Source organism: Ruegeria sp. A3M17 (assembly GCF_003318255.1).
Lineage (GTDB): Bacteria > Pseudomonadota > Alphaproteobacteria > Rhodobacterales > Rhodobacteraceae > Ruegeria.
The window spans coordinates 1-55,425 of record NZ_QOCF01000040.1 but is presented as its reverse complement, the minus strand read 5'-3'; the positions used below and the strand labels follow the sequence as shown (position 1 = coordinate 55,425).

General features: G+C 58.9%; 64 protein-coding genes (1 of these 64 only partly in view). 30 read left to right on the top strand and 34 right to left on the bottom strand.

Translation table 11 applies throughout. The features are described from left to right. From DS906_RS21280 to argH, 5 genes are all read right to left on the bottom strand, one after another. Positions 1–1,551, bottom strand: partial view of a TIGR02302 family protein gene (locus DS906_RS21280; protein ID WP_369935572.1) — the 5' portion only. The gene continues 993 nt to the left of window position 1, outside the view; 1,551 of the gene's 2,544 nt are visible here — the first part of the coding sequence; it begins with the start codon at positions 1,549–1,551; its stop codon lies off the left edge, out of view. Positions 1,552–1,587: 36 nt separating this feature from the next. Next, on the bottom strand, positions 1,588–2,853 hold the full coding sequence (gene lysA, locus DS906_RS21275) for a diaminopimelate decarboxylase (RefSeq protein ID WP_113792049.1): 1,266 nt from the start codon (positions 2,851–2,853) through the stop codon (positions 1,588–1,590). Positions 2,854–2,906: 53 nt separating this feature from the next. Beyond that, the gene (locus tag DS906_RS22340) at positions 2,907–3,056 is read right to left on the bottom strand and encodes a hypothetical protein (protein WP_186437433.1); all 150 of its coding nucleotides are present in this window, start codon (positions 3,054–3,056) and stop codon (positions 2,907–2,909) included. 82 nt (positions 3,057–3,138) lie between these two features. Beyond that, positions 3,139–3,321, bottom strand: a complete 183-nt coding sequence (locus DS906_RS21270) for an argininosuccinate lyase (RefSeq protein ID WP_113792048.1) — start codon at positions 3,319–3,321, stop codon at positions 3,139–3,141. Further along, positions 3,321–4,709 (bottom strand): argininosuccinate lyase, encoded by a 1,389-nt coding sequence (argH, locus tag DS906_RS21265; protein ID WP_113792047.1) that lies wholly within the window; start codon positions 4,707–4,709, stop codon positions 3,321–3,323. The genes DS906_RS21270 and argH overlap by 1 nt, the downstream gene beginning before the upstream one ends. A gap of 21 nt (positions 4,710–4,730) precedes the next feature. Here argH and DS906_RS21260 point away from each other — a divergent pair, with 21 nt between their 5' ends. The 10 genes from DS906_RS21260 (at position 4,731) to DS906_RS21205 (ending at position 13,155) form a co-directional block, all read left to right on the top strand. Continuing rightward, positions 4,731–5,297 carry a TlpA disulfide reductase family protein gene (locus DS906_RS21260; RefSeq protein ID WP_113792046.1) on the top strand — a complete coding sequence of 189 codons (567 nt, stop codon included), beginning with the start codon at positions 4,731–4,733 and terminating at the stop codon, positions 5,295–5,297. A 514-nt stretch (positions 5,298–5,811) separates the two neighbouring features. Beyond that, positions 5,812–6,141, top strand: a complete 330-nt coding sequence (locus DS906_RS21250) for a hypothetical protein (protein WP_113792169.1) — start codon at positions 5,812–5,814, stop codon at positions 6,139–6,141. A gap of 60 nt (positions 6,142–6,201) precedes the next feature. Continuing rightward, positions 6,202–6,588, top strand: coding sequence for a hypothetical protein (locus DS906_RS21240; RefSeq protein ID WP_113792043.1), 387 nt, complete (start codon positions 6,202–6,204; stop codon positions 6,586–6,588). Next, a complete protein-coding gene (locus tag DS906_RS21235; protein WP_113792042.1) occupies positions 6,585–7,556 on the top strand; it encodes a sterol desaturase family protein in 972 nt (323 codons plus the stop codon). The genes DS906_RS21240 and DS906_RS21235 overlap by 4 nt, the downstream gene beginning before the upstream one ends. Before the next feature lie 90 nt (positions 7,557–7,646). After that, entirely contained in the window at positions 7,647–7,835 is a 189-nt protein-coding gene (locus tag DS906_RS21230; RefSeq protein WP_113792041.1) for a hypothetical protein, read from the top strand. A 103-nt stretch (positions 7,836–7,938) separates the two neighbouring features. Continuing rightward, positions 7,939–8,772, top strand: a complete 834-nt coding sequence (locus DS906_RS21225; RefSeq protein ID WP_113792040.1) for an EAL domain-containing protein — start codon at positions 7,939–7,941, stop codon at positions 8,770–8,772. Positions 8,773–8,955: 183 nt separating this feature from the next. Then, on the top strand, positions 8,956–10,131 hold the full coding sequence (locus tag DS906_RS21220; protein WP_113792039.1) for an acetyl-CoA C-acetyltransferase: 1,176 nt from the start codon (positions 8,956–8,958) through the stop codon (positions 10,129–10,131). Positions 10,132–10,318: 187 nt separating this feature from the next. Next, positions 10,319–11,041, top strand: coding sequence for an acetoacetyl-CoA reductase (gene phbB / locus DS906_RS21215; RefSeq protein ID WP_058278814.1), 723 nt, complete (start codon positions 10,319–10,321; stop codon positions 11,039–11,041). 303 nt (positions 11,042–11,344) lie between these two features. Further along, positions 11,345–12,292, top strand: a complete 948-nt coding sequence (locus tag DS906_RS21210; protein WP_113792168.1) for a transcriptional regulator GcvA — start codon at positions 11,345–11,347, stop codon at positions 12,290–12,292. Then, positions 12,289–13,155, top strand: a complete 867-nt coding sequence (locus DS906_RS21205; RefSeq protein ID WP_113792038.1) for a DMT family transporter — start codon at positions 12,289–12,291, stop codon at positions 13,153–13,155. The genes DS906_RS21210 and DS906_RS21205 overlap by 4 nt, the downstream gene beginning before the upstream one ends. Here the strand turns inward: DS906_RS21205 and DS906_RS21200 are convergent. The 3 genes from DS906_RS21200 to DS906_RS21190 form a co-directional block, all read right to left on the bottom strand. Further along, positions 13,152–13,316 (bottom strand): YdcH family protein, encoded by a 165-nt coding sequence (locus DS906_RS21200; RefSeq protein WP_082649277.1) that lies wholly within the window; start codon positions 13,314–13,316, stop codon positions 13,152–13,154. The genes DS906_RS21205 and DS906_RS21200 overlap by 4 nt on opposite strands. Positions 13,317–13,437: 121 nt before the next feature. Next, a complete protein-coding gene (locus DS906_RS21195) occupies positions 13,438–14,211 on the bottom strand; it encodes a tRNA1(Val) (adenine(37)-N6)-methyltransferase (RefSeq protein WP_113792037.1) in 774 nt (257 codons plus the stop codon). Further along, entirely contained in the window at positions 14,208–14,423 is a 216-nt protein-coding gene (locus DS906_RS21190) for a DUF2007 domain-containing protein (RefSeq protein ID WP_037316655.1), read from the bottom strand. The genes DS906_RS21195 and DS906_RS21190 overlap by 4 nt, the downstream gene beginning before the upstream one ends. Positions 14,424–14,479: 56 nt before the next feature. On the opposite strand from DS906_RS21190, the gene DS906_RS21185 reads away from it, so the two are divergent. Then, positions 14,480–15,478: a polyprenyl synthetase family protein gene (locus DS906_RS21185; protein WP_113792036.1), complete on the top strand. Its 999-nt coding sequence runs from the start codon at positions 14,480–14,482 to the stop codon at positions 15,476–15,478. Here DS906_RS21185 and DS906_RS21180 read toward each other — a convergent pair. The 4 genes from DS906_RS21180 to soxR all read right to left on the bottom strand — a co-directional run bounded on the left by DS906_RS21180 (position 15,471) and on the right by soxR (position 20,336). Further along, positions 15,471–16,292, bottom strand: a complete 822-nt coding sequence (locus DS906_RS21180) for a 4-(cytidine 5'-diphospho)-2-C-methyl-D-erythritol kinase (RefSeq protein ID WP_113792035.1) — start codon at positions 16,290–16,292, stop codon at positions 15,471–15,473. The two genes, DS906_RS21185 and DS906_RS21180, sit on opposite strands and share 8 nt — an antisense overlap. Then, positions 16,282–17,958, bottom strand: coding sequence for a tetratricopeptide repeat protein (locus DS906_RS21175; RefSeq protein WP_113792167.1), 1,677 nt, complete (start codon positions 17,956–17,958; stop codon positions 16,282–16,284). Before DS906_RS21175 ends, DS906_RS21180 begins: the two co-directional genes overlap by 11 nt. A gap of 140 nt (positions 17,959–18,098) precedes the next feature. Continuing rightward, positions 18,099–19,745, bottom strand: coding sequence for an electron transfer flavoprotein-ubiquinone oxidoreductase (locus DS906_RS21170; RefSeq protein ID WP_113792034.1), 1,647 nt, complete (start codon positions 19,743–19,745; stop codon positions 18,099–18,101). Between the two features lie 135 nt (positions 19,746–19,880). Beyond that, positions 19,881–20,336 (bottom strand): redox-sensitive transcriptional activator SoxR, encoded by a 456-nt coding sequence (gene soxR / locus DS906_RS21165; RefSeq protein WP_108860727.1) that lies wholly within the window; start codon positions 20,334–20,336, stop codon positions 19,881–19,883. A gap of 88 nt (positions 20,337–20,424) precedes the next feature. Between soxR and DS906_RS21160 the strand changes: the two genes are divergently transcribed. The 3 genes from DS906_RS21160 to DS906_RS21150 all read left to right on the top strand — a co-directional run bounded on the left by DS906_RS21160 (position 20,425) and on the right by DS906_RS21150 (position 22,525). Next, entirely contained in the window at positions 20,425–20,826 is a 402-nt protein-coding gene (locus tag DS906_RS21160) for a VOC family protein (RefSeq protein ID WP_113792033.1), read from the top strand. 220 nt (positions 20,827–21,046) lie between these two features. Further along, complete coding sequence (gene greA / locus DS906_RS21155; RefSeq protein WP_113792166.1) at positions 21,047–21,517, top strand: transcription elongation factor GreA; 471 nt, start codon at positions 21,047–21,049, stop codon at positions 21,515–21,517. Positions 21,518–21,532: 15 nt separating this feature from the next. After that, positions 21,533–22,525: a hypothetical protein gene (locus DS906_RS21150; RefSeq protein WP_113792032.1), complete on the top strand. Its 993-nt coding sequence runs from the start codon at positions 21,533–21,535 to the stop codon at positions 22,523–22,525. Here the strand turns inward: DS906_RS21150 and glp are convergent, their stop codons facing one another. From glp to DS906_RS21125, 5 genes are all read right to left on the bottom strand, one after another. Further along, positions 22,526–23,791 (bottom strand): gephyrin-like molybdotransferase Glp, encoded by a 1,266-nt coding sequence (glp, locus tag DS906_RS21145; protein WP_113792031.1) that lies wholly within the window; start codon positions 23,789–23,791, stop codon positions 22,526–22,528. After that, positions 23,788–24,279 carry a molybdopterin-guanine dinucleotide biosynthesis protein B gene (gene mobB / locus DS906_RS21140; RefSeq protein WP_113792030.1) on the bottom strand — a complete coding sequence of 164 codons (492 nt, stop codon included), beginning with the start codon at positions 24,277–24,279 and terminating at the stop codon, positions 23,788–23,790. Before mobB ends, glp begins: the two co-directional genes overlap by 4 nt. Further along, positions 24,276–24,920, bottom strand: coding sequence for a molybdenum cofactor guanylyltransferase MobA (gene mobA / locus DS906_RS21135; RefSeq protein WP_113792029.1), 645 nt, complete (start codon positions 24,918–24,920; stop codon positions 24,276–24,278). The genes mobB and mobA overlap by 4 nt, the downstream gene beginning before the upstream one ends. Before the next feature lie 59 nt (positions 24,921–24,979). Then, a complete protein-coding gene (locus DS906_RS21130) occupies positions 24,980–25,834 on the bottom strand; it encodes an AEC family transporter (protein ID WP_113792028.1) in 855 nt (284 codons plus the stop codon). 111 nt (positions 25,835–25,945) lie between these two features. Beyond that, on the bottom strand, positions 25,946–26,887 hold the full coding sequence (locus tag DS906_RS21125; RefSeq protein WP_369935552.1) for a formate dehydrogenase accessory sulfurtransferase FdhD: 942 nt from the start codon (positions 26,885–26,887) through the stop codon (positions 25,946–25,948). Here DS906_RS21125 and DS906_RS21120 point away from each other — a divergent pair. Together DS906_RS21120 and DS906_RS21115 are read left to right on the top strand one after the other, a co-directional pair. Then, positions 26,886–27,602 (top strand): AzlC family ABC transporter permease, encoded by a 717-nt coding sequence (locus tag DS906_RS21120; RefSeq protein ID WP_113792027.1) that lies wholly within the window; start codon positions 26,886–26,888, stop codon positions 27,600–27,602. The two genes, DS906_RS21125 and DS906_RS21120, sit on opposite strands and share 2 nt — an antisense overlap. Next, positions 27,599–27,931: an AzlD domain-containing protein gene (locus DS906_RS21115; protein WP_113792026.1), complete on the top strand. Its 333-nt coding sequence runs from the start codon at positions 27,599–27,601 to the stop codon at positions 27,929–27,931. Before DS906_RS21120 ends, DS906_RS21115 begins: the two co-directional genes overlap by 4 nt. Here the strand turns inward: DS906_RS21115 and DS906_RS21110 are convergent. From DS906_RS21110 to DS906_RS21080, 7 genes are all read right to left on the bottom strand, one after another. After that, entirely contained in the window at positions 27,920–28,552 is a 633-nt protein-coding gene (locus DS906_RS21110; RefSeq protein ID WP_108860860.1) for a hypothetical protein, read from the bottom strand. The genes DS906_RS21115 and DS906_RS21110 overlap by 12 nt on opposite strands. Positions 28,553–28,570: 18 nt before the next feature. Then, entirely contained in the window at positions 28,571–28,705 is a 135-nt protein-coding gene (locus DS906_RS21105; RefSeq protein WP_058273578.1) for an aa3-type cytochrome c oxidase subunit IV, read from the bottom strand. Between the two features lie 68 nt (positions 28,706–28,773). Further along, entirely contained in the window at positions 28,774–29,334 is a 561-nt protein-coding gene (locus DS906_RS21100) for a hypothetical protein (RefSeq protein WP_113792025.1), read from the bottom strand. Continuing rightward, the gene (locus DS906_RS21095; protein ID WP_113792024.1) at positions 29,321–31,159 is read right to left on the bottom strand and encodes a glycerophosphodiester phosphodiesterase; all 1,839 of its coding nucleotides are present in this window, start codon (positions 31,157–31,159) and stop codon (positions 29,321–29,323) included. The genes DS906_RS21100 and DS906_RS21095 overlap by 14 nt, the downstream gene beginning before the upstream one ends. Before the next feature lie 64 nt (positions 31,160–31,223). Further along, the gene (locus DS906_RS21090; protein WP_058273581.1) at positions 31,224–31,676 is read right to left on the bottom strand and encodes a DUF6173 family protein; all 453 of its coding nucleotides are present in this window, start codon (positions 31,674–31,676) and stop codon (positions 31,224–31,226) included. A gap of 4 nt (positions 31,677–31,680) precedes the next feature. Further along, positions 31,681–32,727, bottom strand: coding sequence for an MBL fold metallo-hydrolase (locus tag DS906_RS21085; protein ID WP_113792023.1), 1,047 nt, complete (start codon positions 32,725–32,727; stop codon positions 31,681–31,683). After that, complete coding sequence (locus DS906_RS21080) at positions 32,727–34,430, bottom strand: acyl-CoA dehydrogenase (RefSeq protein WP_113792022.1); 1,704 nt, start codon at positions 34,428–34,430, stop codon at positions 32,727–32,729. The genes DS906_RS21085 and DS906_RS21080 overlap by 1 nt, the downstream gene beginning before the upstream one ends. A 137-nt stretch (positions 34,431–34,567) precedes the next feature. On the opposite strand from DS906_RS21080, the gene DS906_RS21075 reads away from it, so the two are divergent. Then, a complete protein-coding gene (locus tag DS906_RS21075; RefSeq protein ID WP_113792021.1) occupies positions 34,568–35,518 on the top strand; it encodes an L-threonylcarbamoyladenylate synthase in 951 nt (316 codons plus the stop codon). On the opposite strand, the gene DS906_RS21070 is transcribed toward DS906_RS21075, so the two are convergent. Then, positions 35,519–36,073, bottom strand: a complete 555-nt coding sequence (locus DS906_RS21070) for a YqgE/AlgH family protein (protein ID WP_113792020.1) — start codon at positions 36,071–36,073, stop codon at positions 35,519–35,521. 145 nt (positions 36,074–36,218) lie between these two features. On the opposite strand from DS906_RS21070, the gene DS906_RS21065 reads away from it, so the two are divergent. Both DS906_RS21065 and DS906_RS21060 read left to right on the top strand, forming a co-directional pair. Then, positions 36,219–37,025: a protein-disulfide reductase DsbD domain-containing protein gene (locus DS906_RS21065; RefSeq protein ID WP_113792019.1), complete on the top strand. Its 807-nt coding sequence runs from the start codon at positions 36,219–36,221 to the stop codon at positions 37,023–37,025. Between the two features lie 13 nt (positions 37,026–37,038). Beyond that, positions 37,039–37,458, top strand: coding sequence for an NUDIX hydrolase (locus DS906_RS21060; RefSeq protein WP_113792018.1), 420 nt, complete (start codon positions 37,039–37,041; stop codon positions 37,456–37,458). Here DS906_RS21060 and DS906_RS21055 read toward each other — a convergent pair. The 6 genes from DS906_RS21055 to DS906_RS21030 all read right to left on the bottom strand — a co-directional run bounded on the left by DS906_RS21055 (position 37,455) and on the right by DS906_RS21030 (position 44,949). Then, positions 37,455–40,853 carry an efflux RND transporter permease subunit gene (locus DS906_RS21055; protein ID WP_113792017.1) on the bottom strand — a complete coding sequence of 1,133 codons (3,399 nt, stop codon included), beginning with the start codon at positions 40,851–40,853 and terminating at the stop codon, positions 37,455–37,457. The genes DS906_RS21060 and DS906_RS21055 overlap by 4 nt on opposite strands. Positions 40,854–40,858: 5 nt before the next feature. Beyond that, positions 40,859–42,313, bottom strand: coding sequence for an efflux RND transporter periplasmic adaptor subunit (locus DS906_RS21050; protein WP_113792016.1), 1,455 nt, complete (start codon positions 42,311–42,313; stop codon positions 40,859–40,861). 106 nt (positions 42,314–42,419) lie between these two features. After that, positions 42,420–42,962, bottom strand: coding sequence for a molybdenum cofactor biosynthesis protein B (gene moaB / locus DS906_RS21045; protein ID WP_113792015.1), 543 nt, complete (start codon positions 42,960–42,962; stop codon positions 42,420–42,422). 6 nt (positions 42,963–42,968) lie between these two features. Beyond that, positions 42,969–43,589: a LysE family translocator gene (locus DS906_RS21040; RefSeq protein WP_113792014.1), complete on the bottom strand. Its 621-nt coding sequence runs from the start codon at positions 43,587–43,589 to the stop codon at positions 42,969–42,971. Beyond that, positions 43,586–44,185: a metallophosphoesterase gene (locus DS906_RS21035; protein WP_113792013.1), complete on the bottom strand. Its 600-nt coding sequence runs from the start codon at positions 44,183–44,185 to the stop codon at positions 43,586–43,588. Before DS906_RS21035 ends, DS906_RS21040 begins: the two co-directional genes overlap by 4 nt. Next, positions 44,182–44,949: a uracil-DNA glycosylase family protein gene (locus DS906_RS21030; protein WP_113792012.1), complete on the bottom strand. Its 768-nt coding sequence runs from the start codon at positions 44,947–44,949 to the stop codon at positions 44,182–44,184. Before DS906_RS21030 ends, DS906_RS21035 begins: the two co-directional genes overlap by 4 nt. Positions 44,950–45,046: 97 nt before the next feature. Between DS906_RS21030 and DS906_RS21025 the strand changes: the two genes are divergently transcribed. The 8 genes from DS906_RS21025 (at position 45,047) to DS906_RS20990 (ending at position 50,343) form a co-directional block, all read left to right on the top strand. Then, entirely contained in the window at positions 45,047–45,649 is a 603-nt protein-coding gene (locus tag DS906_RS21025; RefSeq protein WP_233494878.1) for a scavenger receptor class F, member 2, read from the top strand. 59 nt (positions 45,650–45,708) lie between these two features. Continuing rightward, positions 45,709–46,644, top strand: a complete 936-nt coding sequence (locus tag DS906_RS21020; RefSeq protein WP_113792011.1) for an aspartate carbamoyltransferase catalytic subunit — start codon at positions 45,709–45,711, stop codon at positions 46,642–46,644. Next, positions 46,641–47,159 (top strand): hypothetical protein, encoded by a 519-nt coding sequence (locus tag DS906_RS21015; RefSeq protein ID WP_113792010.1) that lies wholly within the window; start codon positions 46,641–46,643, stop codon positions 47,157–47,159. Before DS906_RS21020 ends, DS906_RS21015 begins: the two co-directional genes overlap by 4 nt. Then, positions 47,144–47,530: a hypothetical protein gene (locus DS906_RS21010; protein WP_058278845.1), complete on the top strand. Its 387-nt coding sequence runs from the start codon at positions 47,144–47,146 to the stop codon at positions 47,528–47,530. Before DS906_RS21015 ends, DS906_RS21010 begins: the two co-directional genes overlap by 16 nt. Then, the gene (gene pyrC, locus DS906_RS21005) at positions 47,527–48,807 is read left to right on the top strand and encodes a dihydroorotase (protein WP_113792009.1); all 1,281 of its coding nucleotides are present in this window, start codon (positions 47,527–47,529) and stop codon (positions 48,805–48,807) included. The genes DS906_RS21010 and pyrC overlap by 4 nt, the downstream gene beginning before the upstream one ends. Next, positions 48,807–49,412, top strand: coding sequence for a glycerol-3-phosphate 1-O-acyltransferase PlsY (plsY, locus tag DS906_RS21000; protein ID WP_113792008.1), 606 nt, complete (start codon positions 48,807–48,809; stop codon positions 49,410–49,412). The genes pyrC and plsY overlap by 1 nt, the downstream gene beginning before the upstream one ends. Next, positions 49,409–49,675 (top strand): hypothetical protein, encoded by a 267-nt coding sequence (locus tag DS906_RS20995; RefSeq protein ID WP_113792007.1) that lies wholly within the window; start codon positions 49,409–49,411, stop codon positions 49,673–49,675. The genes plsY and DS906_RS20995 overlap by 4 nt, the downstream gene beginning before the upstream one ends. 194 nt (positions 49,676–49,869) lie before the next feature. Then, a complete protein-coding gene (locus DS906_RS20990) occupies positions 49,870–50,343 on the top strand; it encodes a YHS domain-containing (seleno)protein (protein ID WP_113792006.1) in 474 nt (157 codons plus the stop codon). A gap of 94 nt (positions 50,344–50,437) precedes the next feature. On the opposite strand, the gene DS906_RS20985 is transcribed toward DS906_RS20990, so the two are convergent. Continuing rightward, complete coding sequence (locus DS906_RS20985; RefSeq protein WP_113792005.1) at positions 50,438–51,421, bottom strand: quinone oxidoreductase; 984 nt, start codon at positions 51,419–51,421, stop codon at positions 50,438–50,440. A 191-nt stretch (positions 51,422–51,612) separates the two neighbouring features. Here DS906_RS20985 and DS906_RS20980 point away from each other — a divergent pair, with 191 nt between their 5' ends. Beyond that, positions 51,613–52,470 carry a DUF2189 domain-containing protein gene (locus DS906_RS20980; protein WP_113792162.1) on the top strand — a complete coding sequence of 286 codons (858 nt, stop codon included), beginning with the start codon at positions 51,613–51,615 and terminating at the stop codon, positions 52,468–52,470. A 35-nt stretch (positions 52,471–52,505) separates the two neighbouring features. Here the strand turns inward: DS906_RS20980 and DS906_RS20975 are convergent, their stop codons facing one another. Together DS906_RS20975 and DS906_RS20970 are read right to left on the bottom strand one after the other, a co-directional pair. Further along, positions 52,506–53,492 (bottom strand): NAD(P)H-quinone oxidoreductase, encoded by a 987-nt coding sequence (locus DS906_RS20975; RefSeq protein WP_113792004.1) that lies wholly within the window; start codon positions 53,490–53,492, stop codon positions 52,506–52,508. Between the two features lie 55 nt (positions 53,493–53,547). Continuing rightward, complete coding sequence (locus DS906_RS20970) at positions 53,548–54,240, bottom strand: COQ9 family protein (protein WP_113792003.1); 693 nt, start codon at positions 54,238–54,240, stop codon at positions 53,548–53,550. 111 nt (positions 54,241–54,351) lie between these two features. Between DS906_RS20970 and rpsU the strand changes: the two genes are divergently transcribed. Both rpsU and DS906_RS20960 read left to right on the top strand, forming a co-directional pair. Continuing rightward, positions 54,352–54,558: a 30S ribosomal protein S21 gene (gene rpsU, locus DS906_RS20965; protein WP_005614280.1), complete on the top strand. Its 207-nt coding sequence runs from the start codon at positions 54,352–54,354 to the stop codon at positions 54,556–54,558. A gap of 293 nt (positions 54,559–54,851) precedes the next feature. After that, positions 54,852–55,425, top strand: a 574-nt coding sequence (locus DS906_RS20960; RefSeq protein WP_147235337.1) for a CAP domain-containing protein, incomplete at its 3' end; no start/stop codon positions are given.

Genomic DNA, 55,425 nt, shown 5'->3' with positions numbered 1-55,425 from the left:
GATCTCTTCATCGGTGGCACCGTTTTTCATCGCCTCGGTCAGACGTTCCTGCGCCCGGCGCATGCGTTCCAGCGCGTCGGCAAGAGTGCCGTCTTCGATCAGAACGCCTAGCTCCCAAAGCGCCTCGGCGATTTCTGCCTGCTGTTCCGGTTTCAGGCCGTACTCGTTGAACATCTCCAACCGGCGCAGGATCACGCGCAGACGCAGATAGGCGGTGTCTGACCGGAAAAGTTCTTCGGGCAGGTGCGATACCGCCCGCAGCATCTGCGAAACCCGGGTCGCGTTTTCGCGCGTCCACAGTAGATCGCGGCGCTGTTCGATCACGGCAGCCGCCAGCGGATCAAAGAACCGGCGTGCGGGCAACGCAGTCGCATAAGGCTCGGATTGCCCCTCTTGATCCGCCGCGTCTCGGGCCATCAAAGTGATATTTACCGGCAAATGCGCCCAAGGGTGTTGCGAGAAATCCTCGATAAGGTCTTCGGTGAAATCCGCCCGGTCGCCGGTGATCGGCATGGGCAGTTCAACCGTTATAATCTCGCGCGGCTCAGGCGCAGCTGTCAGACCATACCGGCGGTCGACCGAGGCCAGATCCAATTCGATCACAGCCGAGCCGGATACCACGCCATAATCATCGCTGGCAGCAAATGGCAGTTTCATCTGACCGCCAGCCTCCGACTCGGCGGAACCGGCCACGGCCACCTGTGGGCGGGTATCCGCAATGACGTTCAGCGCCCAGTCGCGGCCCGATGGGCCGTCGATTTTAAAATGGCCCGAGCGTTCGACGACAAAATCCTGCTCCGGCTCGGTGGCTGCCTCAGTGCCCAAAGGCGTAGTGGTTTCCGTCAAACTGTGTGCGCCGATTTCCCCGTAGAAGCGCAGAGTAATACGGCTGCCCTGCGGGACAGACAGTGTTGGATCGGATTGATCAGCCAGATACAGCGTCGGTAGCCCGGTGTAACGCGGCGGCTCAACCCAGCCTTCCCAGCTGGGCCCTTGCCCTGCCACGGCAGCACCCGGCGCCATCTCGGCCACCGAGCCGATGCGCCAGAACGACCCGAACATCGCTGCGATCACCAACGCAAGCAGTGCCGAATAACGCAGCGCATAGGGGTCGCGATCCGCCAGCGTCAAATCGGGTTTGACAGGTTCCGCCTGCGCAACACGTCGCGCCATCCTATTCTGGTGTGCGTGCCACAGTGCAACGGAATCCGCGTCCTTCGCGCCGATGGCTTGATCGTCTATCAAGGCTTGAATCGGCCGACCGGGCAGTGCGGCATCCAGCCGCATCAGCGCCTCGGCCCGTGTGGGGAAATGGAATCGCCTTGCGCCAACAAACAGCGTCGCGGCCAATCCCAGCAGTGCTACCGCGCCCACGCCCCAGACGATTTCAACGCGGACCTCGTCCTGCAAGCCCAGCATCAAAGCCGCCAAAATCGCCATTAAAACCGAGAAAAACGGCCAAAACGCGCGCAAAAACTGCTCGGCCAGCATCCCTGCGTGCGTCAGCCACAGGGACAGTCTTGGGATCGGCAGGTTGTGTTTTGCGCGCAAGGCGGGCCTCCTGGTCGGGCCTGCGCGCCTATCGCGTCAAAGCCACTCAGGTATGGTATCGCGGTTTATGATTTCGTCAAAGCTTGGCCGTTCACGAATAACTGCAAATTGATCCCCGTGCACCAGAACCTCGGGGATCAGGGGGCGGGTATTATATTCGCTGGACATCACCGCGCCATAGGCCCCGGCGCTGCGGAATGCGACCAGATCGCCCGGTGCCAGCGGCGGCATATTGCGTTCCTTGGCAAAGGTATCGCCGCTTTCGCAAACCGGGCCGACAATGTCATAGGGTTGCTGTTCGACGCCCGGAGCGGGTTCCTGCACGGCCACAATATCGTGATGCGCCTCGTACATCGCTGGGCGGATCAGGTCGTTCATCGCCCCGTCGAGGATCAGAAAATCACGGCCCTCGCCAGATTTCACGTAGATCACTTTGCTGACCATCAGTCCGGCATTTCCAGCAATCAGGCGGCCGGGCTCAATCTCGATCTCGCAGCCCAGATGGCCCAGCGTTTTCTTGATCAACGCGCCATACTCCACCGGCAACGGTGGTGCGTCATTGGCGCGGGTGTATGGAATGCCCAATCCCCCGCCCAGGTCAAGGCGGCGGATATTGTGGCCCTCGGACCGCAGCTTTTCGGTAAGTTCGGCGACCTTGGTGTAGGCCAGCTCGAACGGCTCCAACTCGGTGAGTTGCGAGCCGATGTGGACGTCGATACCGATCACCTCCAGCCCCGGAAGGCTGGCTGCGTGGGCATAAACCTCGGATGCGCGGGCGATCGGGATGCCAAACTTGTTCTCGGACTTGCCAGTCGCGATCTTGGCGTGGGTTTTTGCGTCAACATCCGGGTTCACCCGAACGGTGATCGGTGCGACCACCCCGAGTTCCAACGCGATGGCGTTGATCACTTCCATCTCGGGTTCGGATTCAACGTTGAACTGGCGGATACCGCCGGTCAGCGCAGCCCGGATCTCATCCGCGGTCTTGCCAACGCCTGAGAACACGATCTTGTCGCCCGGCACGCCTGCCGCCTTGGCACGCAGGTATTCCCCGCCCGATACCACGTCCATCCCTGCGCCCGCCTGTGCCAGCGTCTTCAGGATCGCCTGATTGCTGGCCGCCTTCATCGCATAGCAGACCAAATGATCCATGCCGTCCAGCGCATCGTCAAACAGCTGGAAATGCCGCAATAGCGTCGCAGTGGAATAAACATAGAACGGTGTTCCGACCGCAGCTGCGATTTCGGAAATCGGGACATCCTCGGCGTATAGCGCGCCGTCGCGGTAGAGAAAGTGATCCATGACTGCGCGCTTAGACCAAAATGGCCACGCGGATCAATGGATTCCGCGCAAGATCAGTTCGATGTGGAAACACCGACCCGACCATAGCCCGAGATTTTGATGCCGTTCCCGGTTGATGTCTCTGCTGGCTCGGGGCGGGGTTTATACGTAGGGTCGCAGGCTGCCAGTACGACAAGCGAGAGGATCAGGCCGATGATTTTCATTGTCTTGACTTCTTTTTTGAATTTGGCGCTCGGCCACTATGCCGTTCAAATAGGCATGGTAATGCGAGATTGCTATCGACGACTACAGCCCCAGGAAAACGCCGACCCCGCCGCGTCGCAGGCCGACCCCGACACCGCCATAGGTGCCGCTGCTGCCGACACCGATATTTGCGCTCATCGTGGGTTGGATGGGTTCGCCGTCCGCTCCGCAACCGGCCAGGACAACCCCGGCCGCGATTAGTAGGACCACACGTAGTATCTGCATCACACCAGCGCCTTCCACCGTTTGACCTGGGCACGCACCTGATCCGGCGCAGTGCCACCATAAGACTGGCGTGAGTTTACCGAATTTTCGACGGTAAGGACAGAATAGACATTGTCGGTGATGTCCGAATGGACCGAATGCATGTCTTCCAGTGTCAGATCGGGCAGGTCACAGTCCTTGCTTTCGGCCATGGCGACCAGCGAGCCGGTGACATGGTGCGCGTCGCGGAACGGCAGGCCCAGCACACGGACCAGCCAATCGGCCAGATCGGTCGCGGTCGAGAATCCAGACCCAGCGGCGGCAGCAAGGCTTTCACGGTTGGCGGTCATGTCCTTGACCATGCCTTCCATCGCAGCCAGAGCCAGCATCCAATTGTCGGCGGCGTCAAAGACCTGTTCCTTGTCTTCCTGCATGTCCTTTGAATACGCCAGCGGCAGGCCCTTCATCACCATCATCAGCGCAGTATTCGCACCGTAAATCCGGCCCACTTTGGCACGGATCAGTTCCGCGGCATCAGGGTTCTTTTTCTGCGGCATGATTGACGAACCGGTCGAGAACCGGTCGGACAGCGTAACAAAGCGGAACTGGGCTGAAGACCAGATCACCAGCTCTTCGGCAAAACGCGACAGGTGTACAGCGCAAATTGAGGCGGTCGACAAGAATTCCAGCGCGAAATCACGGTCGCTGACGGCGTCCAGCGAGTTGGCGGCGGGGCGGTCAAAGCCCAGCGCCTCTGCCGTCATCTGACGATCGATGGGGAAGGACGTTCCAGCCAGCGCGGCAGCACCCAAGGGGGATTCGTTCATCCGGGCGCGTGCATCGCGGACACGGGACAGATCGCGGCCAAACATCTCAACATAGGCCATCATGTGATGGCCCCATGTGACGGGCTGCGCAACCTGCAGATGGGTAAAGCCGGGCATGACCCAATCAGCGCCAGCCTCAGCCTGCGCCAAAAGCGCGCGGATCAGGGCCAGCAGGCCGGATTCAGCCGCATCAAACTGATCGCGGACCCAAAGTTTGAAATCGGTCGCCACCTGATCATTGCGCGACCGGCCTGTGTGCAAACGGCCTGCGGGTTCGCCAATCACCTCTTTCAGGCGCGCCTCAACATTCATGTGGATGTCTTCCAACGCGGTCGAGAACTGAAATTCTCCGTTCTGGATTTCTGACAAAACGGTGAGCAGCCCTTCCCGAATAGCCTGCGCGTCACTATCAGTTATAACACCTGTGGCAGCCAGCATGGCGGCATGGGCACGCGAGCCTGCAATGTCCTGGGCTGCCATCCGCTGATCGAACCCGATCGAGGCGTTGATCGCCTCCATGATCGCGTCTGGACCGGCGGCAAAGCGGCCGCCCCACATCTGGTTCGAAGATTGATCGGTCATGTAAGAAAACCCGGAGTTGATATGCGCCTATTTCGTCTGATCCCCCTTTATATGGCCCTTGCGTTGGGTGCAAACGCGGCTTTGGCCACGGATGCCGAAACTCTGGCACCGCTCCGGGAGGACTCCCTGAAACGGCTGATCCTGCACAAAGAGCCAAAACCAGTCGAAGCAGTTGAATTTCAGCTTGAGGATGACGGCGGCACCGCGACGCTTGCGGATTACAAGGGTAAGTATGTTCTACTGAACTTCTGGGCCACCTGGTGTGCACCCTGCCGCAAGGAAATGCCCCAGATCGCCGAGCTGCAAGAAGAGTTCGGCGGCGAAAAGTTCGAGGTCGTGACACTGGCCACCGGGCGCAACTCGCCAGCCGGGATCAAGAAGTTTTTCGAGGAAAACGGCATCGACAACCTGCCACGTCATCAGGACCCCCAATCGGCAGTTGCACGCAAAATGGGCGTGATCGCCCTGCCAATCACCGTTATTCTGGATCCCGACGGCAACGAGATTGCTCGATTGATTGGCGATGCCGAGTGGAATTCGGATAGTGCCAAGGCCATCGTGTCTACTCTGGTCGGGGCCGAAGGCTAGTCGAACAAGAATAATACCGAATCGAGATAGTCTCTCTGGTGTTTAGCCAGGGAGACTAGTTATGAATCGTCTAATTTTGATTCCTACCATTGCTGTTTCTATTGGCGCCGCAGGGGCCGCTCAGGCAGATTACAAGCGCATCAAAATGCGGATCAATTCAACGCTCAGCTGGTCGGCAAAAAACTGACGGATGAGCAAGGGAATGTGTTCGTTGCCAACGCTGATGGCACCGTTTCAGCCAAATTAACAAGCGGCAAAAAATTCCGCGGCAGCTGGGTGTGGGACAAGAAATTCCGGTGCCGCAACGGCGTACTGGACGGCAGGGCACTTGGGACCGATTGCCAGGTTTGGGAAATCGACGGAAGCTCGGCGCGTATGACCCGGAAAAAAGGCAAAGGTAAACCAACCGTTTACGCGGTTTCGAACTAGCCCCCCTCCGCACTCAATCTCGTGATACACTGTTCCTGCCCTTCTTTTGGGCAGGACAATCTGTACGCTTGGAATGGAGGCGACGATGAGACCTGTGGTATTACTGATTGGGCGCTTACCCAATGTGATCGGAGACGTTGCCCGGCAACTTGATCACCTTCCGATCCAGTGGCTTGGCGCGCATGATCAGGAAGAAGTCAAACGGCAGCTGGACGAAGAGCCGCGCATCGCCTGCGCGATCATGGGTGCCGGTCTTGATGACAGGATACGCGGCGAGATGGTGGGCATCATCGCAGCGCGCAGGCCCGATATCTGTATCCACCTAAAGGATCGCGCCTCGGGGCCGGACGGGTTGGTGCCGTTTGTCCAGCGAGTTGTCCAGTATGAGGTTTTGGACACTCTGGAACATAGCTGACGCGACGCCACCTTTGACAGCCTGCCTGCCGCTTTGCACTCTGCCGCGCAGGAGGACGGAATGCCGCTTGAAATTCTATTGGCTCTGGTGGTCGGAGGAATCGCCGGAATAACCCTGTTGCTGCACCTGACAGGTAGATCCCGATTGCGCGTGCTATCACCCGAATTGGCGTGGTCAGAATGGCTGCGCCATGCGCCGGATGATGCGATCATCGATGTCACCGTTGCACATGACGGGCACGCGGCCCTGATCCGAACCGAAACAGGACATGGTCTGCTGTGGTCTTTCGGTGCAGACACCGTGGCCCGGCATCTGCTGGATTTTGATCTGCTGGATCACCCGCAAGGGTTCGAGGTTCAATTCCACGACTTCGGAACGCCCAAAGCCATAATCCACCTTGACGAACGCGAACGCCGCCACTGGCAGCACCTGATGGAGCCCGCATGACTGACCACGTGACTTTCCCGGACGCCGTGCAGTGGGCTGTCCCCTTTTTCATAGCAGCCATTCTGGCCGAGTTTCTGTGGATCGCCGTCAAAGGACGCGGTGGCCGCTATGAGACGCGGGACGCTGTCACATCGCTGATCATGGGGGCTGGCAACATCGCATCCGGCTTTCTGTTGGGGTTCATCGCCTATGCGTTCTTCATGTGGCTGTGGCAGATCACGCCGCTGAACCTGGGCACTTCTATCCCCGTTATCCTTTTGTGTTTTGTGCTGGATGATTTCCGCTATTACTGGGTGCACCGCTTTGGTCACCGCATTCGCTGGGTCTGGGCCAGCCACGTGAACCACCACAGCTCGCAGCACTACAACCTGACCACCGCCCTGCGTCAGACATGGACCTATACGTTTACCTTCATGATGGTGGTTCGCGCGCCTCTGATCCTACTGGGTTTCCATCCGGCGATGGTGCTGTTCGTCGGTGGTCTGAACCTGGTCTACCAGTTCTGGATTCATACCGAAGCCATCGGCAAGATGCCTCGCTGGTTCGAGGCGGTGATGAATACGCCCAGCCACCACCGCGCCCATCACGGTCGCAACGCGCGTTATCTGGATTGCAACTATGCTGGTGTTTTCATCATCTGGGACAAGATGTTCGGAACATTTGTCCCCGAACAGGAAGATGACCGCGTCGACTATGGGCTGGTGCACAATATCGGCACCTTCAACCCGCTGCGCGTGGCTTTTCATGAGTGGGTTGGAATCTGGCGCGACGCGACACAACCGGGCCTGACATTACGTCAGCGGCTGGCTTATTGCTTTGCACCCCCCGGCTACAGCCATGATGGCAGCCGGGACAATTCCGAACAGATCAAAGCCAAGCATCTGGACCGCCACCCCGAGGATCGTGGAACGCCCGGATTCGAACAATTCGACACCAAACAGCCCAATGCGCAGGCAAAACAGGCCTGATCCCGCCGACCCATCCGACCTGATTCTTGAAATCCGGCCCTCGCGTCCCATATCCAATCGATGTGTGCAGTGCGAGTAACCGGAGGCAACATGACCAGACTGACAACCCTTTCCACCGTTATGGGTCTTACCGGAGTGGTGCTCGCTATGTTGACGGCGCTGGCTGGAGGTGCGACCGGGATTGTCGCGTTGGGCTTTGGCATGATGCTTTTGGGTTTCATGGGTGCGCTGGTCGGTGGCTTTGCAGCGCTGGGACGTATCTGGGAAACGACACGCTGACCCAAGCCTGACCTCCATCAATTGCGTTTGTCTTAACCGCAGATTCATACCTTTCCTCTGAAATCGTCACCAGACTGGCGGCGCTAAAGGAAACGGGTTGCACATGCGGAAGAAGGTACTGGCAGATTTGCCCGAAGGTGGGGACAGCCCCTTGAACGCGGCTGTCAAATCCCGCGATGCCTCGACGATTGAAATGGCAACCGAGGCGGTGAAGCACAAACAGTGCAAACTGGCCTTTCAACCGGTGATGCAGGCGAACAGGCCGCATGACGTCGCCTTCTACGAAGGCTTCATCCGGGTGCTGGACGAAACCGGTCGGGTCATCCCCGCGCGCGAGTTCATGCCACAACTGGAAAACACTCCAATCGGGCGCGAACTGGACTGTGTTGCGCTTGAAATGGGATTGCGGACGCTGACCAAAAACCCCGACATTCGCCTGTCCATCAACATGTCTGCCCGTTCGATCGGTTATGCGCGGTGGTCGCGTGTGCTGGAGCGGTTTTTGAAGAAAGATGCCAATATCGGCGAAAGGCTGATTTTGGAAATCTCGGAAAGCTCGGCCATGACGGTGCCTGAACTGGTGATCGATTTCATGGATCGGCTGCAGCCACGCGGCATCGCCTTTGCGCTTGATGATTTTGGGGCAAGCAATTTCAGCTTTCGCAATTTTCGCGAGTTTTTCTTTGATGCCGCCAAGATCGACGGCCAGTTCATCCACGGAATCGGCGAAAATACGGACAATCAGGCGCTGGTGCGGGCCTTGATCGCCGTTGCGCGAGAATTCGAGATTCTGGTGACCGCCGAATCAGTCGAAACACAGAAGGATGCCGAATTCCTTATCGCAAACGGCGTCGACTGCCTGCAGGGTTTCCTGTTTGGCGCCCCAACCGTTTCCGCCCCGTGGAAGGCGGAAAAGCGCAAACATACAGCCAGTTAGAGTGATTTATCCGGTCCACGCCCAACCTGAGGCAAGCTGACCGTTGCTGCAACTGCAGCGTTGCGCTATGCCATGTGGAGTTGGAGCGGGGAACATGAGGCGCTCTCACTGCCACAGAGTTATCTCTGTGCGATCCGCGCCGTCGAATATCCCGCAGGACCTTGACGGTAAAGGATTGTCTAAATGACCAACGTAGTAATCGCATCCGCCGCGCGCACCGGAGTGGGCAGCTTTGGCGGCTCGTTTGCAAACACACCCGCGCATGATCTTGGGGCCGCCGTACTGGAGGCCGTAGTCGAACGCGCAGGCGTGGAAAAGGGCGAAGTCAGCGAAACCATTCTGGGACAGGTTCTGACGGCAGCTCAGGGTCAGAACCCCGCCCGTCAGGCACATATCAATGCGGGTCTGCCGCAGGAAAGCGCAGCCTGGGGTATCAATCAGGTTTGCGGCTCGGGCCTGCGGGCCGTTGCTTTGGGCGCACAGCACATCCAACTGGGCGACGCCGATATCGTTGCTGCCGGTGGACAAGAGAACATGACTCTTTCGCCCCACGCCGCCGCTCTGCGTGCCGGTCAAAAGATGGGCGACATGAAATACATCGACACGATGATCCGCGATGGTCTGTGGGATGCGTTCAATGGCTATCACATGGGCCAGACCGCTGAAAACGTCGCCGAGAAATGGCAGATCAGCCGTGACATGCAGGACGAATTCGCCGTCGCCTCGCAGAATAAGGCTGAAGCCGCGCAAAAGGCTGGCAAGTTCGCCGACGAAATCACGCCCTTCACCATCAAGACCCGCAAGGGCGACATCGTGATGGATGCTGACGAATACATCCGTCATGGCGCCACCATGGAAGCGATGGCAAAGCTGCGTCCGGCCTTCGCAAAGGACGGTTCGGTCACGGCCGCAAACGCATCCGGCTTGAATGACGGCGCGGCGGCGACCCTGCTGATGTCCGCCGAGAATGCTGAAAAGCGCGGGATCGAGCCACTGGGCCGTATCGCATCCTATGCAACCGCCGGTCTGGACCCGTCGATCATGGGCGTAGGCCCGATCTACGCCTCGCGCAAAGCGCTGGAGAAAGCGGGCTGGTCCGTTGACGATCTGGATCTGGTCGAGGCGAACGAAGCGTTTGCCGCACAGGCCTGCGCCGTGAACAAGGACATGGGCTGGGATCCGTCGATCGTGAACGTGAACGGCGGCGCAATTGCCATCGGTCACCCGATTGGCGCGTCGGGCTGCCGCGTTCTGAACACGCTGCTCTTCGAAATGAAACGCCGCGACGCGAAAAAAGGTCTGGCGACCCTTTGCATCGGTGGCGGCATGGGCGTCGCCCTGTGCGTGGAGCGCGACTAAGTGCTTTAACAAGCGAATAGAAAAGGGCGTCCCTTGGGCGCCCTTTTTTGTTACATTGGGGCCTTAACCCAAAGATGCGACGATATTGCCACGCGGAATTTAGAGAATCATGACGAAACAATATTGCGCACGATCACCTCTCAAAGTAACAGCATTACCAAGACGACTTTAATTGGAGGATTCCTAAATGGCACGTACAGCACTCGTTACCGGCGGCTCCCGCGGCATCGGCGCAGCAATTTCCAAGGCGCTCAAGGCCGAAGGGTACAATGTTGCAGCCACCTATGCGGGGAACGACGAAGCCGCCGCGAAGTTCACCGAAGAGACCGGCATCGCCACCTACAAGTGGAACGTCGCTGATTACGACGAATCCAAAGCCGGAATTGAAAAAGTCGAAGCCGAGGTTGGCGCGATCGACATCGTGGTTGCAAACGCGGGCATCACTCGCGACGCGCCGTTCCACAAGATGACCCCCGAACAGTGGCACCAGGTCATCGACACCAACCTGACCGGCGTGTTCAACACCGTGCACCCTGTCTGGAACGGCATGCGCGAGCGTAAGTTCGGCCGCGTCATCGTCATCAGCTCGATCAATGGTCAGAAGGGCCAGTTCGCTCAGGTGAACTATGCCGCGACCAAAGCGGGCGATCTAGGCATCGTGAAGTCGCTGGCGCAAGAAGGCGCACGCGCAGGCATCACCGCCAACGCGATCTGCCCGGGCTATATCGGCACCGACATGGTTATGGCGGTTCCTGAGAAAGTGCGCGAATCGATCATCGCGCAAATTCCGGCTGGTCGTCTGGGCGAGCCCGAGGAAATCGCGCGCTGCGTGGCGTTCCTGGCATCCGACGATTCTCAGTTCATCAATGGCTCGACCATTTCGGCCAACGGTGCGCAATTCTTCGTCTGATCTGAGGCGCAGAAAAGACAACGGGCCGGTCCATTGCGGACCGGCCCTTTTTTATCCCGTAAGAACGCGCGCGCAGCGCTCAGCGGGAACCGAATAGCCACATAAGGGCGTGTTTGATCATCTTGCCACGTTCAGCATGGGCCCGCTGAAAGGCGCGGGCAGCTGCGGGGTTGGTCGTCATTTCGATCATGGCAGTCTTCCTTTCAGTTCAGCTGTGTTTGACTTGAACCTAATATGCGCCTTATCAAGAAAGGCGACAAACGAGCTTTCTTTGAGTTTCACTTAAGATATTCTTGTGTATTGATGAGCGACTATCTTCCCCCGCTAACTGCCCTGCGTGCCTTCGACGCAGCAGCACGCCACATGTCCTTTTCCAAAGCCGCAGAGGAGTTGCGCGTGACCCCGGCAGCCCTGTCTTTCCAGATCAAATCACTGGAGGAACATCTGGGCCGACCGTTGTTTCACCGCTTGAACCGCGCGGTTGAGCTGACCGAGGCCGGACGCGCCCTTGCCCCCGGCGCGGCTGAAGGATTCGCCGCACTGCAGACGGCGTGGCAAGCTGCGCGACGACAGGGCAACGATACCTCGCTGACCGTGACAGCAGGCCCGGCGCTGACAGCCAAGTGGCTGGCACCGCGCCTGTATGATTTTGCACGGGCGCATCCCGAGATTGACCTGAAATTCTCGGCAACGTTGCGGATCATGGATCTTGAACGTGATGACGTGGATGTCGCCATTCGATTTGGCTACGGTGAGGATGAAGGATTGTATTCCCTGCCGGTTCGCAAGGAATGGCTGACCCCGGTGATGACACCAGATCTGGCCGAGCAATTCCCCACCCCCGACCGCCTGCGGGACGCACCATTGATCTTTGACGATTCGATTGCGTTCCTACAACCGCCCAGCGATTGGCCGACCTGGTTCCGCGCGGTCGGAGTGGATTATGCCCCAACGCATGGGGCGCATTTTTCGAACGCAGACCACGCAATTGATGCTGCGGTTGCGGGCGTTGGCGTGGTACTGGGTCGCCGGGCGATGATCTTAAAGGACCTGACCGAGGGGCGTCTTGTTGCTCCGTTCAAAACGGCTATCGAAACACAAGGCCGGTTTCGGTTTCTGTGCTTGCCAGGTGCAGAAAACAGGCCTCAGATCGCCGCTTTCCGCGACTGGTTCATGGCCGAGATTGAAAAGACCGCGCATATCTCGGACGAATTCAACATCATTCCGGTCGAAGAGGTTCAAAGCCCTTGACCAAATCGCGCGCTACAGCCATCGGGTTTGCCGCCGTCTTGCTGTGGTCGCTGCTGGCCTTGTTCACCGTCGGGTCATCCCCCACGCCGCCACTGTTGCTGAATGCAATCTGCTTTTCGATTGGTGGAACACTTGGCCTGATCTGGACCTGGCGCAGCGGTGGGTTGCGGCAATTGCGTGACGTGCCGTGGACTACCTATCTGTTCGGCACAGTCGGGTTGTTCGGCTATCACGCGCTATATTTCTCGGCCCTGCGCATGGCCCCGGCGGCCGAGGCTGGTCTGATCGCATACCTCTGGCCATTGCTCATCGTGTTGTTTTCTGGACTTTTGCCGGGCGAACACCTGCGCATCGGACATTTGTTCGGCGCATGTCTGGGGTTTGCAGGTGCCGCCGTGATCATCGCCGGAGGTGGCAGCACTGGGTTTCAGACCGACCACCTGCCCGGCTACGCCTTGGCCTTGTTATGCGCGCTGACATGGTCCGGATACTCGGTCCTGTCACGTCGGCTAGGCGATACACCAACCAGCTCTGTCGCCGTTTTCTGCATTGCGACCGCCATAGCATCCGGAGTGCTGCACCTTGCTGTCGAAGATACAGTCTGGCCTGACAGTGCCTTTAGCTGGGCGTCAGTGATCGCACTGGGCCTGGGGCCGGTGGGGCTGGCGTTCTATGTCTGGGATATCGGGGTTAAACAGGGCGACATACAGCTTTTGGGGACGGCGTCATACGCGGCACCCTTGTTGTCTACGCTGGCGTTGGTTGTGGCCGCGATCGCCGCCCCGTCCTGGGGTCTGGCGATCGCGGCGCTTTTGATTACTGGCGGCGCGGCCATAGCCGCGCGGGCAAGTATGAAGTCCTAGGCTGAAAGGCGTTCGATCTCTTCTTTTAGCCTTAGTTTTTGTTTTTTGAGTTGAGCGATATGGAGATCATCGATGCCTGGCGCGCGTTGGGCTTGTTCAACTTCAAGACCGAGAGTTTCGTGCTTTTTCTTCAGTTCGGTCAGATGTGCGCTCACGCTCATGGCGATACTCCTTCGTTGGTGTCTCAGGTTCACGTAAGAAGTTGACCACATCGTTTCCAGCCTGTCACGCCGCAGACGCACAGAATCTGTAATAAATCCGACAAATTCGGCTGGTTAATGCCTATTGATCAGAAAACCCCGGCAGCGAGGCCCCTTTGCGCAAGACGTCTGAGACCTGTGGCGTATAGCTTTCCCCATCACGTTCGTGCCGATCCCCGTCGTGTAAAACGACTGGCGCACGCAGCTGAAAATCGGCGCGGCCACCCTTTCTGGCCCGTAAAATTACCAATTCTGCCTTGCGACCTGCTCTGGCGGCCAGTGGCAGGATTTCAACCGATCCCAACCGCCCTTCGCATGCCATCAATATGTCGGGAAGACGGTTGGCTTTCTGGATCATATGCAAGTACCCGCGAGGCGCGAGGCGCTTGGCCGCGCAGTCAATCCATGCCTCCAAAGGCGTTTGCTCGCCCAACGCGATACTTCGCCCAGGGTCATCGGCCGGGCTATGCGCGCCAAAACGATAGTAAGGCGGGTTGGCGATCACATGATCGAATTGCCGCTGTTTGAGCGCGGCTGGCAATTCGCTAAGATCCGCCTCGACAATTTCCAGCGGCGCGTCATTTTCCGCGGCGTTTCGGCGTGCCAATTCTGCATAGCTTGCCTGTAACTCGACCCCAACGGCCTGCAGACCCGGCACGCGGGCCAGCAAGCACAGGATCGCGGCACCCGCGCCACAGCCCAGTTCCAACACGGTGTGACCACGTGTCGCCGGGACCGCCGCTGCCAGCAGAACCGGGTCAACCCCCGCGCGATATCCTGCGCGCGGCTGCAACAATCGCACGCGCCCGCCCAGAAAATCATTTTGGGTCAATTCACTATCGGAAAACAGGCTCATCTGCCCAGCGGGATTTCGTTGTCACGCATTACCCGTTCTGCGCGGGTCAGGTCATCGGCTCGCACCATCAGGCGGCGCGGAAAGATTCCTATGCCTCCTTCGAGGATGCTCATATTTACGTCCATCTGAAAGCAGTCTATATCCTCGCCCTCAAGAAGGGCGGAAGCAAAGGCCAGAATCGTCGGATCGGTGCTGCGCAAAAGTTCTTTCATGGGGATGGATGTAAGGGCAAGGCAAGGCGGAAGTCGAGCCTTGTATCAGGAGAGTGATGAACATCGACACGATCTCGAAACCGCATGAGCGACTGGCCGAGATTCTGGACGGCGAAATGGATGCCGTAAACCAGTTGATCCGCACGCGTATGGCCTCGGAACACGCACCGCGCATCCCGGAAGTGACTGCGCATCTGGTTGAAGCAGGCGGCAAGCGTCTGCGCCCAATGCTGACGCTGGCGGCGGCCCGGATGTTTGACTATCCGGGTGATCATCACGTGCGTCTGGCTGCGACAGTCGAATTTATTCATACCGCGACCCTGTTGCACGACGATGTCGTTGATGAAAGCGCCCAGCGGCGTGGCCGCCCCACGGCGAACTTGTTGTGGGACAATAAATCCAGCGTTCTTGTCGGCGACTACCTGTTTTCCCGCAGTTTCCAACTGATGGTTGAGACCGGGTCGCTGCGTGTGCTCGACATTCTGGCCAATGCCTCTGCCACCATCGCCGAGGGCGAAGTGTTGCAGATGACCGCAGCCACCGATCTGGGCACTACCGAGGCCATTTACCTGCAGGTCGTGCGCGGCAAGACCGCCGCACTGTTTTCCGCCGCAACCGAGGTGGGCGGCGTGATTGCTGGCGCGGCTGAGGATCAGGTTAAGGCGCTATACGAATACGGCGATGCGCTGGGAATTGCGTTTCAAATTGCCGATGACCTGCTGGATTATCAGGGGGACAGCAAGGCGACCGGAAAGAATATCGGCGACGACTTCCGCGAGCGCAAATTGACCTTGCCTGTCATCAAGGCCATCGCACAGGCCACCCCGGAAGAGCACGCCTTTTGGGAGCGTACAATTGGTCGAGGCCGTCAGGAAGACGGCGATCTGGACCATGCGCTGAGCCTGATGAACAAATATGGCACTCTGGACGCCACACGGTCGGATGCGTTTGGGTGGGCCACCAAAGCCAAGACCGCGCTGGATGCGCTGCCGGATCACGAGATCCGGTCGTTGCTGCGCGATCTGGCCGCCTACGTGGTTTCGCGCCTCAATTGAGCTGCGTTGCGCGGCACCACCAATCGGGGTGCGCTGCGCCAATCTCGTAAGCCGCGAAATGGGCGGCTTTCATCGTCGGGTAGAGCGCAAAACACGTCGAACCCGAACCTGACATCCGAGCCAGCAGAACATCTTTCGTATCCGACAGATCATCCAGCACCCGGGCAACCTCGGGTGCGATACTCTTTGTCGGTGGCTCCAAGTCATTGCGTTGTTCCCGCAGCCAATCCGCGCATGCCTCAGGCGTTTCAAAGACCGGAATATCATCAGGCATTGGCGGGTTGTCACGGCTCTGCAGGGCAGAGAATACAGCTCCCGTTGGAACTTCAACACCGGGATTGACCAAAAGCGCTGGCAATTGCGGCAATGACACCGGTTGCAACCGTTCGCCGATGCCCCGCATCCGGGTGGCCTTGGCCACCATGCAAACCGGCACATCCGCACCAAGGGTCAGGGCGGTTTCGCTGGGGATCTCCATACCCTGATCTGCAATCATACGCAGCGTCGCCGCGGCGTCGGACGATCCGCCGCCAATGCCGCCACCGTGGGGCAACGCTTTGTTCAGGTTGATATGCCCGGTCCATCCAGCGGCGACAGCAGCTTTCCAGACCAGATTTCTGTCGTCCGCCGGAACGCCCTTGGCGTGTTCACCGGCGATTGACAGCGAAAGCTCTGGCCCTGGCGTGAATTCCAGCGTGTCACCGACATCCGCAAACACCACAAGAGAGTCCAGCAGATGATACCCATCATCGCGTCGGCAGGTCACATGCAGGGTCAGGTTGATCTTGGCGGGCGCGAAACCCTCAATTGCCATTGGCGACTTTCAATGGATCGGCACCTTCTTCGGCCAAGACTGCGTCCAGACCCACCTCAATCTTGCGACGAATGCGCTCGGGGTCGGCCTCGCCATCCGTGTCGTCGGGGTCAACAAAGGACAAAGCACGCTTCCACTGGAATTCAGCTTCGCGCGCGCGGCCCACGGCCCAATAGACATCGCCAAGGTGGTCATTTACTACTGGATCAACCGGCATCAACTCCACCGCGTGCTCCATATGCGCCACAGCTTCGTCATAGCGGCCCAGTCGGAACAGAACCCAGCCAAGACTGTCGACAATATAGCCGCTGTCAGGGCGCGCCGCGACAGCGCGTTCGATCATGTTCAGAGCTTCGTCCAGCTTTTCCTGCCGTTCGACCAGCGAGTAGCCCAAATAGTTCAGAACCTGTGGCTGATCGGGGTTCAGTTCCAGCGCACGACGGAAATCGGACTCAGCCGCTTCCCAGTGCTTGAGACGCTCATGCGAGATACCGCGGGCGTAATATAGAAACCAGTTGCCGCTGACACCCTGCTCGGTCAGTTCGATAGCAGTGTCATAGGTCCCAACCGCATCGACATAGTTTTCTTGCCGCCTTTGCAGATCAGCCAGGGCCACATGCACACTGGGCAGGCTGGGGCTTTGCGCCGCGAGGTTCTGCAGAACTTCGGCCGCTGCGTCCGTTTTTCCCGAACGGCTCAGCACCTCGGCCCGGCCCAACTCGGCCGCATGGTAATCGCTGCTGGTGGACGGGACCATGCGATAGGCTTCGACGGCCAGGTCATATTGTTCCAGCGCATCCAGCAATTCGGCACTGAGAAGGATTGCGTCCACGTGGTCGGAACGCAGGAACGCGGCAATCCGGGCATAGAGAAGCACATAGTCTTGTGACGCCTCACTGCTGAGCGCGGCACCGACAGAAAAGAACACTTCAGCCATACCGTCCTGCGCCGACTGTATGTGTGTAAATGGCAACGTTTCACCCGCCTTCAAACGCGCCACGTAACCTTCGATGGATGGGTCGCTGCCCGCCGCAAAAACGTCTTCCAGATATTGCAGGGCGTCTGCGTTGCGGTCCAGCTGCGACAATACTTCGGTCCGGGCCAAGGCTGCACGGCGCGAGAACCGCGACACCGCTCCGTTGTTTGCCGCAAAAATCTCTTCGGCCCCTTCGAAGTCACCAATCGACGCCAGCGCCAACGCCTTGTGGTAAAGCGCGAATTCCAGAAGCCCCTCCTGGGTGCCGACTTCGTCGAACTTTTCCATCGCTTTGGTCATGGCACCTTGCGCCACATAGACCCAACCCAGAACCAAACCATCCACTAATGGGCCAACGCCTTGGGTTTCAGGATCACGTGCGAGCAGCTCATCCAGCTTTCCGTCGTCGATCAGGTTGGCCATGATGACCATCTTTGCCGCCTGACTTGGCAGTTCGAGCGCCTCAATTGACTGCGCAATCGGCAGCGCGCGCTCAATCTCACCCAATGCAAGACGCGCTACGACGACGTTTTCCAGAAGTTTGCCATTTTCGGGGTCGGCGCGCAGAGCCTGCGCATAATATTTCTCGGCAGAAATATAGTCGCTTTGATAAATCGCCTGACGTCCGGCCAGATACGACCCAGAGCCAGAATCCGACAGCGCCGGGAATGCAAATGACGAGGTTAACATCGCGGCAAGTGCCGCGCGACGAACGAGGGAAGCCACCAAAATCCTGCCTTGCTATCGTTGACTGGACAACAAGCTAGGGCTTTGACCGGAAAGAGGCAATGGCAGAGCCTTCACGACACCGCCATTGCCCATGTTTTCGCTTACATGTTGGGATAGTTCGGTCCATCCCCGCCCTGCGGCGTGGTCCAGGTGATGTTCTGGCTGGGGTCCTTGATGTCGCAGGTTTTGCAATGGACGCAGTTTTGGAAGTTGATGACGAATCGCGCACCATCTTCATCCTCGACCATCTCGTACACACCTGCCGGGCAATAGCGCTGCGCCGGTTCATCGTACTTGGGCATGTTTACTTTGACCGGGATTTCCGGATCGGCCAGCTTCAGGTGGCAAGGCTGGCTTTCCTCATGGTTGGACATCGCAAAGGACACGTTGGTCAGACGATCAAAGGACAGCTTGCCATCAGGCTTTGGATAATCAATGGGCTTGTGCTTGCTGGCCTCTTCGGTCGATTCAGCATCGTTCTTGCCGTGACCCAGCGTGCCCAGCAGCGAAAAGCCCAGCGTGTTGGTCCACATGTCCATACCGCCCAGCATCAGGCTGGCGGTCAGGCCGTATTTCGACCACAGCGGTTTGACGTTGCGCACTTTCTTCAGGTCTGCGCCGATTGGACCGTCGCGCACGTCGGCTTCATAGGCGGTCAGCTCATCACCCGAACGCTCGGCCTTGATGGCGTCAAACGCCGCTTCAGCCGCCGCTTTGCCCGACAACATCGCGTTGTGGTTGCCCTTGATGCGCGGCACGTTGACCATGCCCGCGGAACAACCCAGCAGCGCCACGCCGGGCGCGACCAGCTTGGGCATCGACTGATAGCCGCCCTCGGTAATCGCACGGGCACCATAAGCCACGCGCTTGCCGCCTTTCAGCAGCTCAGCGACCACCGGGTGATGCTTAAAGCGCTGGAACTCCATATACGGGTACAGATGCGGGTTTTTGTAGTTCAAGTGCACCACGAACCCGACATAGACTTGGTTGTTTTCCAGGTGATAGATGAACGACCCGCCGCCCGCGTTGCTGCCCAGCGGCCAACCCATGGTGTGGGTGACGGTGCCTTCTTTGTGCTTGGCGGGGTCGACCTCCCAGATCTCTTTCATGCCGACGCCGTATTTCTGCACCTCTTTGCCGGCCTGCAGGTCGTATTTGGCGATCACTTCCTTGGACAGCGATCCGCGGACACCTTCGGACAGGAAGACATATTTGCCGTGCAGCTCCATGCCCGGCTCGGTGTTGGGTCCGTATGAGCCGTCAGCCTCAAGACCAAAGACACCGGCCACGACGCCTTTGACTTCGCCATTATCGCCATAAACCAGTTCTGAACAGGCCATGCCGGGGAAGATTTCCACGCCCAGCTCTTCGGCCTGTTCCGCCATCCAGCGGCAGACATTGCCCATCGAGACGATGTAGTTGCCGTGGTTGTGCATTAGCGGCGGCATCGGGAAGTTCGGGATGCGGATTTTTCCCGCCTCACCCAGCATATAGAAATTATCTTCGATCACCGGCGTATTCAGCGGCGCGCCTTTTTCCTTCCAGTCAGGGATCAGCGCGTCCAGCCCGCACGGGTCCAGCACCGCGCCCGACAGGATATGCGCGCCCACTTCCGAGCCCTTTTCCAGAACAACAACGTTCAGATCGGCATCCAGCTGTTTCAGACGGATGGCCGCCGACAGGCCCGCGGGGCCTGCACCCACGATCACCACATCGTATTCCATCGCTTCGCGTTCAATCTCGGCCATCGCGGGCTCCCTAGCTAACTTTCCGAATTGGCGCTTTCACTGCATGCTCTGCGCAATTTTGTTTCACGGCTGATTACATGGTCGCAAACACCTTGGTCAATCAAAACACGGCGTAACTTTGCTGCAATGCGGCAGTTATGCCTCGGGTGAGTCCCCCATCAGGTACCTGGGACCGCTACCATTGGATTTTGCGCGGTCATCCGGATTGTAGAGGGCACATTTCGGCAGGCTTAGACATCCGCAGCCGATGCAGCCATCCAAATTGTCGCGCAAACGCGTCAGGGTATCGATTCGCTGGTCCAGATGGGCCTTCAGCCCCTTGCTGATGTCCTGCCAATCCTGCGGTGTTGGCGTGCGGTTTCCGGGCAAGCCAGACAGGACCTCGCGGATCTCGGGCAATGTCAGGCCGAACTGCTGTGCGATCATCACAAAACTCAGGCGTCTGATATCTGCGCGCTGATATCGCCGCTGCCCGCCCGCATTGCGCCAGGGCGATATCAGACCTTGCGCCTCATAATACCGGATCGCCGAAACGGCCAAGCCTGTGCGCCGGGCCAATGCGCCAATTGCCAACCCTTCCGAAGCCGCCATCACATCCTCCTGAAAAATACCTTGATCTAAAGTTAGGTTTAGGAATTATAGTGAGTCGGGACAAGCCTCAAAACACGAAGGAGATCCCATGATGGCGACACTTGAACACACCAATTTCACCGTTCGCGACCCGCAAGCCTCGGCTGCGTGGATGCACAAGGTATTTGGTTGGAAAACACGCTGGGAAGGCCCGGCAATTGCAGGTGGTTACACAGTTCATGTGGGCACCAAACACACCTATCTGGCACTTTATGCGCCCAGCGACCCACAACTATCAGGGGAAAGCAGCTATGACATCGTCGGCGGGCTGAACCATGTGGGTGTTTTGGTCGAAGACATCGACACGACTGAGAAAAAGGTGATCGACGCCGGCTTCACGCCTAAATCCCATGCTGATTATGAACCGGGTCGGCGGTTCTATTTCAATGACGACAATGACATCGAATTCGAAGTGATTAGCTACGACAAAAGTGTTCCGGGAAACACCTGATAGATTCTTCATCGCCAATGCCCTGAGAGCGCGAAGCGCGGCAGGGTATTGGCGATTCAGACTTTTCCCGAACACGATAGGCCGTAATCCGCGCGTCGCGCGCCCAAGCCCCCTTGCAATTCACGCCTCATTTGGGTCAGGTAATTGACGACCCATCAATTCGCCCCGACGCGTGTCTCATGCGGCGGGGCGAAAAAATATATGCGTGGACGACAAGAACATGGAAAAATTTCCAATGACGCCTGCGGGTAATGCCGCGCTTGGGGCGGAACTGAAAAACCTCAAGTCCGTCGAGCGCCCGGCGATCATCGAAGCCATCGCTACGGCGCGCGAGCTGGGCGACCTGAAAGAGAACGCCGAGTATCACTCGGCCCGTGAAAAGCAGGGCTTTATCGAAGGTCGCATCAAAGAGCTGGAAGGCATCCTGTCGCTGGCCGATGTGATCGATCCCGCCAAACTGAACGGCGCGATCAAATTTGGCGCCAAAGTAAAGCTGGTGGACGAAGACACTGACGAGGAAAAGACCTGGCAGATTGTGGGTGAGTACGAGGCCAACATCGAAAACGGCCTGCTGAACATCAAATCACCCATCGCGCGGGCATTGATTGGCAAGGAAGAAGGCGACAGTGTCGAAGTACGCACCCCAGGAGGCGTGCGGTCCTATGAAGTTTTAAGTATCGAGTACGCCTGACCGGAGCTTCGAACCATGTCAGAGCCCAATCCCGAACAAGATTCCGAACGGCCAACCCCTTTGGGTATATATGACAAGCCTTCGCATCCTTCGGTGACCGAGATCGAGATCGTTGCCGTCGCGCTTAGCGTTATCTGGCTGATCGTGTCTGTTGTGTTTCTGGTGCTTCCCGACAAGGTCGATGGCGGCGGATTCGTCGTGACTCTGCTGGCCGTTTTCATGCCCGTGGCAATGATCTGGGTCGCCGCCACGTCAATGCGCACCAGCCGTGTCATGCGCGAGGAAAGCGTCCGGCTACAGACCGCGATAGATGCGATCCGTCAGGCTTACGTGATTCAACAACAGCGCGCCGCCAGCTTGCAAGAGCCCGGTGTCAGCAAAAAGCTGGACGAAATCGCCGAGACCGCCAAAAAAGCAGAAACCGCGCTGGCGACGTTTTCGTCGAAACGGACCGAGCCGGTTCGCGGCGAAGCATCTGTTGCCACAGGCGACCAGACATCTTTGGAACTAGGCACTCCGGCCGAAGATATCGCGCCGCCATTGACGACCGATACCTTCATTCGAGCGCTGAATTTCCCGGAAACGCAGGATGATGCTGAAGGGTTCGACGCCCTTAGGCTGGCGCTACGGGATCGCAAGACAGCCCAACTGGTGCAGGCTTCGCAGGACGTGCTAACCCTGCTGAGCCAGGAAGGCATCTATATGGACGATCTGCGCCCGGATATGGCGCGTCCCGAAATCTGGCGGCAGTTCGCACAGGGCGCGCGCGGCCGCGCGGTTGCCGCGTTGGGCGGGATCAGGGACCGGTCTTCGCTGGCACTGACGGCAGCGCGGATGAAGCAAGACCCGATATTCCGGGACGCCGTGCATCATTTCCTACGCCGTTTTGATCACATGATCGTTGAATTTGAACCGGTTGCCAGCGACGCGGACCTGACGGCTTTGGGCGACACGCGAACCGCCCGTGCGTTCATGCTGTTGGGGCGTGTCGCAGGTACCTTCGACTGATTACAGCCCAAAGCTGCCATAGGGAATGAACCGCACCGGATCACCGGGCGAGATGTGACAGGCGCCATCCTGAATCTCGACCAGCCCTTCAGCCCAGCTAAGACCACTGATACGACCCGATCCTTCAGATGCAAAAACCTCAACCTGACCGTCTCGGACACGGGCGCGCAGATACTCGCGCCGCCCTGGCTTCTTGCGTTTCTCGAAATTGGCCGGCAAGTCGAATCCCTGCGGCTGTGACCAGCCTTCGCCCGCCATCAGACCCAGCGCCGGACGGGCAAAGATCAACGTACAGACTTTGGCTGCGACGGGATTACCCGGCAGGCCAAATACGGGCGTTTCGTTCCACATACCCAGCGCCAAAGGGCGTCCGGGCTTTAGCGCAATGCGCCACTCTTGCATCGCACCGGCCTCTCGCAACAGGGCCGAGACGTGATCCTCATCGCCGGCAGACGCGCCGCCGCTGGTCAAAATGACGTCGGCCTGTTCCGACGCCTTGTCCAGCCTGTCACGCAGATCTTCCCGGTCGTCAGACACGCGCCCCATATCCACCGGCTCAAAGCCCAGCTGCGCGATCATCGACAACAGCATCGGACGGTTGGCGTCGAAAATTTGACCGGGCCCGACGGGGCTTCCGGGTTCGACCAGCTCATCCCCGGTTGAAAGCACCGCAACCCGCAGCGTTTTACGCACAGAAACCTCGGCAATTCCTGTGGCCGACAAAAGGGCCATGTCAGCAGGGGTCAATCTGCGCCCGGCAGGCAGAACCAAATCGCCCTCGGCCACGTCTTCGCCAGCTTTGCGGGTATTCGCGCCCCGTTTCAGCGGGCCGTGAAAAGCGATGTGGCCATCCTGAACGGTCACGTCTTCTTCCAGTATGACAGTATCCACGCCAGCCGGCAGCGCAGCGCCGGTCAGCACGCGCAGCGCCTTGCCATGTGGCACCAAGCCATCAAACGGAATACCAGCCGCAGCGCGCCCATCCTGCAGCGGCATCACTTGGGGACCCTCGGGCGCCGACCCGGAAAACCCATAACCATCCACGGCCGTGTTCGGCTGCGGCGGGTTTGAACGTTTCGCGAAAACGTCTTCTGCCAGTATCCGCCCCACAGCCTGCCCGATCAGAGCCATTTCGACCGAAGTCACCACCGTCAACCGAGATCGCAATAAGTCCAGCGCGTCGTCCACGGGTGTCCAGTTGACCCCGGCAGGCAAGGCAAAACAATCATTTCGCAGGGGCGGAGGCGTGATGTTCGGCGGTGTCATAATCCGACCTCTTTCAAGATGAAATCCGCGATTGCGGCGGTATTGTCCAGATCAAACACCGGAACCTGCACCTGCAGGGGCGTGTCGCTGGCGACAGCGCGGATCGTACTGTTTTCCGCGGCCATCAACGCATTGCCGGCCTCGGCACGAAACGCTTCGACCTTGTGGTGGCTTTCTCGTTTGAACCCTTCGATCAGCACGAGATCGACCGGGAGCAGCCGCGTCAGAAGATCAGCCAGAGGCGGCTCAGGTGCCCCACGCAGTTCCTGCATCACCGCAATGCGCTTACCGGATGCCAACAGCACCTCGGACGCACCGGCTTCTCGATGGCGGAAGCTGTCGGTGCCTGGTTGGTCAACATCGACCGCGTGATGGGCATGTTTGACCGTCGAAACTGAAAAGCCGCGCCCGGTAATCTCGACCACTAACCGCTCCATCAGGCCGGTCTTGCCTGCGTTTTTCCAACCGGTGACGCCGTAAACCCTCATGCCTGCTCCAGCAGCTTTTGCGCCCGCGCCAAATCGTCGGGCGTGTTGACGTTGAAGAAGGGATCAAATGGGTCCGCCGGGAACAGCGCTTCACACCCGTCATGTTTGTCGGTCCACAGCACAACTTTGCGCAGCCCGTCAATCAAGGCATCCCGCAGGTCATCGCGCAACGCCACAGGCCAGAGGCCAAACGTCGGGTGCCGGTTGACCCGCTTACCGCCGCCGGACTTCAAAGCCTCATCACTGGTGCGCGGCGTGGTGGCCAGAACCAGCGGATGGGTTTGCCCGTCGGCAGCATCGGTCAAACGAGCCACCAGATCGCGCGGAAAAAACGGCGTGTCGGCAGCGGCTGTGACTATGCTGTCGGCGCCTTGCTTAGCAGCCCAGTCGAGTCCAGCCAGAACGCCGGCCAAAGGACCAGCGAAGCCTTCGATCGTATCGGGCAGAACCGGCAGGTTCAGATCGGCGAACCGCTCGGGGTCACCATTGGCATTCAGCGCGAGGCCGCCCACTTGTGGGGCCAACCGGTCAATCACATGAGCCAGCAGGCTTTGGCCGCCGATCTGCAACAGACCCTTGTCGCCGCCGCCCATACGGGTGGCGAGGCCGCCTGCGAGGATTACGCCCAAAGGGGTGTTCATTGTTGCACCTTGTTGCTTGCATCCAAGTGATCAATAGATCGCAACTTTGTAGAGCGAACTCAATTCAATTGGAACGCGGTAGGATGCAGATGATGCAGGACAAACAGCCACAGGATCAAAGTCCCGACCGCCAGGAACGAGGTCGCCGACACGATGTGAGCGGCGAGCTGCGGCTCCTGATCATAATGTTTGGCCAGCAAAAAGATGCTCTTTGCCGTGGGCGCTGCTGCAGAGACCGTCGCCGCAATGATCCAAAGCGGATCCAGCCCGATCAAATGCCCTGCAAGCAGAACCACCCCCGGAACAACGAGAAGTTTTACTACCGTCAAGAACAAGATCATCGGTCCAGTCTGAACAATCGTGCGAACACTTGTGGTAAACCCGATCGCAAACAGCGCAACAGCTGCAAGCGCCTGACTCATAAGCTCTAAGTAATCCGAGACGGCGTCAGAAAACCCAATACCTGTGAAAGAGTAAAGAACGCCCAACAACGTTGCCGCGATTATCGGGTTTTTCAAAACATTAAGAAGGATCTTGTAAATTGGTGTCTTGGCGCTTGCCTTGTGCCCGGCCGAGGTTTCTAGAATGGTAGTCATGATCAACAGCAGAATGGCGACCACCAGATTTGCCAATACAGCCGGCAGCGCTCCCTTTGACCCAAAAATCGCATGGAGGATAGGCAACGCAACCAACGCTGTGTTCGAGGCGACGCCAGCAAAGGCCAATACGGTTGCTGATCCGACCTGAAAACTCGTCAGCGCTTTCAAAACGATGAATAGGACGGCAAAAAGAGCCAGCATCGTACCGCCATACGACACGTAGAAACCGTAGTTTAGAAGGTTCTCAAACTTCTCCTGACCAATCAGGTAAAACATGATGGCGGGGATCAGGACGTAAACCGCAAATTGCACCATAGCTTCCCTACGTGGCAACCATCCAAAATTCCACTCTGAGTTGCTCCACCTTAGTGTATATCTTTTGGAACTTGCAGAGTTTTCTCAGAACGACTGGTTACCCAACGGATTTCAGGACTGGGAACTTTTCCTTTTGTGCTTCTTATCTTCGACCGCAACGGTAGACGGGTCTACATCGCGCAACAGACGGTCTTCACCTGAAAGACATACAAAGCGCTGCCCGCGCATCCGGCCGATCAATGTCAGGCCGACCTCGCGCGCAATCTCAACACCCCAAGCGGTGAATCCTGAGCGGGACGCCAGAACCGGGATGCCCATCATCGCCGTTTTGATCACCATTTCCGAGGTCAGGCGTCCGGTGGTGTAGAGGATTTTGTCTTCAGCCCCCTCACCTTCGGACAGCATCCAACCCGCGATCTTGTCGACAGCGTTGTGGCGGCCCACGTCTTCCATATAGACCAGCGGGCGGTTCTCGTGACACAGCACTGTACCATGGATCGCCCCCGCCTCAAGATACAGGGACGGGGTGCGGTTGATCTTGGCGGCCAGATCGTACAGCCACGAGGTGCGGACCGAGACCTGCGGCAGGCGCACATCCTCCAATCCCTCCATCATATCCCCGAAAACGGTGCCAACCGCACAGCCGCTGGTGCGGGTCTTTTTCTTCAGTTTGTCCTCATACGAGGTCTCGCGCGCAGTGCGTACCACTACAGTTTCCAGATCTTCATCGTAATCGACGCGCGTGATGTCGTCATCGACCAGCAGCATCCCCTGATTGCGCAGGAACCCCAGCGCCAGATACTCGGGGTAATCCCCAATGGTCATCGCCGTCACGATCTCTTGCGCGTTGAGGAAAATCGTCAGCGGGCGTTCCTCGACCACCGATATCTGGCTGACCTCTCCATTCTGGTCCAAGCCTTCAACGGCGCGGGTCAGGCGGGGCGCACCGGGATCTGGGGCGATGATGTAGTCTGACTGGTTCTGTTCCGTGGCCAATTGCAACCCTTTCCCAAGACCGCTACTGCTGCGGGGATCACCATAGGATTTAGCCATGGCAGACACCACATCCAAGTCATACTTCTGGAAGGGTTTTCGCGACGGGACCCCGTTCATATTTGTGGCGATCCCGTTTGGCACCCTGTTCGGCGTATTCGCGACCGAGGCCGGGTTGAATATCGTGCAAACCATGGCCTTTACGTCCACCGTCTTTGCGGGTGCGGCGCAATTTGCCGCGCTGCAATTGCTGCAGGATCAGACGCCGACGGCCATTATTCTTGTCTCTGCCCTGGCGGTGAACCTGCGGATGGCGATGTATTCAGCGTCCCTGACGCCCTATCTGGGGGCTGCACCAATGTGGCAGCGAGCATGTGCGGCCTACCTGACCGTCGATCAGTCTTATGCCTGTTCAATCGTGCAGTTTGAAAAAGAACCCAGAATGACGGTGCCCCAACGCATGGCTTATTTCGTGGGCTCGGTCACACCCATCACGCCGCTATGGATATTTGCGACCTATCTGGGCGCGGTTCTTGGCACGCGCATTCCCGAAAGCTGGGCGCTGGACTTTGCCTTGCCGATTACATTTCTGGCAATGATCGGACCGATGATGCGCACCCTGCCCCATGTGGTGGCTGCGCTGGTCGCCATTGTCGTTTCTTTGTTGACCGCTGGCATCCCATACAATCTGGGCCTGCTGATTGCCGGATGTGCCGGCATGATGGCCGGTGCTCAGGCCGAATTGTTCGCCGAACGCAGAAAGGCCACATCATGACCCCTGTTGATCCAGTCACGATCTGGTCCATCATCATTGGCCTTGCCATTGGCAGTTATAGTTTGCGGTTTGTCTTTATCGGCCTCGTCGGGGATCGCCCGATGCCACCCTGGCTGTTGCGCCACTTGCGTTATACTGCTGTGGCCATCTTGCCTGCCCTGATTGCACCGCTGGTCGTTTGGCCGACCGCAACCGAGGGACAACCGGACATTCCCCGCATGGCGGCCGCCGCGGTTGCGCTGAGCGTTGGGGTGATCACTAAGAATGTGCTGGCAGCAATCTTCTGCGGTGCCGCAACCCTGTACGGTTTGCTGTATTTATTGGGCTGAGACAGCGTCTTGTTGGTTCAGCGCCGCATTGTTGGCGGCCAGACCTTTTTGCAGGTCGGCATCGTCGTTCTCACGATACTCCGTTGTCACAACACCCGGGATCTGACCGAACTGATCTGACAGCTTGACTGGAAAAAAGGTCACGTCGATCTGTTCGAACCCCGGAACCTGCTTCAACAGCGACGCGGTGGAATTCGCACAATAGGCGCCAGCGACCGGACCGGATTGTTTGGCCAGTTGCAAGGCTATTTCGGCCTGTTGCGGGCTTACCTGAATCGTCTGGATACGCGCATAATGTGTCTCGCGCGCGTGCGAGCTGCGATAGGCGCGCTCGGCATTCGGGGTGATGCCGTACAGCACGTCGTCCTTGATCGGAACCACATCTGCGCGGAAAGACCCCGCAGGATCAAAGATCACCCGCTCGCTGCCGCTGATCATCAATGAGGTATGCGCACCAGACCCGGTGCGCGTGCTGATCATTGTATAAAGCGTCAGGGTCGAGGGACCCGGATCACGGTAGGATCGGGCAACGACCTCGGCCCGGTCGGCTTGCGGACGCTGCGATCCCGTGCAGCCAGCAACAGTTGCTGCCAGCAGGCAGGCAATCAAAATCCGGATCAAGGTCAACCCCGTTTTGGATTATGCGGCGAAGACCGCTAGGAACAGGCAAAGGAGGGCGATGGCAACCACACACCATGTGGTGGCTTTGACAAACCCATCAAAGGTTTTGGTTTGAACAGTGATATCCATTTCGCCGTGCTTGTGTTCAGCCATGAGTCTCAGAATCCTAATTCGCGTGTTCGAGATGTTGGATAATGGAAAATCCGGGGCCTGTCACCACGTCATTCGCGCGCAGGGGCCAAAGTTGGAAACACCGAGCACTCCGGATACCCAAAACCCCAACGCCAGGGCAGGCCCGAACAGGGGCCGCCGCCAAATCGGACCGCCGCGTACATCGCCTCGGCGGTAACGGAATGGGCGGTGCGAATCTGTTCGGCCGTCATGTCATAGCGTTCGGCATATTCCTCGGCATGGTCTGTCCCATGCTGTTTGACGCAGGCACGCAGGGTGTCGTCCGCGGACAGGCGCGCGTCATAGCTGTCCTCGGCCCGCAAAGCCCCGCCGGCATGGTGATAGGCGCGATCATGGGTCACACAGCAGTATTCCCACGGTGGGTGCGCCTCATACAGTCCCCGAAAGCTGGGGAATGTATCCGCCACGAAACGCCAGCTGGCCGAAAGACCACCCGAACAGCCATCCGTTTCAAACGGGGTCAACTCTGCGCTGCTGCGCTCCGCCATCAGGGAGCGATGCGCGGGCAACTCAAAGCTGCGCATGACATCTTGCGCGAAGGCTGGCACGGCACTCAACAAAAGGATTGCCGCCAAATTAAGGGCTTTCATCGCGCATCGCCTCAGAATCAAAGGACATGCCAAAGGTCGTCGCTAGCCATAGCAACAAACGCTCTGCCGGCCCCAATTCGGCGCGCACACGCAGAACTTCATTCGCCATTGCTGGTCGGTCCGTGATCAGCCCATCGACCCCCATCGACGCCATGGCCGACATTTGCAGCGGATCATTTACCGTCCAGACATAGATGTCCTTACCGGCGGCGTGGACTGAATTGACCAAACCCGGCGTCGCCATCGCGGCGTTCACCGCAACAAAATCACCTTCGAGACCTGAGAGATTACCCACAGCAGTCGCGGCAAGAACCCCGGCGCGCCAGTCGGGGCGGATCGCCTTCATCTTTTGCACTGCCGGGTATTTTAGGGACATCGTTGCAATGTCGTCCTGCATGCCCAGCTCTTCGACCAGGGCGACGACGCGGTTCTCAAGATCTACGTCGTGGCCGTAGTACTTCAGCTCTATAATGACCTTGGCCTTGTCCTTTGCGGCCTCTAGCACGTCTCGCAGCGTCGGCGTCCGCTCATCTGCGTATTCAGGGCCAAACCAGCTGCCGATATCGATCTGATCGATATCCTCCATTGTGGCATCCCACACCTTGAGGTTAACACCGGCCAGTTTCATGAAATCACTGTCATGGGCGACGATGACTACATCATCCGCTGTTTCCTGCACGTCGATCTCAACCCAGTCGGCCCCGTCCTCGATCGCCTTGAGAACCGAGGCCATCGTGTTTTCGGGCTTCAGCGCGGCAGCGCCGCGATGACCGATAACCTCTGCACGGTCCGGTGCCTGCACTCTTTCCAGAAGGTGCTGCCCGAACCATATCCCAACAAGAACGGCAACGATGGCGGCCCCAACAGCCGTGACCATTGTTCTGCGCAGGTTGCGCGGCTTTGGAGGGGTTTGTTCTGATGTCTGGATATCAAAAAACCTATCGAGCAGCACTGCCAATGCGCCCAGAGCCGTGGCTGCCAATACCAGTCCGGCCAGTGACCAGATACCGGCAACGGCGAGGCTGTAAATCAGTGCCAACCTCAGGTTGGCTGCGCCTTGCAGCGGCACCAGAGCGAACAAAAGCCCGGCCACCCAGGCGATCACGGCGGCGATGACAAGGCGCACAGCCAGCCAGATGGCCAATTCTATCTTGAGGCGACCGCGCTTACCTTCCATCCGACTGGCGCTGATGCCGAACGCATGTCCGGGGTGAACGCCTTCGAACAAAACCAGATGCAGCGACAATGCCCAGGCTGACAGGCGTCGGATAAGCACCCAGGCCATAGCCAGCGCAACCGCCCCGATCAGCACCACAGCCACCCAGAATGAGGGCGGATGGAAGGTCAGGTAATAGTTGATGTCATATTCAGTTAGCGTCCACCATGCGATCACGGCAGAAACGACCGCAAAGGGCAGAACCAACAGCAGAACGCGCACAACAAAGCGCACCGCAAATCCAAACAGGGATGGAAGCCGCGACAGGATCAGCCTGATCGAAGAACTGCCAGCGCGCCATGGGTCCGACTCTGCCATCCGCAGCGACCCGGCCATGACCGAGAAGACAAACACCTCGGCCAGTAGAAACAGGCTGAGAACCACAACTGCCGCAATAAACCCGGCAGGTGAGAGGATGAATGCAGCGATCGCCTGATCAGTCAGCGCCGTCTGGTTGGACAGCGATACGGCAAGATTCACCGTGATCGCCACGCCGGGCGCAATCAGCGCAACCAGCAACAGGCGCACAACAAGATAGATCGGCACAAAGACACGGCGACGAGCCCATGCACCCTTGTAGGCACTTGTAACGGCAGAGAAAGTGGTCACGTGAGGCCCCCTTGAATGGTAGACTCATTCAAGGCTGCGCAGACGTGAATTGCAAGTCAGGTGATCAGCTTTCTTCCAGATCAGCCGCCAAGCGGAACCCGATGCGATTGGCGGGTTTATCCTCGACCGATTTGGGCAGGGCCCGCAGCATCACATTCAGCTGGCTGACGTGTTGTACAAGCTGAGTGCGCGCGCCGGTCGCATCTGATCCGTAAAAGGTGATGATATCGGGATCAAAATACCCCATCCCTTCGATCCGCATGACGCCTGCGTCGCCGCCGGTGAATCCCATCGCGACCTCTTGGTCGCCAGTCAGCGTCTTTTCGAAATTCTGGATATAGAGGATCAGCCGCTCATAAGCCCATTGCGCGGGGCTTTTCGTCTCGACCGGTTTTTGCAACGGACCGGGCAGGTCTTTTGCGCCTGACTTTGCTTCGGGGTCGGAATGCACTTCGTAGCAGCGCGGCAAAGCTGCGGCTTCGGCGGCCTCGGCCGATGTTTCGATCTGATCCTGCATAGCTTTACCCTTTGCGCTGAAACTCCCACGCCCCGTCCGCGCGGCGCGTTCGGGTGACAGCTCCAATGTGGTAAAGATGGTTCAGATGTGCAACCGCTTCGACTAGCGCAAGCCCATACTCGCCACCACTGATCTGGCGTTTGAACAAGGGCACGAAACATTCGGCAGCTGTCTTGGGCTGGTCCAGGTAATTCTGCAACCGTTTCAGAGCGCTGTGGTGGTTGTCGATCAGTTGCCTCATCCGGATGGGCAGCCCGGTGAATGGCAGCTTGTGCCCGCCCAGCGCCAGATGATCCGGTCGCGCCAGCCCCTGAAGCCGTTCGCAGGCCTCAAGCCATTCAGCAACCGGATCTGCCAGAGGTTCGGTGACATAGACACCCAGATTGGGGCTGATCGAACTGAGGATCTGATCGCCGGTGATCACCAGATTGTCGTCGCGACTCCAGAACGTGGCGTGTTCGGGGGCATGGCCGTTGCCCATGTGGACATCCCAGTCGCGCCCACCCATGCGGATCACGCTGCCTTGCTTGATCCGGGTGAATCCCAGCGGCATCGGAAAAACAGTGTCGCAATAATTGAACGGGCGCTCGGCCATCCGCTTGGCCAGCACGTCGGGTGCCATTCCTGCACTGCGGTAATAGTCCAGCGTCTCCTGGGGCCAGCTTTCCTGAACATCCAGTTGTAGCATCCGCGAAAACAGCCAGGCCGTTCGCGACGCCACCAGTTCCACGCCATGTTCGGATTGAAACCAACCCGCATTGCCCACGTGATCGGGGTGATGATGAGTCACGACCACCCGCTTGATCGGCTTGCCCGCCAATGGGCCTGCCATCAGCTTTTCCCAGATGCGCCGTGTTTTGTTTGACGACATTCCTGTGTCGATCACGGTCCAGCCGTCGCCATCGTCCAGCGCATAGATATTGACGTGATCCAGCGCCATGGGCAGTGGCAGCCGCATCCACAGAACACCTTCGGCAATCTCAATTGCCTCGCCCTCAGCCGGAGGCTCAGACCAGGGATATCGGATCGCCAAAGGGGTATCACCGTCCATCAGGATGCTAACTCTTCGGCGCTGAGCCCGAAAACATCGTCTGCGCCGTTCTGAGCTTGCACCAGCAGCCCGGCATATTCAGGTAACAGCGCGTTGATATAATACCGGGCCAGTTTGAAGCGCGGGCCACCCGGTTCAGCCAAAGCTGCCTTCAGGTGGTAATGCGCGCCTAACACACGTGCAAAGGCGTGCAGATATGGTACCGCGCCGGCAAAACGGTTGTTCAAATCCGACTGCGCCACCATCCACTCGGTCGTCTCGCGCAGACTTTCGGTCGCTTCCCAAACCGGGCCAGCCAGTTCAGGCATGGTTACCCGCGCATGTTCGGCATGATCTTCGATCTCGTCCAGTAGGCGCGAGGCCGCTTCGCCGCCATCCATCATCTTGCGCGCCACCAGATCCATCGCCTGAATACCATTGGTGCCTTCGTAGATCGCGGTCACACGGACGTCGCGGTAATATTGAGCCGCACCGGATTCCTCGATGAAGCCCATACCGCCATGGACCTGAACACCGGTCTCAGACACGCGCATTCCGGTTTCGGTGCCAAAAACCTTGCCAATCGGCGTTAGAAGAGCAGCACGAGACGTCCAATCGGCGGCGCCTGTTGCGTTGGCCATATCGATGGCTGCGGCGTTGGCCAGCATAATCGCACGCGCAGCGAAAGTGTCAGCACGCATGCTCATCAACATCCGACGCACATCCGCGTGGTCGATAATGGTGCCCGAGGGGGTTTTGCCCTGTTTCCGCTCCAACGCATAGGCCAGCGCGTGCTGATAGGCACCTTCGGCTGCACCCACGCCCTGACCGCCAACACCTAGGCGCGCGTTGTTCATCATGGTGAACATCGCGGCCATGCCGCCATGTTCCTTGCCTACAAGCCAGCCTTTGGCACCGTCAAACTGCATCACGCAGGTCGGAGAACCGTGCAGGCCCATCTTGTGCTCGACCGATACGACCTTCAGATCATTGGCCACACCGGGATTGCCGTTCTCATCCGGCAGCAGCTTGGGCACCAGGAACAGCGAAATACCCTTGGTTCCAGGAACACCGTCGGGCAGGCGCGCCAGTACCAAATGACAGACATTCTCAGCAAAATCGTTATCCCCCCATGAGATAAAGATTTTCTGCCCCGTGACGGCATATGTGCCGTCACCTTTTGAGACCGCTTTTGATGTCAACGCCCCCACATCCGACCCAGCCTGCGGCTCGGTCAGGTTCATGGTCCCCGACCATTCACCCGCCATCATCTTAGGCAGATAGAGCGCCTTGAGCTCATCGCTGGCATGGTGTTCCAGTGCTTCGATCTGGCCCTGCGTCATCAGCGGCGCAAGTTGCAGCGACAGGCAGGCGGCAGACATCATTTCATTCACGGCGGTGGTCAGCGTCATCGGCAGACCCATGCCGCCATAGTCCGGATCACCGCTCATCCCGACCCAGCCGCCTTCGGCTATGGCTTTCCAGCCATCAACATACCCGGTCGAGGTACGCAGCACGCCGTTTTCCAAACGCGCGGGCTCAAGATCACCGGGGCGTTGCAGGGGGGCCATCACCCCTTCGCACAGTTTTCCGGCTTCGGTCAGAATGGCACTGACCACATCGACACTGGCTTCCGAGAACTTCTCGGTGGCAGCGATCTTGTCAAAATTGACCGCGTGGCGGAACAAGAATTCATAATCAGAGATTGGGGCGCGATATGGCATGTCTTCCCTCTAGGCTGTCTGATTGCGTTTACGCCGACGGGCTTGGAATTTCCACCGCCCACCTTTATGCATCTGGGTTCCACCGATTAGGTATCGGTCCAAATGCTATACGCAATCAAAACGCGGCGTCACCACCAATGATCCCCAACGGCACTCTGACATTAAACGCCGATCCTGCCGGAATCGCGCAGGCGGCAGAGCTGCTGCGCCAGGGTCTTCTGGTGGCTTTCCCGACCGAGACGGTCTACGGCCTGGGCGGGGATGCCCGTAACGGCGAAGCTGTGGCAAGCATCTATGCCGCCAAGGGGCGACCCAGTTTCAACCCGCTGATTGCGCATGTGGCTTCGGTCGAAGCCGCCCAGCGGTTCGTGACATGGTCCGATCAGGCCGAGGCTTTGGCAGAGGCATTCTGGCCCGGACCGCTGACCCTTGTTCTGCCATTGCGCCCGGATCACGGGATTTCATCGCTGGTGACAGCCGGGCTTGAAACCCTTGCGGTGCGGGTTCCTGCCCACCCTGCAGCACGTACGCTACTGTCCGATTTCGACGGGCCGGTCGCCGCGCCATCGGCCAATCCGTCCGGGCAAATCAGCCCGACCACAGCCGCGCACGTCCTGTCCGGCCTGAATGGGCGCATCGCCGCGGTTCTGGACGATGGGCCATGCGGGGTCGGGTTGGAAAGCACAATTATGGGCCTTGCGGGCGAGCCTGCCCTTTTGCGCCCCGGCGGTGTTGCGCTGGAACAGGTCGAGGCGGTTCTGGATACTCAGCTGCACCATCACCAATCGGGTGATGCGCTGAACGCGCCCGGCCAGCTGCAATCGCATTATGCTCCGGATGCACCCGTTCGTCTGAACGCCAGCACCGCCCAAGGCGATGAAGTTCTGCTGGGGTTTGGCCCGGTGGACTGCGATCTCAATCTTTCATCGACGGGCGATTTGACAGAGGCTGCGGCAAACCTATTCGCCGCATTGCACCATTTGAACGACACCGGCAGACCAATTGCGGTGACCCAAATTCCCGAACATGGTTTGGGTGCGGCCATTAACGACCGCCTGCGCCGCGCTGCTGCGCCGCGAAACAGCTGATCAGGCGCGCCCGGAATCCGCTGACAAGATCAACGGGTCAACGCCCAAAGTTGCAAGTGCACCCTGCCATTTTTCATCATCCGGCACGTCAAATATCAGTTTCGGTGACGCTTCGGTCGTCAACCAGCCGTTCATTGCGATCTCATCTTCAAGCTGACCGGGCCCCCAGCCCGAATAGCCCAGCACCAACGTGGAATTCAATGGTCCACGCCCGGCAGCAAGATCTTCAAGGATATCCAGCGTCGCCGTCATGCTGAACTCATCCGTGATGTGCATGGAATGCAGGTTCGCCTCATAGTCCGAGCTGTGTAGGACAAAACCACGCGACATCTCGACCGGACCGCCGAAATGGACCAAACGTTCACCCACGACCGGAATCCGGCAGGGAATGTTGAGCTGACTCAACAGAGTTTTCAGCCGCAGATCCGAAGGTTTGTTGATAATCAACCCCATAGCACCATCTTCGCCATGGCTGCACAGGTACACCACCGAATGATCAAAACGCGGATCGCCCATGCCGGGCATCGCAATCAACAGTTTTCCGGTAAGATCCATGGGCCGACATCTCTTATCAGGTATGCTTCAACAATGACCCTTGGTCACCCGGAATGGCAAGGGATCAGCGCACATTTCCGCAGATTTCATCCCGGTTACCGGAACGTGACTTGGATTCTGTGCCGCAACCGCGCATTTATGAACCATGTGTGTAAAAAATGTATTACCGGCAATCGCCATAACCTTTGGTCTGGCCTTACCTGCAACAGCGCAGGTCAACGGCCCCGTTGCCGAGTTGGATATTCTGGATGGCGGACGCACCGCTAAAGGAACGTACCTCAGCGCCGTGCGTGTGACGCTGCAGGACGGATGGAAAACCTATTGGCGTGCGCCGGGGGATGCTGGCATTCCGCCGCAATTCGACTGGAACCGCTCGGACAATGTTAGGGGTGTGTCGATTACATGGCCCGCGCCGGATGTGTTTGACCAGAACGGATTGCAATCGATCGGTTACGAAAATCAACTGGTTTTGCCGGTCGAGATCACTCCGAGAAACCCGGCCAAACCTGTTCGGCTGCAGGGAACGATGGATCTGGGCGTCTGCAAGGATGTCTGCATCCCGGAACAGCTGGATTTCGACCACACGCTGAACGCAGAGGCCGGGCGCAACCCGACCATTGCCGCAGCGCTGGCCCAACGGCCCTTTTCCGAACAAGAGGCCAGCGTGACCAATGCAAGCTGCCACCTGTCACCGACATCTGACGGAATGCGGATCGAGGCAAGGGTGACCATGCCTTCGGCCGGAGGGCGCGAGGTCGCCGTGATCGAACCGGGCAATCCCGCGCTCTGGGCCTCTCAGACACAGACGAAGCGAACGGGCAATACTCTGGTTGCAACCTCCGAAGTGATCAACGCGGCAGGTGGGCCGTTTGCTCTGGACCGCTCGGAAATTCGAATCACCGTGCTGGGTGCAAATCACGCGGTCGACATTAAGGGCTGCAGCGCAGGCTGAGCCCGGTGATTTCATGACACAAACCCCGAAAATCGGCGCCTTGGCGGTTGTTCTGCATCAGGACCAAGTGCTTCTGGTGCAGCGCAGCAAGCAACCCGATGCTGGCCTGTGGGGCTTTCCCGGTGGCCATGTGGAATGGGGCGAGACCGTTCTGCAAGCCGCGCAAAGAGAGCTGCACGAGGAAACCTCGGTCATCGCTGAACCACAACATTATCTGGACAATCTCGATCTGCTGCGCAGGGATGAGAATGGCAAAGTCCTGATACACTACCTGCTGGTTGGGGTGGCTTGTCAGTATCAATCCGGCGCGCCCGTGGCCGGTGACGATGCGCGCGACGCTCGCTGGTTCCCGGTGGACCAGATCCGCCGCGGCGAACTGGAGATTAGCAACCGCGTCGTCGATCTGCTGGAAACCGCTCTGCGACAGGCTTAGGTCGCAGGTTTCCTTAGCCGGGCATAAAGCAAGCCAGAGACTGCTACGCTGAGGAACAATATCAGCGCAGCACCCGAAACGAAGGCACCTAAGCCCATCCGAAGAATGGCCATGCCGTCCTCGGCCGCATAAAGCCCGGACAAGAACCCGATAGGCGCGCCGTAAATTGCGGGCCACACCATCGTGACCGTAAACCACAAAAGCAGGGTAAGGCCCGTGCACGCCAACGTCCCCTGAACCACACGGTCCGGCGCGCGCGCCGCCCGACGCATCGCGGTCATTGGGCGAGACAGATCGTTCAGAATAGCAAGCAATGCCGGCACCAGTAGCAGGACCAGCAACATACCAAAGCCCAGCCCATAGACCAAAGTAATGACGGTGGGTTTGAGGAACTGCGCCTGTTGCGATCCTTCATATAGCAACGGGGTCAGCCCCAGAACCGTGGTCAGAGTGGTCAGCATCACAGGCCGCAACCGGTCTGCGGTGCCTTCCACTATCGAAGGCACAAGCCCGCGCTCTTTTTGGTAATCGTCGATGGTCGTCACCAAAACAATCGAGTCGTTGATGATGATCCCCGTCATCCCCAGCAGACCGACGACCGTAAACATGCTTAGAGGAACCTCCCACAGGTAGTGCCCCCAGATCGCGCCGACCAACCCAAATGGGATAATCGCCATCACCACCAGTGGCCGCGTCCAGCTGGCAAACACCCAGGCCAGCACAAGATAGATACCCGTCAAGCACAGGATCAGGCCGGTGCGCGCCTCGGACAGGAACTCGTCTTCCTGCTCGCTCAGACCGGCCATCCGCCATTCAACCTGTCGTTCCGAGGCGATTTTCGGCAGGATTTCCTCGCCCATGGCACGTGCAATCTCAGCCGCGCGCGTCGGGTCATCTTCCGAGATGTCGCCATTCACCGATATCACCCGCAGGCCATTTTCGCGCCGGACGGTCGAGAAGCCGGATTTTCGCTCGACCGACACGATATCGGCCAGCGGCACATAAACGCCGTCCGGTGTGCGCATCAGAGTGCGTTCCAGGAAGTCGGCGGTCAGTTCTCCTTCGGGCAGTTCAACCCTGATCTCGGCACTACGCGGGCCGTCCGGGAAGGTCGCCGCCTCGATCCCGTTCAACCGGTCGCGCAAGACGCGTCCCAGCGTTTCGATCCTGAACCCCAGCGACTGACCCTGGGCCGTCAGATCCAGAATGTACTCTTCCTTGTCATAGGCAAGGTTATCCTCCAGCGCCGAAACCTCAGGGTATTTCGAAAGCTCGGTCTGCAAATCCTCGGAAGCGGACTTGAGCGTATTCACATCCGAACCATAGAACTGAACGTCAATGGCATCGCCACCGGGACCCGAGCGCCAGCCCCGGAAGCTGAGCAGTTCGACCTTCGGGTGGCGCGGAACAAAATCCTGCAACTCACCCACAAACTCAAAGCTGGAATAGGGGCGCAGATCCGCATCAATCAGCTCGATGGAAATACCACCCAGCAAGTCAGCGTCTTTGCCATCGGCGGCGGCCAATCCCCATCCTGCGGACCCGCCCACCTCGGCCAGCACATAGTCGATCGGGTTACGACCGTGGCGGTCTTCATAGATCTGGCCCAGCTCTTCGGTCGCACGCTGCAGCTCATGCATCATGGCCACAGTCTCGGCGCGGGTGGCGCCTTCAACCATTATGAAATTGCCCGTGACCGAGCCACGTTCAGGCGCGTTAAAGAACCGCCAGTTCACGTCACCGCGAATGAACAGGGCAACCTGGCTGGCCAGGATCACCACCATCATGGCAACCACCACATAGCGCGCCCAGACGACCCAGCCGATCAGCGGGCGGAACAGATGATCTCGCACCCAGCGGAACCCGCGATTGACCACGCGGTTGGGCAGATCATACCAGTGTTCTTTGGTGGAATGCGCGATGGCATGCGCCATGTGGTTCGGCAAGATCAAGAAGCATTCGATCAGCGACGCAATCAAAACCGCGATAACGGTAAAGGGGATGTCGCGGATCAACTCTCCGAACCGACCACCCACGAGGGTCAAACCAAAAAAGGCGATCACGGTTGTCAGAGTCGCCGCAAAGACCGGCATCGCCATGCGTCGCGCCGCGCGTTCAGCGGCCACCATTGGGGCCTCGCCCAACCGGCGCGCGCGGAAATCGGCATGCTCACCCACGACGATGGCATCATCCACGACAATGCCCAGCGTGATAATCAGGCCGAACAGGGACACCATATTGATCGACAGCCCGCCGATATACATGAAGGCAATCGCGGCGGACATAGCAACCGGAATACCTGCTGCGACCCAAAAGGCGATCCGCGCATTCAGGAACAAAAACAGCAGACAGACCACCAGGCCCAAGCCAACAAGGCCGTTGTCGACCAGAATATCCAGACGGTCGGTGATCGCCTGAGCGCGGGTTCTGATCAGCTCGATCGTCACACCTTCGGGAACGCTGGCCTGCATTTCCGTCACAACGTCTTCGACCGCGTGCTGGATTTCAATCGCGTCACCCAGGTTTGAGCGATCTACGCGCACCGACATTGCCGGGTTTTCGCCCACGAAGTAGCTGCGATTGCGGTTGACCCCTTCGACCCGGATCTGGGCTACATCGCCCACCAGCAACTTAGACCCATCCGCAAAATTGCGCAGGGCGATGCCTTCGATTTCCTCGGGTGTGCGCTTTTCCGTACCCGTGCGAATACGAGCATTCGCGCCAGTCACATCGCCTGCTGGGTTTGCGTTGACCTCGGCCGCGACGGCCGACGCGACCTCGGACAGGGTGATGTCGTTGGCAATCAGTTGGGCGGTCGGTATCTCGACCACAATGCGCGGCGCAGCAAGCCCCCGAATCGTGGTACGGGTAACCCCGACCGCGAAAAGACGGTTGATCAATTCATCCGTGAACTTGGCCAGTTGATCAGGATCGACCGGCCCGGTCACAACCACATCTGTAACCCGGTCCCGCCAGGCGCCGCGACGAATCGTTGGTTCTTCGGCATCGTCGGGCAGGCTGGTGACACTGTCGACGGCGGTCCGTACTTCTTCGACGGCGCGGGACATGTCCCAGTTCGGCTCGAACTCCAGCTGGATGCTGGCCCGCCCCTCGCGCGAGGTCGCTTCGGTGCTTGCAACGCCTTCGACCGCCAGCAAGGCTGGTTCAAGGACCTGAACGATGCCGTTGTCCACATCTTCGGGACCGGCCCCATCCCAGTCCACGCGGACGTCGACACGTTCCAGAACCACGTCGGGAAAAAACTGAGCCCGCATATTCGGGATTGCCGCCGCGCCCAGAACCAGCATGACCAACAGCAGCAGGTTTGCCACCGTTTTGTGACGCGTAAAGTAACTGAGGATGCCGCCTGCCGCGCCGGGGATCTCGCGCATCATGGCGCTTAACCCCCCGCCCGGTTTTCAAGCCGCTGAACCAGCGCGGCCGGTACCTTGGCCTCGCTCAACTGGCCCAGAACCCGTTCTTTGACGTCCTTTGGCATGCGCGTGCTGGCCTCGACCTGAGCGACCAGCCGGGCGCGTTGTTCCACAGACAGCTCAACCATATCCGGCACAGCCTCGGCACTGTCATCTATCCGCAATGGCCGGACGCGAACGCCCGATCCCAGCAGCGGCGTGCGGCCGATCACGACCTCACGCCCAACCAAACCTTCGCCGCGCAGTAAGACCTCATCGCCCTGACGACGGATTAGCTGTACTGGCAGTGCTTCGAGCCTGTCATTCTCATCCAGCACCAACACTGTGCCGACAGCATCGAGAACCGAAGACGGCAGCAGTACTACGTTGTCCAGCGGTTGTTCCTGCACCGTGACGGTAACAAAATCGCCCGGTTTGAACCCCGACGCCTCATCCAGGCGGGCATAGATCAAACGCCCGGTCTGCCCTTCGCCCGCCGATCCGCTGTCGCGGCTAATGCGGCCTTGGGCGGTCAGGTCGGTGCCCGTGACCTCCAGCGAGATTGTCACCGGTGCGTCGATCAGATCACCGGCTGCGTCCAGCAATCGGACGTATTGCGCGGTTGAGACGCGGAATGCCACCTCCAACGCATTGGGGTCGACAAGTTCCGCCAGCTTTTCGTTCGCGGACACCAGCCGTCCTTCGACCAGTGTTACATCCGTCAATGTGCCCCCGAACCGGGCGCGGATTGTCATATCATCCAGATCGCGTTCAGCGGCCTCAAGCGCAATGCGGGCTCGTGACAACAGGGTGGTCGCCTGATCGACGCGGGATTCGGCCTGGGCCAGTGCAATCCGCCGCGCCAGCACCGCCTGCTGCGCGGCAGCCTTGGCCAGCTCGGCCTCTTCCACAGATGCTGCGGCCCCGACCCCGCGGGTCTGCAAATCCTGTTGGCGCTGCAAGGCGCGCCCGCGCAGTTCAGCCTGCGCTTCGGCCGAGTTCAACTCATCCTGCCCCAGCAGTAGCGACCGCTCCGCGTCACGCTCTTCAAACTGCGCGTCCAGCAAATCGGATTTTGCCCGGTCCAGCGCGGACTGGGCGTCTGCGGGATCAAGTTCGACCAGAACTTCGCCTGTTGTTACCACACCGCCATCTTCAAAATCTTCGGCCAGCCCGACAACGCGCCCGCCCAGCGCGGCGCGCAACTCTAACCTGCGACGGCTTTGAACCTCGCCAAAGGCTTCAAGATACGGGGTGACGGTTTCCAATTCCGCAGACCGAACAGAAACGGCAAAGACACGCTCTCGCGCCTGCGGAGCCGACTCCTCCCGCGTCAGAACGTCTTGCACGGCGCTCGTAATCATCTGCACCGCCACAAACAACAGGGCCACCGTCAACGACGTCAAAAAGACTCCTACAAGGCTTTGCCTCAGAAATCGCATGTATAAATCACCCCGGTTGCATCAGGCTGCCGTTAGCAAAAGGTAGCTGGGCAGCAAAAAATGCCAAGCCACAAAGCGGTTATGAACGGTTAAACGTGCGACCAGTCTACTTCCGTCGCAAATGTTCGTCCAATCTGGGCATTATCTCGACAAAATTGCAGGGACGGTGGCGATAGTCGAACTGTTTTTCCAAAATGCCGTCCCAAGCGTCCTTGCAAGCGCCCGGGCTACCCGGCAATGCAAAGAGGTAGGTGCCACCGGCCACCCCACCGGTCGAACGCGATTGCACGGCAGAGGTGCCGATCTTTTCCATTGAAATGATTGTGAACACCGTACCGAAAGCCTCGATTTCCTTCTCATAAACATCGCGATGCGCTTCGACCGTTACGTCGCGGCCCGTCAAGCCCGTACCACCGGTCGAAATCACCACGTCTATCTCAGGATCCGCAATCCAGACGCGCAACTGATCGGCGATCTGGGTGCGCTCATCCCGTATGATGCTGCGATCAGCAACCCTGTGCCCTGCCCCTTCGATGCGATCAACAAGTGTCTGGCCCGATTTGTCCTCGTCCAGCGACCGCGTGTCCGAAACGGTAAGCACGGCGATACGAACCGGAATAAAATCTTTGGTTTCATCAATGCGCGACATGTTCGGTCAGGCCCTTTCCAAGATGGCAAGCCGGATGGCGAGGGCTGTGAATATCCCCCCGGTCAGCCAGCCCATGATGCGTGAGGCGCGCGGGTTCGCGATCAGCACCCGCCCCGCACCACCGGCAAACATTCCCACTAGTCCATTCACCACGAACCCACCCAACGAGATAATGGCGCCAAAGATCAGAAACTGCAGTAAGATCGACCCCGCCGCCGGGTCTACGAATTGCGGAATGAAGGCCAGTACGAACAGAATTACCTTGGGGTTGGTCAGGTTCACCACCAGCCCGTCCCGGAATGCCATTTGGGTGGGACCGGACGGAGCATCCGCAGAGACCGCTCCATTTCGAAACGCACCCCAGGCGAGATACAGCAGATAAGCAACGCCCATCCAGCGGATCACATCGAACAGCCAGGGCATCGTCGCCACCGCCGCTCCTAGACCAAGACCCGCTACCAGAACGTGAACCATCGATCCGACGGAAATACCTGCGCTGGCGGCGATTGCAGGCCGCGCCCCAGACCGAAGTCCCTGCCCAAAGCAGAACATCATGTCTGCCCCGGGGGTTAGATTCAGGGCAATTGCCGCCGGGACAAACGCCAGCAGCGCAACTGTTTCAATCACGTGGTGACCTCGAACCAGTTTACCCTGGGGCCAAGATTGGCGATCTGCGTCACGCCGATTGCGCCTCGGTAACCCCAGCTGTCATGGATATGGCCACAAAGGGCAAATTGCGGCTGCAACCGCTCGATTGCGTCACGGACCGCCAACGATCCTACCGCATCACCCGTCGATGTAAGATCACCGTGACCCTTGGGCGGAGAATGCGCGATCAGGATGTCGGCCCCGTCGCAACGATCCAGCAACTCAGCCGCTTCAGGGTCCGACAGATCACAGGACCACTCACCGAATGGCGTTACCGGCACCCCGTAACCAAGGCCAAACAGACGCAGCCCATCCACGGTCATGCCTGTCCCGTGTAGAACGTGCACACCTTCGGGCGCAGCGTCGGCCAGCTCACCTGCACTTTCGGCATTGCCCGGCACCAGAACCAGCGGCGCATTGATACCAGAGAGCATCGCCATCGCATCATCCAGACCTTGCCGCATGTTGCAATAATCTCCGGCTCCGATAACCAGATCGGCCTCATCGCTGGCTGCAACAACGTCGGCGGCACGGTTTCGCGACATATGCAGGTCAGAGAATGCGAGAATTTTCAAGCCTTGCCCTCCAACCTTGCTTTGAGTTCCAGCAAATCGGCCCATGCCTGCCGCTTCATCTGCGGTTGACGCAGCAAATAGGCTGGGTGGAACATCGGGATAACCGGCAGATCCATCGCCAGATCCCACTGACCCCGAAGCCGTGTGATCCCCCGTTTGCCCAGAACAGCCTGACAGCTGATATTGCCCATCACCACCAAAACCTCGGGTTTAGCCAAGGCCACGTGCCGTTCGAGAAACGGCTTCAACATGCCAATCTCTTCGGGTTTGGGATCCCGGTTCTGCGGTGGGCGCCACGGCAGGACGTTAGTGATATAGACGTTTTCGGTCCGATTCAGATCAATCGCGGCCAGCATCCGGTCCAACAACTGACCGGCGCGACCGACAAAGGGCTTGCCCTCGCGGTCCTCATCCCGGCCCGGAGCCTCTCCGATAATCATCACCCGCGCACCCAGGGTGCCGTCTGCAAAAACCAACTGCCGCGCACCGCGCTTCAACTCGCATTGGTCAAACGCGTCCATGGCCGCCTGCAACTGATCCAGCGACCCGGCAGCCTGTGCCGCAGACTTCGCAACCGCAACCGGATCAACCTGCTTGGGTTTTTCTGGTGCGGTCTGGGCTTTTGCGGGTTTCTTGGCTTTGGGCGCAGTATCCGGCAACGCATAGCGATCCACCGGTGCATCACCGATCGCATCCGTCGCACCCAGTTCGATCTGCCATTCCAGCAGGGCGCGGGCCGTATGATAGTCCAAAGCCGATTCCATAACCCTCAATCTAACCACCTTTTGAACGAGGGAAAGCGAATAGGCCTTGATTGGTCGGTCCGTCGCACCGACCATTGGCATATTCATGTTGTGTGTATTGCGATTCTTTCTCATCAGTTTGCTGCTGACCATGCTCAGCGGCCCGGCCTCTGCGCAGTTTCAAGACCGATACGGGCAGTGCCGTGCCGGTCAGTTCAAATGCGGCAGTACCTGCTGTTCGGGCGGACAACGATGCAGCTTTGACGGGAACTGCATTCCCCTGGGCGGCACCTATTGCGGCGGCGGCCGTACCTGCGGCCCGTTCGAGCGCTGCGTAGCAGGCGGCACCCGATGCGCACCAGCGGGCCAAAACAAGTGCAGGTCGCGTCTGGACTGCCCCGGCGGTAGTATCTGCAATGCCCGAGGCGAATGCGAGCGTAACACACCTGACATTCTGGAACTGCCTTCACTGACATGCGACGACGGTCGCATTTGCGGATCCGGATCGTCTTGCCTGCCGGGTGGCGGATGTTCACGCCCCGGCTGGTATCTTTGCGAAAAAACCGGGTCGCAGTGCCGTCAGGGGTTCAAGTGTTCCAAAAACCAGGGCTGTGTTCCCGTCAAAGCCGTCGACTGCGGATATGGTAAATGGTGCAAGCCCGGCGAACAGTGCCTGCCCGAAGGCGGATGCGAGAAACTGCCCGCAGCATCTGATCCTTAGGTTGCCTTGAGCAGCGCGGCTTCTTATAAGCGGCGCGATTGTCAGACAGGAGCCCGCCAATGCGTTTCGCCCATCGTCACCTTCTTGGCATCGAGCATCTGTCGCAATCCGATATCACTGCCATTCTCGATCTGGCCGAGAAATATGTCGACATGAATCGCCAGTCGACCAAGCATTCCGACGTGCTGTCAGGGCTGACACAAATCAACATGTTCTTCGAGAACTCAACCCGCACGCAGGCCAGTTTCGAAATCGCAGGCAAGCGGCTGGGTGCGGATGTGATGAATATGGCGATGCAGGCCAGTTCGATCAAAAAAGGCGAGACGCTGATCGACACAGCGATGACACTGAATGCGATGCACCCCGATTTGTTGGTGGTGCGCCATCCGCATTCCGGCGCGGTCGACCTGCTGGCGCAGAAGGTGAATTGCGCGGTTCTGAATGCCGGTGATGGCAAGCATGAACACCCGACGCAGGCCCTGCTAGATGCTCTGACCATCCGTCGCGCTAAAGGTCGCCTGCACCGCCTGAACATCGCGATCTGCGGCGACGTCGCCCATTCCCGCGTGGCCCGGTCAAACCTGATCCTGCTGGGCAAAATGGAAAACCGTATTCGTCTGATCGGACCACCGACGCTGGTCCCCAACCAGTTTGCCGAGTTTGGTGCCGAAATTTTCGACGACATGAACGAGGGCCTGAAGGACGTCGACGTCGTGATGATGCTGCGCCTCCAGAAAGAACGGATGGATGGCGGGTTCATCCCGTCCGAGCGGGAATACTATCACCGCTATGGTCTGGACGCTGCTAAGCTGTCGCAGGCCAAACCGGACGCTATCGTAATGCACCCTGGTCCGATGAATCGCGGTGTTGAGATTGACGGAACGCTGGCGGACGACATCAACCGGTCCGTTATTCAGGAACAGGTCGAAATGGGCGTCGCCGTTCGTATGGCCGCAATGGAATTGCTGGCCCGCAACCTGCGCGAGGCAGCATGAGTGATCTGATCGTCGCCCCCCACGAATACGGCGTCCTGCGCCTGTTTCAGCTGGACATGCGGCCTGAAGCAGCAAAGTTCCTGCGCGAACCGGGTGCCGCCGACCAGGTTCTGGGTGTCGAGGGTCTGGATCCCGTTCAGATCGACGTCTTTCCCGTATCAGATCTCGAGGAACTGGGTCTTTATGGCTATCTCAACGAAGGGTGCGGCGTCCCCAAAGATCAACTGGACCGGGCTGCGTTGGAAAGCGTTGAAGGCTGGGTCATGGTCGTGCGCAGTGCCGCGTTTCAGGGACGTGCCGCCACTTTGCAACCGGACGCCAAAGTGCGTCTGATCGGCCTTTACACAGAAGAGGCGACAAGCTGGACCGGTGGAGCAATTAAAACCGAAAGCGCGAAACCGTTCTCGGCCCCGCAAACCCCGCCACCGGACGATAAACCCGGCCGCATCGGGTCGGCCATGCTGGCAGTGGTGGCGCTGGTGGTCATCGGAGGCATCCTGTGGCTGATCCTGTGACCTTCACCCCCGACAAAGGCGCCTATATCCGCACGAATACATGGCTGGCCGCCGGGGCCATGGCCGTCGCGATGATCGTATTGTGGCTGGTCGGCAACCCCTATGTCTGGACCGGGGCACCCGCGGGTCTTGCGGCCGTCGCCTTTCGCGCATGGTACCTGGCCTCAGAAGAACTCACCACAACATGGCAGATGACGGACACCACCCTAACCGGCCCCGGCCCGCGCAATGTGGCGCTGAACCAGATAGAGGCGGTCAACCTCATGGGCAGTTTTGTCCAGATCGTCACCAAAGGCGGCGACAAACACTTGATTAAGTATCAGGCTGACCCCGCCGCCACCAAAGCCGCCATCGAAAGGGCAATGGCATGAACAACACTCTTTTCACTAATGCCCGCCTGATCGACCCGGAAACCGGCACCGACAGCCTAGGCTGGCTACATGTATCCGACGGTCGGATTACCGCGCACGGCGAAGGGGCCGCTCCGACGCCGGAGGCACAGGTCGTCGATTGTGGCGGGCAATGCCTTGCCCCCGGCATCGTCGATATCGGCGTCAAGGTCTGTGAACCGGGTGAGCGGCACAAGGAAAGCTATAAATCTGCCGGTCTGGCCGCTGCGGCCGGAGGCGTGACCACCATCGTGACCCGCCCCGATACCAGCCCCGCGATCGACACGCCCGAAAGCCTGGAGTTCGTCACACGCCGAGCGCAGGCCGACACTCCGGTTAACGTCCTGCCAATGGCCGCGTTGACCAAAGGTCGCGAAGGCCGAGAAATGACTGAGATCGGGTTCCTGCAAGATGCCGGTGCCGTCGCCTTTACTGACTGCGATCACGTGATCGCCAACACCAAGGTGTTTTCCCGCGCCCTGACCTATGCCCGAGCCTGCGGCGCGTTGGTCATCGCCCACCCGCAAGAACCCATCCTCAGCAATGGTGCCGCAGTCACCAGTGGTAAATTCGCCGTGTTGCGCGGCCTGCCCGCCGTCTCACCAATGGCCGAGCGGATGGGACTGGACCGCGACATCGCTTTGCTAGAGATGACCGGGGCCACCTATCACGCCGACCAGATCACCACCGCCCGCGCTCTGCCCGCGCTGGAGCGGGCCAAACGCAACGGGCTGGACATCACGGCAGGTACGTCAATCCACCACCTGACGCTGAATGAACTGGACGTGGCCGACTATCGCACCTTCTTCAAGGTCAAGCCGCCGCTGCGATCCGAGGATGACCGGCAAGCGGTGATCGAAGCGGTGCGGACCGGCCTGATTGATACGATCAGTTCCATGCACACGCCTCAGGATGAGGAAAGCAAACGCCTGCCGTTTGAAGAGGCGGCCTCTGGCGCGGTGGCGCTGGAAACCCTGCTGCCCGCCGCCTTGCGTCTGTATCATGCCGGGCAGTTGGACCTGCCGACGCTGTTCCGCGCAATGGCCCTGAACCCGGCGAAACGACTAGGGCTGGACAGTGGCCGCCTGTCCGAAGGCGCACCCGCCGATCTGGTACTGTTTGACCCGGATGTGCCCTTTGTGCTGGACCGGTTCTCGCTCAAATCCAAATCTCAGAACACACCGTTTGACGGCCAGCGCATGCAGGGTAAGGTCACCGCAACTTTCGTTGCGGGACAAGAAGTTTACCGGAGACCCTGATGCCGTTCATCGACAGTACAATGACCCAGCTGATCCTGTGGGCTGCACTTGGATATTTGATGGGGTCGATCCCGTTTGGCATGGTCCTGGCCAAGGTGATGGGACTGGGCAACCTGCGCAACATCGGATCGGGCAATATCGGCGCAACCAATGTTCTGCGGACGGGCAACAAGACGGCCGCTGCACTGACCCTGATCTTCGACGCCGCAAAAGGCGGGGTTGCCGTTCTGGTGGCGCGTGCCCTTGCGGGCGAGGATGCCGCGCAGATTGCAGCGCTGGCCGCACTAATAGGTCATTGCTTTCCGGTTTGGCTGGGCTTCAAGGGCGGCAAAGGGGTCGCCACGTTTCTGGGCATCTGGCTGGCGCTGGACTGGCGTGTCGGTGTGGCCTGTTGTTTGACATGGTTGGTTGCTGCTGCAATCTGGCGTATCTCATCCCTTGCGGCACTTGCGGCGGCGGCAACGTCCACTATCTGGGTCCTTTTTCTGACAAGTTCGCAAACGCTGCTACTGGCTGGCGTCCTGACCCTGTTGGTCTATTGGCGCCACAGCGCGAATATTGCCCGCATCAAATCCGGCACTGAACCAAAAATCGGACAGTCTTGAGCGCCCCGAACGCCTTCCTGATCGCCTTTTTTGCCATCCCCAAGGGGTCGTCGACCGGGCATGCCCACGGCAGGCGCTATGTCGTCAGCCGAACGGAATTCTCAGACGGTAAGTCGCAAAAACTTGTCGCGCACGCACTGGACGGCAGCGACTACATCAGCCTGAACCTTTATCTGACCAAACGCGGATCTCTTCTTCGCCCCTGCGAAATGCCCGCGGAAAAAGTCACCGAATTCGTTTTGGATTTCGCGCCCGATACCTAAAGCCTACCCTGCATTTGTGAACAGTGCCTCTTCGCCCCTGCACATTCACAATTGATTGCTTTGAACGTGATGGGCCGCCTGCCCACTTGGGTTCCGTGACGACCAATTGCGGGTCTCACGGACAAAAAACTCTTGGGTTGTCTGGGCGCAATTTTCTGCGCCACGTGGCGGCCCCTTCACGAAAGGTGAAAACAATGAACAAGTTCAAATCTCTTATCGGCGGCGTTGCGCTGTCTGTTGCCATCGCAAGCTCGGCTCTGGCCGCTGGTGTTGAGCTGAACGCAAGCTCGACCGGTCTGGCCATGCAGGGCTATGATCCGGTTGCCTACTTCACCGCTGGCGAACCGACCAAAGGTGACTACCGCATCACCACACTGCACAACGACGCGATGTACCGCTTTGCCAATGAAGAAAACAAAGCCGCGTTCGAAGAAAACCCCGAGGCCTACCTGCCTGCATACGGCGGCTATTGCGCATTCGGCGCCGCGATGGGCTTCAAGTTTGACGGTGACCCGACCTATTGGAAGATCGTCGACAACAAGCTGTACCTGAACCTGTCGAAAGACATCCAGCAGCGCTGGGAAGGTGACATCCCTGGTTTTGTCGACCAAGCCAGCGCCAATTGGGAAACCATCGCAGATAAAACACCGGCGGAACTGCAGCAATAATTTGCAGACATTCCCCAACAAAGGCGGCGGCAGAGTATTCTGCCGCCGCTTTTCGTTTCAAGATCAAACACCAGCGAGCCGGGTTCAGTCGGTCTTACGGTTCAAGAACCGTGCTGCCTGTGGTCTGACGCGCTTCCAGCACCCGATGCGCCTCAGCCACTTGATCCAACGGGAACCGCTGGTCGATGTGGATTTTGACCTCGCCGCCTTCAACCTTGCCGAACAGCCGCCGTGCCATTGCCTGACAGACGGAAGGGTCGGCGATATGGGTAAACAGGGTCGGGCGGGTAATTTTCAATGAACCTTTCTTGCCCAAAATACCGATATCCATCAACGGGACTGGCCCCGACGCATTGCCGAATGAGATCATCATTCCCAAAGGCTTCAGGCAGTCCAGCGAGCCATTGAACGTGTCCGCGCCGATGGAATCCATAACCACATCCACGCCCTTGCCGCCGGTGATTTCGGCCACACGCTCGGCAAAGTTCTCGGTCCGGTAATTGATACAATGCGCAGCCCCGTTGAACTGCGCGAGGCTGCATTTTTCGTCTGTTCCGGCTGTTCCGATCAGGGTGATGCCTTCGGACTTGGCCCATTGGCAGGCAATCAGACCGACGCCACCGGCGGCCGCGTGAAACAGAACCGTGTCACCCCGTTTCAAAGGCGTTGTCCGGTGAAACAGATACTCGACCGTCATCCCCTTGAGCATCATCGCCGCAGCCGCGTCAAAAGAAATCCCTTCGGACAACGGACATACCTGCGCCGCTGGCATCACGCGCGCCTCGCAATAGGCCCCGGCGGGTGCTGCGGCATAGGCCGCGCGCTGGCCCGGTTTCAGATGGGTAACACCTTCGCCAACAGCTTCAATCACACCTGCCGCTTCCATGCCCAGCGCGTGCGGTAAATCCATCGGGTACAACCCGGTGCGCTGATAGACATCAATGAAGTTCAGCCCACAGGCCCGGTGGCGGATGCGAACCTCGCCGGGTCCGGGGTCGCCCAAGGGCCGGTCTTCGATCTTTAGAACTTCGGGGCCGCCGTGTTCGTGAATGACGACGGTTCTTGCCGTTTGCTGCATGCTGACCTCCTGTTGCCTGACGCCAAGCTAACACGCCTGTGAAACAGGGCAATTGGTAGGTTTTCGCTGCCGCGCAACCACAACGGGAAAAACTGTGCTATACTGGAGTCTGAGCGTTGCCGGCTGGTCCGGCCAAAGGCAACCACCGCCGGATTCAACCCGTTGCGCTCTGGCAAAGGGAGGGGATCAAGATGGCCAAAACAATAGGAAATCCGATCAGCTGGGCCGCCCGAAACATCGGCGCGACCGGCGATCATATTACCGAAAGCGTGCACCATATCGGCAGCGCGGACACCCGGCATCTGCCGCAGGTGCAAACACTGACGATGCAGGACCTGAAGGCCTGTTTGCAGGCCGGGTACAATGATTTTCTGGAAACACGGGCGGATGCGATTTTCATCATACTGGTTTACCCGATCGCAGGTCTGCTGATGTTCGGGTTTGGCCTTAATCGCAACATGGTGCCCCTTCTGGCACCGCTGATCATGGGTTTCGCACTTGTCGGCCCGATCGCAGCCGTGGGCCTTTACGAAATTAGCCGCAAACGCGAGCAGGGCGGCGAGGTCCATTGGCTGGACGCCTTGGGCGTCTTCCGGTCCCCGTCCTTCGGTGCAATTCTGGCTTTGGGGTTCTATCTGGTCATGCTGCTGCTGGTCTGGCTGATGGTCGCGCAGAGCATCTATGTGCATACGCTTGGGCCTGATCTGCCCACCTCGCTCGGGGCTTTCGTGACTCAGGTATTCACCACGGGCGCAGGCTGGTCCATGATCATTTTCGGCAATGCGATCGGGTTTCTATTCGCGCTGGTCGCATTGGCCATGAGCGTCGTCAGCTTTCCATTGCTGTTGGACCGTCCGGTCGGTCTGCCTGTGGCGGTCGTGACGTCGGTCCGGGTGTTGCGGCATAACCCCGGTGTCATTTTGGCATGGGGGTTCATCGTAGCGGCCCTGTTGATCATCGGAGCCATCCCGATGCTGCTGGGGCTGATCGTTGTCATGCCAGTCCTGGGCCATGCAACCTGGCATCTTTACCGCCGCGCAGTGGTCTGATCGGAAAAAGCGCGGGATCTACCCGCGCCTGAACTTTAACCGGCGACCTTGAGGACAATCTTGCCGATGTGACCCGAGCTTTCCATCCGCGCATGGGCGGCTGCTGCCTCGGCCAGATCAAACTCACTATCCATGACGGGGGCCACCTTCCCAGCCTCCAGCAATGGCCAGACCGCCTCGCGCAGATCCTGCGCAATCTTCGCCTTTGCCAGATCGCTTTGCGGGCGCAACGTGCTGCCCGTCAGGGTCAGGCGTTTGACCATCATCATCGCAAAGTTCAACTCGACCTTCGGGCCTTGCAGGAAGGCGATCTGAACCAGACGCCCATCTTCGGTCAAGGCTTTGACGTTGCGTGGAATGTAATCGCCTCCGACCATGTCGAGGATCAGGTTCGCCCCACCCTCAGCCCGCATGACGCCCACGAAATCCTCATCCCGGTAATTGATTGCCTTCTCGGCCCCGAGGTTCACACAGGCCTCGCATTTCTCAGCAGATCCGGCGGTTGCAAACACCCGCGCACCAAACGCGTTCGCCAGCTGGATCGCTGTTGTGCCAATGCCGCTGGACCCACCATGCACCAGAAACCGCTCGCCCGCCTTCAGCCCGCCGCGCGTGAATACGTTGGACCACACAGTAAAGAAGGTTTCGGGCAGGCACGCGGCCTCTTTCATCCCCATTCCCGAAGGAACTGGCAGACAATGCGCGGCGGGTGTGGCCACATATTCCGCATAACCGCCGCCGGGCAGCAAGGCACAGACCTGATCGCCGATGGCCAGACTTTCGACCCCAGCACCAACGGCAACAACCTCGCCCGATGCCTCAAGCCCCGGCAAATCGCTGGCACCCTGAGGCGGATCATAGGCCCCGGCACGCTGCAGCGCGTCAGGGCGGTTCACACCCGCATAGGCCACTTTCAGGATCACCTGTCCGGCTTGTGGTTCGGGCACCGGTCGTTCCGTCAGTTGCAGAACATCCGGACCACCGGGTTTGGTGATTTCGACAGCGCGCATCATCTGGGTCATGGGCAAATCTCCTTTGCCCAATGCCTAGCAGGCAATTTCTGGAAGGCCCAGACGCTTACTTGCGCGGGTTCAACATACCTGGCAAATCAGCCCGCATCTTTGTCGGCGCTTTTACCTGACCGGCCAACCAGTTCGGCACCGCCAGAAACGGTTTGAACAACGGGTTGTCATTCACCTGCGCCTTGATCTTTTCGAACTGCATGACGTTGTCTATCCGCCGATCCAGAAACTCCCATGTTTTCTGGTGATCGGGGGAATCGTCGCCCAGCCAGAACAGCAGGGTCGAGGAATAGACGCCCGACAACGTCGCCCGTTTCGTGTACCAGTTCACGTCTTCCGAGGAATCGCCCAGCGTGTCCCAGATCAGATCGCAGGTCTGCCACAAGGCTTTTGCCCCATCGGCTGCGTGGGTGGGCAGCGAAAACAACGTCATGCCCCGGCGAACAAGCTCTTTGTCCGGAACCGCCTCAAGCCGGAACCGAACTGCAGCAGCGATTCGCTCACGGAACTTCAACTCGCTCAGGTCTGAAGACTTCAGCCGGTCCTCCATCGCTGCGTCGCCGCGCGCGTGAAAGGCCAGTGCCAGATCAACCGCGCCACGGGGACAGATCGCGCGCGCCAGTGTGTCATCCATATCGCAATCTAAGATAGCTGCACGAAAGCTGACTTCGGACCAGCCGTCAAACGGCACATGGATCAAAATCGCGTCCAACAACTGCTGCTTGGCGTCTTCATATGTGGTGGTCATGGCGGTTCTCCGGTTCTGGGGACCAGTACTAGACAAGATAGAACGGCTTTGCTATACGGCCAATTCCTGCAATTTCCTTGCAACTCTATCTAGAAAGGTGGTGACAACCACATGCAGGTTAGTGTTCGCGACAATAACGTCGATCAGGCGCTTCGTGCCCTGAAGAAAAAGCTGCAGCGCGAAGGCGTGTTCCGCGAAATGAAGCTCAAGCAACATTTCGAGAAACCGTCCGAGAAAAAAGCGCGCGAGAAAGCTGAAGCGATCCGCCGTGCCCGTAAACTGGCACGTAAGAAAGCACAGCGCGAAGGTTTGCTCTAAAACCTCGCTCGTCCAGCTTTGGATGACACTATTTGACGACCCCCGAGGCATCGCCCGGGGGTTTGTCGTTTTCAGGGTCGGATGATTTATGCCGACTCGGGCTGCCCGCGCGCGACAAGCTGCCATTTTCCCCTCAGCAACATTTTGCCCGGCATTTTGCAGCGCAGCGAATCCCGTTGCGGCAGCACTGCCCCGCCAAAACTCGCCTCTGAACACGCCATCCCTATGAACGCAGTATCGAGCCTTTGTAACTGGCGCCGTCTACCACGACAAAAAACCAATCGGAGGCAAAAATGTCGACTGCAAGTAGTATCGAACAAGAAATGCTGGTGCTGATTAACCAAGAGCGCACATCCCGCGGGCTGGACCCCCTACAGCTTGAAACGCGCCTGAACGACTCGTCCGAGGATCACAGTGAATGGATGCTGGAATCGGATGTCTTCAGCCACACCGGCTCGGGTGGTTCCAGCGCCACACAGCGGATGGAAATGGCCGGGTTCGACTTCTCGGGCAACTGGCGGTCAGGTGAAAACATCGCCTGGCAATCCGAGCGCGGCGCGCCAGGCATCAGCGATGACGTCGCCCAGCTTCATCAGAACCTGATGAACAGCCCCGGTCACCGCGCCAACATTCTGAACCCGGATTTCAAATTTATCGGAATCGGCATTGAAACCGGCGACATGCAGGGTTTTGACGCTGTGATGGTGACGCAGAACTTTGCTGCCACCCAGGGTGAGGTCATGCTGGACAACGGCTCCACCACTCCGCCGGCTCCAACGCCACCGGTTGAAGAAACCCCGCAGCCCGAAGAGCCGGTTGCCGAAGTGCCAGAACCCGAGGTTACTGAGCCCGAGGAACCGGTGGCCG

Bases quoted from the DNA above. Each gene is read 5' to 3' on its own strand.
- DS906_RS21175 (WP_113792167.1), bottom strand. From the start codon at position 17,958: ATGTTAACCTCGTCATTTGCATTCCCGGCGCTGTCGGATTCTGGCTCT.
- DS906_RS21030 (WP_113792012.1), bottom strand. From the start codon at position 44,949: ATGGAATCGGCTTTGGACTATCATACGGCCCGCGCCCTGCTGGAATGG.
- DS906_RS21020 (WP_113792011.1), top strand. From the start codon at position 45,709: ATGCGTTTCGCCCATCGTCACCTTCTTGGCATCGAGCATCTGTCGCAA.
- DS906_RS21105 (WP_058273578.1), bottom strand. From the start codon at position 28,705: ATGGCTGAACACAAGCACGGCGAAATGGATATCACTGTTCAAACCAAA.
- DS906_RS21240 (WP_113792043.1), top strand. From the start codon at position 6,202: ATGCCGCTTGAAATTCTATTGGCTCTGGTGGTCGGAGGAATCGCCGGA.
- DS906_RS21100 (WP_113792025.1), bottom strand. From the start codon at position 29,334: ATGAAAGCCCTTAATTTGGCGGCAATCCTTTTGTTGAGTGCCGTGCCA.
- DS906_RS21080 (WP_113792022.1), bottom strand. From the start codon at position 34,430: ATGCCATATCGCGCCCCAATCTCTGATTATGAATTCTTGTTCCGCCAC.
- DS906_RS21150 (WP_113792032.1), top strand. From the start codon at position 21,533: ATGTCAGAGCCCAATCCCGAACAAGATTCCGAACGGCCAACCCCTTTG.
- DS906_RS21260 (WP_113792046.1), top strand. From the start codon at position 4,731: ATGCGCCTATTTCGTCTGATCCCCCTTTATATGGCCCTTGCGTTGGGT.
- DS906_RS21200 (WP_082649277.1), bottom strand. From the start codon at position 13,316: ATGAGCGTGAGCGCACATCTGACCGAACTGAAGAAAAAGCACGAAACT.
- phbB (WP_058278814.1), top strand. From the start codon at position 10,319: ATGGCACGTACAGCACTCGTTACCGGCGGCTCCCGCGGCATCGGCGCA.
- mobB (WP_113792030.1), bottom strand. From the start codon at position 24,279: ATGAGGGTTTACGGCGTCACCGGTTGGAAAAACGCAGGCAAGACCGGC.
- DS906_RS20980 (WP_113792162.1), top strand. From the start codon at position 51,613: ATGGCCAAAACAATAGGAAATCCGATCAGCTGGGCCGCCCGAAACATC.
- pyrC (WP_113792009.1), top strand. From the start codon at position 47,527: ATGAACAACACTCTTTTCACTAATGCCCGCCTGATCGACCCGGAAACC.
- DS906_RS21015 (WP_113792010.1), top strand. From the start codon at position 46,641: ATGAGTGATCTGATCGTCGCCCCCCACGAATACGGCGTCCTGCGCCTG.
- DS906_RS21185 (WP_113792036.1), top strand. From the start codon at position 14,480: ATGAACATCGACACGATCTCGAAACCGCATGAGCGACTGGCCGAGATT.
- DS906_RS21195 (WP_113792037.1), bottom strand. From the start codon at position 14,211: ATGAGCCTGTTTTCCGATAGTGAATTGACCCAAAATGATTTTCTGGGC.
- DS906_RS21225 (WP_113792040.1), top strand. From the start codon at position 7,939: ATGCGGAAGAAGGTACTGGCAGATTTGCCCGAAGGTGGGGACAGCCCC.
- DS906_RS21180 (WP_113792035.1), bottom strand. From the start codon at position 16,292: ATGGCAATTGAGGGTTTCGCGCCCGCCAAGATCAACCTGACCCTGCAT.
- DS906_RS21235 (WP_113792042.1), top strand. From the start codon at position 6,585: ATGACTGACCACGTGACTTTCCCGGACGCCGTGCAGTGGGCTGTCCCC.
- DS906_RS20985 (WP_113792005.1), bottom strand. From the start codon at position 51,421: ATGCAGCAAACGGCAAGAACCGTCGTCATTCACGAACACGGCGGCCCC.
- DS906_RS21125 (WP_369935552.1), bottom strand. From the start codon at position 26,887: ATGGCTAAATCCTATGGTGATCCCCGCAGCAGTAGCGGTCTTGGGAAA.
- mobA (WP_113792029.1), bottom strand. From the start codon at position 24,920: ATGAACACCCCTTTGGGCGTAATCCTCGCAGGCGGCCTCGCCACCCGT.
- DS906_RS20990 (WP_113792006.1), top strand. From the start codon at position 49,870: ATGAACAAGTTCAAATCTCTTATCGGCGGCGTTGCGCTGTCTGTTGCC.
- DS906_RS21065 (WP_113792019.1), top strand. From the start codon at position 36,219: ATGTGTGTAAAAAATGTATTACCGGCAATCGCCATAACCTTTGGTCTG.
- DS906_RS21160 (WP_113792033.1), top strand. From the start codon at position 20,425: ATGATGGCGACACTTGAACACACCAATTTCACCGTTCGCGACCCGCAA.
- DS906_RS21060 (WP_113792018.1), top strand. From the start codon at position 37,039: ATGACACAAACCCCGAAAATCGGCGCCTTGGCGGTTGTTCTGCATCAG.
- DS906_RS21210 (WP_113792168.1), top strand. From the start codon at position 11,345: ATGAGCGACTATCTTCCCCCGCTAACTGCCCTGCGTGCCTTCGACGCA.
- DS906_RS21055 (WP_113792017.1), bottom strand. From the start codon at position 40,853: ATGATGCGCGAGATCCCCGGCGCGGCAGGCGGCATCCTCAGTTACTTT.
- DS906_RS20975 (WP_113792004.1), bottom strand. From the start codon at position 53,492: ATGACCCAGATGATGCGCGCTGTCGAAATCACCAAACCCGGTGGTCCG.
- moaB (WP_113792015.1), bottom strand. From the start codon at position 42,962: ATGTCGCGCATTGATGAAACCAAAGATTTTATTCCGGTTCGTATCGCC.
- DS906_RS21170 (WP_113792034.1), bottom strand. From the start codon at position 19,745: ATGGCCGAGATTGAACGCGAAGCGATGGAATACGATGTGGTGATCGTG.
- DS906_RS21090 (WP_058273581.1), bottom strand. From the start codon at position 31,676: ATGCAGGATCAGATCGAAACATCGGCCGAGGCCGCCGAAGCCGCAGCT.
- DS906_RS21270 (WP_113792048.1), bottom strand. From the start codon at position 3,321: ATGCAGATACTACGTGTGGTCCTACTAATCGCGGCCGGGGTTGTCCTG.
- DS906_RS20970 (WP_113792003.1), bottom strand. From the start codon at position 54,240: ATGACCACCACATATGAAGACGCCAAGCAGCAGTTGTTGGACGCGATT.
- glp (WP_113792031.1), bottom strand. From the start codon at position 23,791: ATGACACCGCCGAACATCACGCCTCCGCCCCTGCGAAATGATTGTTTT.
- DS906_RS21075 (WP_113792021.1), top strand. From the start codon at position 34,568: ATGATCCCCAACGGCACTCTGACATTAAACGCCGATCCTGCCGGAATC.
- greA (WP_113792166.1), top strand. From the start codon at position 21,047: ATGGAAAAATTTCCAATGACGCCTGCGGGTAATGCCGCGCTTGGGGCG.
- DS906_RS22340 (WP_186437433.1), bottom strand. From the start codon at position 3,056: ATGAAAATCATCGGCCTGATCCTCTCGCTTGTCGTACTGGCAGCCTGC.
- DS906_RS21115 (WP_113792026.1), top strand. From the start codon at position 27,599: ATGACCCCTGTTGATCCAGTCACGATCTGGTCCATCATCATTGGCCTT.
- DS906_RS21190 (WP_037316655.1), bottom strand. From the start codon at position 14,423: ATGAAAGAACTTTTGCGCAGCACCGATCCGACGATTCTGGCCTTTGCT.
- argH (WP_113792047.1), bottom strand. From the start codon at position 4,709: ATGACCGATCAATCTTCGAACCAGATGTGGGGCGGCCGCTTTGCCGCC.
- DS906_RS21130 (WP_113792028.1), bottom strand. From the start codon at position 25,834: ATGGTGCAATTTGCGGTTTACGTCCTGATCCCCGCCATCATGTTTTAC.
- plsY (WP_113792008.1), top strand. From the start codon at position 48,807: ATGCCGTTCATCGACAGTACAATGACCCAGCTGATCCTGTGGGCTGCA.
- DS906_RS21220 (WP_113792039.1), top strand. From the start codon at position 8,956: ATGACCAACGTAGTAATCGCATCCGCCGCGCGCACCGGAGTGGGCAGC.
- DS906_RS21120 (WP_113792027.1), top strand. From the start codon at position 26,886: ATGGCAGACACCACATCCAAGTCATACTTCTGGAAGGGTTTTCGCGAC.
- DS906_RS21230 (WP_113792041.1), top strand. From the start codon at position 7,647: ATGACCAGACTGACAACCCTTTCCACCGTTATGGGTCTTACCGGAGTG.
- rpsU (WP_005614280.1), top strand. From the start codon at position 54,352: ATGCAGGTTAGTGTTCGCGACAATAACGTCGATCAGGCGCTTCGTGCC.
- DS906_RS21070 (WP_113792020.1), bottom strand. From the start codon at position 36,073: ATGGATCTTACCGGAAAACTGTTGATTGCGATGCCCGGCATGGGCGAT.
- DS906_RS21050 (WP_113792016.1), bottom strand. From the start codon at position 42,313: ATGCGATTTCTGAGGCAAAGCCTTGTAGGAGTCTTTTTGACGTCGTTG.
- soxR (WP_108860727.1), bottom strand. From the start codon at position 20,336: ATGGCGGCTTCGGAAGGGTTGGCAATTGGCGCATTGGCCCGGCGCACA.
- lysA (WP_113792049.1), bottom strand. From the start codon at position 2,853: ATGGATCACTTTCTCTACCGCGACGGCGCGCTATACGCCGAGGATGTC.
- DS906_RS21085 (WP_113792023.1), bottom strand. From the start codon at position 32,727: ATGGACGGTGATACCCCTTTGGCGATCCGATATCCCTGGTCTGAGCCT.
- DS906_RS21250 (WP_113792169.1), top strand. From the start codon at position 5,812: ATGAGACCTGTGGTATTACTGATTGGGCGCTTACCCAATGTGATCGGA.